Here is a 57,671-nt window from a genome sequence, read left to right on the forward strand (position 1 = left end):
CGTCGAGGATCGGCTTGCAGATGCGGATGTACTGCTGGCAGTGCGCCGTCCGGTTGGCCTTGATCTCGTCGCGGAACGAGATCGCCTCGACGAGGCAACCGCGCTCGGTGAGCCGCGTCAGCTTCTGCGCCACCGCGATGCGGCGGTACTTGAAGCGGTTGTGCTGCAGGCGGATCTTGCACGTGGAGTCGGGGACGACCCGGTTGAGCAGGTTGATCACGGGGTCGCGGCCGTTGGCCGGCGACGCCGAGATCGGCGTCGGGTAGTAGGTGGTGTTCGAGAGCTCGGAGTAGAACATCCCGTTATACGCGTACGGGGTGCGGTAGAAGGAGTTGACCGGCTCGCCCTTCTCATCCGTCCCGGTCTGGAAGCCGTAACGTCGCGCATTCGCGGCGATGTAGCGCGGGTAGTCGTACTTGTAGGTCTTCCCGATGTTGCGCTCGGCCCACATGTCCTGGAAGAACTCGCGCATCTGCAGGAAGATCTTCTTGTCGTTGTAGGTGGTCCACCCGTTGTTGAAGGTGTACTCACCGCTGGGCCCACCGAGGTTGGCCGAGCCGGACCACGTCGCACCGTAAGCAGGCTTGTTGTCCCGGTCGTAAGTCTCGCTCACCAGTAGCACCTTGGAATGCATGATGGCGCCGTTCAGCGTGGAGAGGCAGGCGAGGCTCTTGCCCTTGGCGCAGATCCTGAAGTGGCCGTGCTTGAGTGAGGTCAGGCTCTTCTGCAGCGCGCGCGACTCCTTGGACTGCGAGGCCTTGCCGTGGATCATGTAGACGTCGACGCCGGCCTTCGCGGCCTTGATGAGCTCGCGTCCGACGCGCTTGGAGTTCTCCATGCGCGAGACCGAGATGTAGATGTAGTTGTTGCTGATGTCGGCTGCTTTGCGCTTCACCCATTCGCCGTCGACTCGTTCCAGGTACGAACCGCGAATCAACCGCTCGAGGTCGTTGAGCAGTGTGTAGTCGCTGGCTTTCATGTAGCTGCCGTTGGGCCGGGAGAAGTTGGGCTCGACCTTGACCTCGTAGTCCGGGCCGTACGGCCGGCTCTGCGCGGCCGTGGTCTCGGCCGCCTGCGGGCTCACGTCGCGAGTGGTGGGTGCCGGGGTCGGGTCGGGCGTCACGTTGGTGGGCTCGGCCGCGTCCGCGGTCGGCGAGGGCGAGGGGGTCTCCACCGCGGAGGTGGGGGCTGCGCTCAAGGCACCGACCAGGACGGCCGAGCCGAGCAGGCCCACCCCCAGTCGACGCACGAGTCGGCCCGTTCGGTCGTAGCTACGCACCGCTGTGTCTCCCGAGATCGACGTGTGGGTCGCGACAGTCTAACTCAGAGTCACCCCGCGTCTGGGCAAGACGTCTTTCCAGGTCCTGCGCGCCGAGGTGCGGGCCGGTGCGGTCCGTGCCACGCTCGGCGAAGTCGGCCACCACGGTCGACGTCGAACCGAGGAGACATCATGCAGATCGGCAGCTCGCTCTTCCTGCTGGCAGCAGGCGCCATCCTGGCGTTCGCGGTCCAGGACTCCATCAACGGGGTCGACCTCACCATGGTCGGCTACATCCTCATCGCCGTCGGGGCACTGGGCCTCATCGTGTCCCTGATCCTGAGCGGCCGCAGCCGCGACCGTCGTGGGGAAGTCCCCCCGCCGCGCTGAGCCGCGCGTCGACACGCTCGACGCACCACGACACGGGCCGGGACGATCCTCGAGATCGTCCCGGCCCGTCGTCATGTCTGGACCCGGGTGGGAGCCGTCCGACTGTGCGGTCTCGCAGGTGAGATCAGTCGGACGCGAGGCGCCGGCGCGCCCGGCGGACCGTGAGCTCCGCTGACGACGTCCGGAGCTGCCCGACCTCGGTCGGCCCGAGGATCACGTGCGGTCCGTCAGGCCGAGGAGGAACTGCACCAACAGCCTCGTCGCTACGAGGACCATGCACACGATCAACGTGGCGCCGATGAGGTGGCCGTCGAACCCGCGGGTGTCGACCCCGGCGAGATGCAGGAGTCCCCAGCCGATCAGTGCCAGGACGTACAGGACCAGGGCGTAGGTCCACAGACGCGGAATCGAGATCTCCGCACGCAGGAGCGATCGCCGCACCGCGCTCTCGGCAGCTCCCGACACGCTCGAAGCGTATCGACGCCTGGACGGCGAGCGCTGCGGCGCATGCACAGGCACCATCCCCCGGGACGAGTCGCGGGGGGACAGATGGTCACGATCCGGCCTCCGTGATCTCGACGTCGACAACACCTCGGGAAGAGCCGTGTCGCTCGATGCCATGGGACGATTCGTCAGTGAGAGCCACTTTCGCGGCAGGCCTGGCGTTGGCGGTGTCCGCTGCTTCCTCCGGATGCGGGAATCTCGTCGGCTACATCCCACCGCCTGCCGGGATCACCGGGGTTCGCCTCACGGCCGACGACGAGGTCGAGATCGTCTCGTACGTCTGCGCACCGAACGTCGACACGTTGAGCGTGGTCTCCGACCGCGAAGGACTCGACGACGAGGAGGAGAACCCGGTCCAGGCTCTGTCGACCCACGACGGCCCCGTGACAGGGTTGGTGACCATCAGGCTCGGTGAGCCAGGAGGCGAGTGGGGCCCTCAGCCCGATCTCGACCTCGAGGACGGGGCCGGCTACCTCATCGATCTGTCGAGTGACGATCGGTTGACCATGTCCGTGTGGCTCACGCCGGGGTGGTCCGGGAAGCTGCGCCCGGGTGTCGTCTACGTGATGGCCGACCCGTGGCCCGACACGGCGACGCTTCGAGCGATCACGACCGACCAGCTCGAGTCGGAGGCACGCCGCGCCTGCGACGCCGAGGGTTGACGCGCCTGGGATGCGGAGGGCTGGCGGTGCCCCTCTGAAGTCCGCCGACAGGCTGCCCGCCCACGCACCGTGTGGCGCGATGGCCACACGCTCGGCGACGAGGCCGGTGGACCCGGTAGGCCAGGCCCGTCTCGGCGCCGCCTTCGAACTGATCTGGACCAGGAGCGCCGCGCGGTGCCGGCGCGTCGCCCACGCGTTCCGATTCTTCCTGGAATTCCAGTCAGATCCGAGCGCGTGGGCGGCACGACTCAGTCGAGGTAGTCGCGCAGGACCTGCGAGCGGGACGGGTGGCGCAGCTTGCTCATCGTCTTGGACTCGATCTGGCGGATGCGCTCACGCGTGACGCCGTAGACCTTGCCGATCTCGTCGAGCGTCTTCGGCTGGCCGTCGGTCAGGCCGAAGCGCATGGAGACCACGCCGGACTCGCGCTCGCTGAGAGTGTCGAGGACGGCGTGCAGCTGCTCCTGCAGGAGCGTGAACGACACGGCGTCGGCCGGGACGATGGCCTCGGAGTCCTCGATGAGGTCGCCGAACTCGCTGTCGCCGTCCTCGCCGAGGGGCGTGTGGAGGCTGATGGGCTCGCGACCGTACTTCTGGACCTCGACGACCTTCTCGGGCGTCATGTCCAGCTCGAGCGCCAGCTCCTCCGGGGTGGGCTCGCGGCCCAGGTCCTGGAGCATCTGACGCTGCACGCGAGCCAGCTTGTTGATGACCTCGACCATGTGCACCGGGATGCGGATGGTGCGGGCCTGGTCGGCCATGGCGCGCGTGATGGCCTGACGGATCCACCAGGTGGCGTAGGTCGAGAACTTGAAGCCCTTGGTGTAGTCGAACTTCTCGACCGCACGGATGAGACCGAGGTTGCCCTCCTGGATCAGGTCGAGGAAGAGCATGCCGCGGCCGGTGTAGCGCTTGGCCAGCGAGACCACGAGGCGCAGGTTGGCCTCGAGCAGGTGGTTCTTGGCCCGGCGACCGTCGACGACGATCCAGTCGAGCTCCTCACGGACCTTCTCGGAGATGCGACCGCCCTTGGCGAGCTTCTCCTCGGCGAACAGGCCGGCCTCGATGCGCTTGGCGAGCTCGACCTCCTCACCGGCGGTGAGCAGCGAGACCTTGCCGATCTGCTTGAGGTAGTCCTTGACCGGGTCGGCCGTGGCGCCGGCGACCATGACCTGCTGGACGGGCTCGTCGGACTCGTCGGCCGCCGACAGCGTGAAGCTGGACTCCTCGTCCTCCTTCAGCGTCGGGTCGTTCTTGAGATCCTTGACGAACTCCTCGTCGGGGATGTCCGGCAGGATCTTCTTGCCCTGGGCGTCGACCTTGGCGGCCTCGCCTGCGGCGGGCACCTCGAGGACCTCGGCGATGTCGACCGGCTTCTCGGCCGTCTTCTTGGCGGCGGTCTTCTTGGCCGGAGCCTTCTTGGCGGGCGCCTTCTTCGCCTGCGTGGAGGGCGCGGCCTTGCTGGCCGGGGCCTTCTTGGCGGGAGCCTTCTTCGCGGTCGAGGAGGCTGCGGGCTTCTTGGAAGTCTTCGTCACGGGCTCTTCTGATCTCGCGGGTGGGCTGGGCGGTACTGCTCGCGCCGGGTCGTGGGGCAAGACCTGCTCGGCGAGTCCACTCGCGCGGCCGAACGTGCGACACGGGGTCGCGCTCCGGGCACGGAACTCACGAACAAATCTCCTCCTCGACCGGTATGAGGGCGCAACAAAGAGGCCTGCGGTCAACCTCTGCGTGGTCCAGTCTGCCACGCACGCCCAAGCCCCCACCGACGGGGGCGCACGCCCCACGGATGCCGGCGCCCGACCCCTCCGGACTCAGTCCGTCGGCCAGCTGTGGACCGGCTCGTTCGCGTGCATGAGCTCGGCGTAGCGCCGCGTGACGGCCTGCAGCGCCTTCACCCGATCACCGCCGCGCGTGAGCTCGCGCTCGAAGCTGCCGATGAGCCAGGTCGCCCCGTTGACGCCTCGGATGCAGCGCTGCTCGATGACGTCGAGCAGGCGTCCGGCCACCGGTCCGTCGACGCCCATCTGCGCGAGCCCCTCGTGGGCCAGGGGCAGGAGGTGGCGCAGCACCAGCTCGCGCGCCGACACGGTGCCGACCGACGGCCAGTACTGGTCCGTCTCGATGCCGACCCGGGCCGCCTGGTGGAAGTTGTCCTCGGCAGCCTTGAACGACAGCTGCGACCAGACCGGGCGCTCGCTCTGGCGCATCACGTGCACCAGGCCGTAGAAGAGGGCCGCGTTCGCGAGGGTGTCGACCACGGTCGGCCCGGCCGGCAGCAGCCGGTTCTCGACCCTCAGGTGCGGACGTCCGTCGGCCACGTCGTAGATCGGCCGGTTCCAGCGGTAGACGGTGCCGTTGTGCAGTCGCAGCTCGGCGAGCGACGGCACGCGCCCCGCCTCGAGCTCCGCGAGCGGGTCCTCGTCCTCCACGATCGGCAGCAGCGCCGGGAAGAAGCGCACGTTCTCCTCGAACAGGTCGAAGACCGACGTGATCCAGCGCTCCCCGAAGAACACCCGGGGGCGGACGCCCTGGGTCTTGAGCTCCTCGCTGCGGGTGTCGGTGGCCTGCTCGAAGAGCGGGATGCGCGTCTCGTGCCACAGCTGACGGCCGAGCAGGAACGGCGAGTTGGCGCCCACCGCGACCTGGACCCCGGCAACGGCCTGGGCTGCGTTCCAGGTCGCCGCGAACTCGTCGGGCTCGACCTGCAGGTGCAGCTGGGTGCTTGTGCACGCGGCCTCGGGGATGATCGTGTCGGCCGTCGTGGCGAGCCGGTCGACACCGTCGATGACGATCTCGATGTCCTCGCCGCGCGCCGACAGGATCTGGTCCGACAACAGGTGGTAGCGCGGGTTGGGCGAGAGCGAGTCGGCGCCGAGGTGCTGCTCGCGCAGCGTGGGCAGCACGCCCACCATCAGCAGCCCCGCCCCCGCTCGCTCCGCCTTCGACTGCGCCTCGTTGAGGTCACGGCGGACCGTGTCCTCCAGCGTCCGGAAGCCCGCGCCGCTCGCCGGCTGCGGCGGGACGTTGATCTCGATGTTGAACAGCCCGAGCTCGGTCTGGAACGCCTCGTCGGCGATCGCCTCGAGCGCCTCGGCGTTCTTCATCGCGGGATCGCCCACCTCGTCGACGAGGTTGAACTCGATCTCCACACCGATCTGCGGCTCCCCCACCGAGAAGTCTCGCTCGGAGAGCATGCGCGCGAAGACGTCGAGACATCGACGGACCTTCGCCCGATAGCGGGTCCGGTCCTCGCGCGTGAAGGACCTGTCGTCGACGTCCTGCCCCATGGGGCAACCCTAGGGGTCGCGGAGGTCGCGCGCCTCACCGAACGCACGCCTCTCCAGGCGGACGTGTCCGTCCCGGTGTCGCGAGGTCGACGGTCAGGTCGCGTCGGGCCGCGGACGTGTCGTCTCGGCCAGCTCGGCCAGGGCCGCACCGCTCACCAGGTGGTGCAACCGGTCCGGGTGCAGGCCCGCGACGAGGGCGCGCTGGAGGCTCTCGGCCATGTCGAAGCAGGGGTCGGCGGCGCGCGCGTGCTCGAGGCCCATCATGGCCTGGGCGCCGTCGCCCACCAGGTAGGCGAGGTAGGCGGCCACCGTGTACGGGACCGCGGCGTACGCCGACGGCGCCTGGCGGGCGAGCTCGCGCCACGCCGGCAGGACCCGTTCCGCCTCGTCCCGGGAGTACAGCGGCCAGAGCCGGTCGCGCACCGCGTGGTGGGTGAGCCAGACGCAGGAGCGCAGGAGGGCCAGGTCGTCGGGTCGCGCACCGTCCTCGAGGAGGCCGACGACCTGGAGGACCTCGTCGATGCCGGCGTCGCCGACTTGCGCCCCGGAGCGCGTCCACGACTGCCGGACGATGTCGCGTTCCACCTCCAGCACCTGCGAGGCCAGCCAACCGCACCGCGGCCCGTCGGCGGGAAGCCACCGCCGCTCCAGCGTGGCCCGGTCCGGAAGGATCTCCTGACCCGCGACGACGGCACTGACGACACCCGGGTGGTGGTCGCTCAGCTCCAGAGGGGTCCCCTCCCTCGGATCGTCGTCGAAGGTCGTCCAGTACCGCTGCGTGTCGGTCCAGGCCGTGACGACGGGGCGAACCGTCCCGAGAGCCCGCTCGACCGCCCACGCCGCCTCGCCGGCGGCCTCGCGTCGACCCGAGACGACGAGCACGATGGCGCCCTCGGCACCGTTGTTGCGCAGGTGGCCCGCCACGAAGCGGGCCAGCTGGGGGACGTGCTCCGCGTCGTGGGGCAGGTCGACGCGCATGCGGAAGCCGAACCGCTCGCGTGGCCCGGACGTGGCGATCGCGCAGATCGACTCCTCGGGCATGAAGCCGAACACGGTCGGCAGCAGGTTGAACAGGTCGCCCACGTCGTGGGCCGTGAACACGGGTGCAGTCGTCATGTCTCCACACTCACGCTCCGTCGCGCGGCCCGACAGAGCCTGCGGCGGACCTGTGGACAGCCGCCGCCGGCGGGGCCGCGGGCTGTGGACGCGCGTGCGGTCGGCGAAGGCACGCACAATGGGCCGATGCGGTCCACGGCCTCGGTGCTCCACCTCGACCTCGACGCGTTCTTCGCCTCGGTGGAGCAGCGCGACAAGCCGTCGCTGCGCGGCAAGCCGGTCATCGTGGGCGGGATCGGGCACCGGGGCGTCGTCTCGACCGCCTCCTACGAGGCGCGCGTGCACGGCGTGCGGTCGGCGATGCGCATGGCCGAGGCCCGGTCGCGCTGTCCGCACGCAGCCTTCCTCAGCGGCCGCTTCGACGCCTACCGCGAGGCGAGCGCCCTCGTCATGGCCCGCCTGCGGCAGGAGTCGCCCCTCGTCGAGCCGCTGTCGCTCGACGAGGCCTTCGTCGACCTCGCCGCCGGGCCCGACCACGACCCCGACCCCGACGCCCTGCTCGCCCGGGTCGAGGCGCTCCGGGCCGACATCGAGGACCTCACGCACGGGCTCACCGCCTCGGTGGGCGTCGCCTCCTCGAAGCTGATGGCCAAGATCGCGAGCGAGATCCGCAAGCCCGACGGCCTCTTCGTCGTGGCGCCGGGGACCGAGCTGGAGCTGCTCGGACCCATGCAGGTCACCGCCATCCCCGGCGTCGGACCGGCCACCGCCGAGCGGCTGCGGCGCACCGGCGTCTCCACGGTCGACGAGCTCCGGTCGCGCGACGAGGACGAGCTGGTCCGTCTGCTCGGCTCGGCCTCGGGGCGCTCGCTCGCACGACTCTCGTGGGCCGACGACGACCGCCCCGTGGTGGCCGAGCGGGAGGCCAAGTCGATCAGCGTGGAGGACACCTTCCCCGACGACGTCACCGATCGCGCCCGGCTGGAACGTGTCGTCGAGACGATGGCCCGTCGCGTGGCCGACCGCCTCCGCCGCGGACACCTGTCGGGGCGCACCGTCACCCTCAAGATCCGCTACCACGACTTCGAGACCCACACCCGGTCCACGACGCTTCCCGGGCCCACCGACTCCCCCGGCCTGCTGGCCCGCAGCGCACTGGCACTGCTCGCCAGCACCGACCTCTCCGGCGGGCTGCGGCTCGTCGGCGTCGGCATCAGTGGCCTCGCCGACTGGGTGCAGGACGACCTCTTCGAGGAGGACGAGCCGATCGACCTCCCTCCCTTCGAGCAGCCCGACGCCGCCGACGTCGCGCCGCCTCCACCGGTCAGCTGGAGCCCCGGCAACGACGTCCACCACCGCACCCACGGCGACGGATGGGTCTGGGGTGGCGGGCTGGGCCGGGTCACCGTCCGGTTCGAGACCCGGCTCACCGGACCGGGGCCGGTGCACACCTTCGCGGCCGACGATCCCGACCTCTCCCCCGGGCACGAGGGGCCGACCCGCCCGCGTCGCCCCGACGAGCTCGCGGACGCGGAGGTCGCGGCGGACCTGCCCGACCACGTCTCCGTGCCTCCCGTGGAACCGGGCGATAGCGTCACCGCATGACCTCCTCGTCCCATCCCCCGGTCGCCGCGAAGCACCCGATCACCCGCAGCCACCACGGCGACTCCGTCGAGGACGACTACGAGTGGTTGCGCGACAAGGACGACCCGCGCACGATCACGCACCTCGAGGCCGAGAACGACTACGCCGAGGCTCGCACGGCCCACCTCGCCGACCTGCGCGCGCGGCTGTTCGAGGAGATCCGCACCCGCACCCTCGAGACCGACCTCTCGGTGCCCGTGCGGCACGGTCAGTGGTGGTACTACTCACGCACCTCCGAGGGCAGCCAGTACGCGATCCGCTGCCGCACCCGGGTGGAGTCCCCCGACGACTGGGACCCGCCGGTCCTGGTCCCCGGGGTCCCCGTCCCGGGCGAGGAGGTCCTGCTCGACTCCAACGTCGAGGCGGAGGGGCACGAGTTCTTCTCCCTCGGCGGGTTCTCGCTCAGCGACGACGAGAACCTCCTCGCGTGGTCGGTCGACGTGGTCGGCGACGAGCGCTACACGATCCGCGTCAAGGACCTGCGCACCGGTGAGGTCCTGCCCGACGAGATCCCCGGGACGAGCGGCGGGGTCACCTGGTCGGCCGACGGGAGCCACCTCTTCTACACGACCGTGGACGACGCGTGGCGCCCCCACCGGGTGTGGCGGCACCGGCTCGGCACCGACGCCTCAGACGTGCTCGTGCACGAGGAGACCGACGAGCGGTTCTTCACCGGCGTCGGACGCACGCAGTCCGAGCGCTACCTGGTCATCGGTGCCTCGTCGAAGATCACGAGCGAGGTGCTCGTGCTCGAGGCCGACGACCCCACGGGCGAGTTCCGCGTGGTGATCCCCCGCCGCGACGGCGTCGAGTACTCCCTCGAGCACGCGGTGCTGGGCGACCACGACGTCTTCCTCGTGCTGCACAACGACGACGCCGAGGACTTCGAGCTGGGCTCCGTGCCCGTCGACGCCCCGACGAGCCGGCCCGACGTGGTCGTCCCCCACACGCCGGGGACCCGGCTCGAGGCCGTCGACGTGTTCGCGAAGACCCTCGTGCTCTCCTACCGACGCGCCGCCATGACGCGCGTGGCGGTCGCCCCCCTCGGTGCCGACGGCGTCGGGGAGCTCACCGAGATCGACTTCGGCGAGGAGCTGTTCACCGCCGGCGTCGGCGGGAACGCCGAGTGGGACCAGCCCGTGATCCGGTTGGGCATGGGCTCGTTGGTCACCCCCAGCACGGTGCTCGACTACGTGGTCGACACCGGGGAGCTCGTGGTCCGCAAGCAGCAGACCGTCCTCGGGGGCTACGACCCGGCCGACTACGTGCAGCACCGCACCTGGGCCGTCGCCGACGACGGCACGCGCGTGCCGATCTCGCTCGTGGCCCGGGCCGACACCCCTCGCGACGGGTCGGCGCCCGCCCTCCTCTACGGCTACGGCTCGTACGAGATCAGCATGGATCCGGGGCTGTCGATCCCTCGTCTGTCGCTGCTCGACCGTGGCTTCGTCTTCGCCATCGCGCACGTGCGCGGGGGCGGCGAGCTCGGCCGCGCCTGGTACGACCAGGGCAAGCTGGTGCACAAGAAGAACACGTTCTCCGACTTCGTCGCCGCGGCGCGCCACCTCGTGTCCGAGGGGTGGACCAGCGCCGAGCGTCTCGTGGCCGAAGGAGGCAGCGCCGGTGGCCTGCTCGTCGGCGCCGCGCTCAACCTCGCACCCGACGCGTTCGGTGCGGTCGTCGCGGAGGTGCCGTTCGTCGACGCCCTCACCACCATCCTCGACCCCAGCCTGCCGCTGACCGTGATCGAGTGGGACGAGTGGGGCGATCCCCTGCACGACCCCGACGTGTACGCGTACATGAAGTCCTACTCGCCCTACGAGAACGTGCGCGCCGCCGACTATCCCCCGGTCCTCGCGGTCACGAGCCTCAACGACACCCGCGTGCTCTACGTCGAGCCGGCCAAGTGGGTGGCGCGGCTGCGCGAGCTCTCCACCGGCAGCACGCCGCCCCTGCTCAAGACCGAGATGCACGCCGGTCACGGCGGGGTGAGCGGACGCTACGCCGCGTGGCACGAGCGTGCGTGGGAGCTGGCCTGGATCATCGACGCCGTCGACGCCCCGCACGAGCCCACCGCACCCGTCGGCACCGGCACTCCACCGGCTTCCGCCGACGTCGGAGGCCACTCGTAGGGTGGCTCGCGTGCTCCGCATCGCCACCGTCAACGTCAACGGCATCCGTGCCGCTCTCCGCCGGGGCATGGGTCCCTGGCTCGACGCCGTCGAGGCCGACGTCGTCACGCTGCAGGAGGTCCGCGCGCCCGACGCCCTCGTCCACGACCTGATGGCCGACAGCGGCTTCCACGTCGTGCACGCCGAGGCTGCCGCGAAGGGCCGCGCCGGCGTGGCCGTGCTCAGCCGCACCGAGCCGAAGGCGCACCGCGTGGGGCACGGCGACCCGTCCTTCGACGACGCCGGACGCTGGATCGAGTCCGACGTGGTCCTCGACGACGGCAGCCTGCTCACCGTGGTCTCGGCCTACGTGCACTCCGGTGGCGTGGGCACCCCGAGCCAGGACGACAAGTACCGCTTCCTCGACCAGCTGCTGGTGCGCCTCGCCGAGCTGCGCGAGCACGCCGACCACGCGGTCGTGACGGGCGACTTCAACGTCGGGCACACGGAGCGGGACATCAAGAACTGGCGCGGCAACCTCAAGAAGGCCGGCTTCCTGCCCGAGGAGCGCGCCTACCTGGACCGCGTCCGTGACGACCTCGGGTGGGTCGACGTGGCGCGCGCCCACGCCGGCGACGTGGACGGCCCGTACACCTGGTGGTCGTGGCGGGGCCAGGCCTTCGACAACGACACCGGCTGGCGCATCGACTACCAGCTGGCCACGCCCGAGCTGGCCGCCACCGCGGTCGCCGCCCGGGTCGACCGGGCCCCCACCTACGCGGAGCGGTTCTCCGACCACGCGCCGCTCGTCGTCGACTACGACGTCTGAGCCGTGGCGCTGGCGCGGGTCCTCGGCCCTGTCCGGGCGACCGGCCTCGGTGCCGGCTCCATGCTGGGCGCCGGCATCTTCGTGGCCGTCGGACCCGTCGTGGGGCGCGCGGGCGACGCCGCCGTGCCGGCCGTGCTGCTCGCGGCGATGGTGGCCGGGCTCAACGCCACCGCGTCGGCCAGGTTGGCTCGGCGCATGCCCGCCGCCGGCGGCACCTACGTGTTCGCCCGTGAGTGCCTCGGCCCCACCTGGGGGCACCTGGCCGGCTGGGTCTTCGTGGTCGGCAAGACCGCCTCGTGCGCGGCCATGGCTCTGGCGGTCGGCGCGCACCTCTGGCCCGGTCACGCCACGTCGGCGGCGATCCTCGCCGTCGTGATCCTCACGCTCGTCGACCTCGCCGGCGCCCGGCGGTCCGCCGACGCGCTGACCGCCTCGGCGGCGCTGGTCGTGATCGTGGTCGGCGGCTCGGTCCTGCTGCTCCTCGAACGAGGCGCCGTCGTCGCGCCGGCCCCGCTCACCGACGGGCTCGACGTGGTCCAGGCCGCCGCCCTGCTGTTCTTCGCCTTCGCCGGCTACGCCCGGCTGGCCACCCTCGGCGAGGAGGTCCGCGACCCCGAGCGCACCATCCCGCGCGCCGTGGCGGTCTCGTTCGTCCTGGTCACGGCGCTCTACCTGCTCGTCGCCCTGGCCGTCTCGCGCACGCTGCCCGCCGACGTCGCCTCCGCGAGCGACCGTGCCCTCGCCGACGCCGTCGACACGCTCGGCCATCCTGCGCTCTCCACCGTCGTGGCCGCGACCGCCGTGGTGGCCGCGGGCGGGGCCCTGCTCTCCCTGCTGGGCGGGGTCAGTCGGACCGTGCTCGCGATGTCCCGCGACCGCCACCTACCGGCGCGTCTGGCGCGCGAGTCCTCCCGTGGCGTCCCTGCCTCGGCCCAGGTCGCGGTGAGCCTCGTCGTCGTGGCGGCGCTGCCGTTCGTCGGTGCGGTCGAGGCCGTCGCCGCCTCGAGCGGGTGCGTGCTCGTCTACTACGCGCTCACCAACGCCTCGGCCCTCACCCTGGACGGTCACGGGCTCCCGGCCGGAGCGCCCGGCCGTCGACGCCGCGCAGCCCTGCGGATGCTGGCGCGGCTCGGGGCCGCAGGGTGCCTGCTGCTGGTGCTGGCCCTGCCGCTCGCCGGGGTCCTGTGGACCCTCGCTGTGGTGCTCGTCGGCCTGCTCGCCGGACGCGTGACGCGGCGATGACCTCCCACGACCGATGAATATCAGGCCCTGATACATTTGGTTGCATGACGCAACCGGATGTCACGCGACTGGCCCAGGCCCTGCGCGAGCTGGTCTCGGTGGTCTCCCGCGAGACCGCCTCCCACCGCCTCAGCCGCACGGCCGCCGGGACGCTCTCCGCGCTCGAACGGCGCGGACCGTCCCGCATCTCGGACCTGACCCGGCTCGAGGCCGTCGGCCAGCCGGCGATGACCGGGCTCGTCCAGCGTCTCGAGGCCTCGGGCCTCGTCAGCCGCACGTCCGACCCCAGCGACCGCCGAGCGACGCTCGTGGCGGTCACCGACGCCGGGCGTGACGCCCTCGCGGAGCGCCGTCGACAGCAGGACGCGATCGTCGCCGCCCGGGTCGCCCGTCTCCCACCCGACCAGCTCGCGGCGCTCGATGCCGCCGTCGACGCGATCGTCGAGCTCACCCAGGAGGACCATGAACAGCCCCACTGACCGCACCACCGACACCAGCGGACACGACGGAGCCCGATCGAGCCTGCTCGGCCAGCCGAAGGCCGTGTACGCCGTCGCCTTCGCCTGCGTGATCTCCTTCATGGGGATCGGCCTGGTGGACCCCATCCTGCCCGCGCTCAAGGAGCAGCTCGACGCCACGGAGAGCCAGGTGACGCTCCTGTTCACCAGCTACCTCGTCGTGACCGCCGTCGCCATGCTCGTCACGAACGCCGTGTCGAGCCGCTTCGGCGCCAAGCGGACGCTCGTCGTCGGCCTGGCCATCATCGTCGTGTTCGCCGCCCTCGCGGGGTCCAGCGGCAGCATCGAGGGCATCGTCGCCTTCCGCGCCGGTTGGGGCCTGGGCAACGCGCTCTTCATCGCGACGTCGCTCGCCGCGATCGTCTCGAGTGCCCGGGGTGGGTTCGCCGGCGCGATCATCCTGTACGAGGCGGCGCTCGGTCTCGGCATCGCCGCGGGCCCCCTCGTCGGCGGGACACTCGGCAACATCAGCTGGCGCGGTCCGTTCTACGGCGTGGCCGTCCTCATGTCGATCGCCCTCGTCGCGACCGTCGTGCTCCTGCCCTCCACCCCCAGGCCCGACCACACGACGCCGCTCTCGGCCCCGCTGAGGGCGCTGCGTCACCGCGGGCTGGCCACGATGAGCGTCGCGGCCCTGCTCTACAACTGGGGCTTCTTCACGATGCTCGGGTACGCCCCCTTCCCGATGGCACTCTCGATCACCCAGCTCGGATGGGTGTTCTTCGCCTGGGGCGTGCTGGTGGCCTTCTTCTCGGTGGTCGGGGCGCCGTGGCTGCAGCGTCACCTCGGCACGTCCGTCTCGCTCTACGTGGCGTTCACGCTGTTCGCGGTCGACCTGGCCCTGATGGCGGTCGACCCCACCGACCAGAGGCTCATGGTCGGCTGCGTGGTGGCGGCGGGCATCTTCATCGGCATCAACAACACCCTGATGACGCAGGCCGTCATGACGATCTCGCCGGTCGAGCGGCCGGTGGCCTCCGCCGCCTACGGCTTCGTCCGCTTCATCGGCGGCGGTCTCGCTCCCTTCGCCGCAGGCCGACTCGTCGCGGCCACCTCGGTGCACGTGCCGTTCGCGGTGGCCGCCGTGGCCGTGCTCGCCGCGGCCCTGGTCCTCTCCACCGCGCATCGTGCCCTGCGCGACGCCGACGCCGGACTCGACGAGGACGGCCACCCGGCCGGCCACCCCGAGGAGGTCGCCGGAGAGGTCGCCGACGAGTTCGGCGGAGCGCCCGGCGCCGTGGACGATGTCCTGCGGTCCAGGTGATCCCCGGGAGGCAGGACCCAACCGCCTGCGGACATGAGGAAGGGGCGCGCACCCCCCTGGTACGCGCCCCTTCCGATCAGGGGAAGCTCCGACCTCTCAGCTGACGCGCCGCGTCAGTTGAACCGGACCTTCATGGACGTGCCCTTCTCGGACAGCACCCGCACCTTGACACCAGCAGCCGGCAGCTTGACGCCGTGCTGCGGAGCCTCCTCGTAGAAGTACTTCTTGGTGTCGTCGAACAGCGGTGCCGCCGCCTGGCCACGGATGTAGCTGGGCTTGCCGTTCGTGTGCAGGGTCATGGAGTCGGCCTTGCGCGTCGAGAACGGCGCGTCGTAGACCTGGACGCGGGCGCGCCACGGCTTGCCGGTGGACATGTCGGTGATCGGGCGCGGTCGCGCGTCGATCGGCAGGTTCCGCCCCTCACCCGGGTGGGTGATGGTGTTGTTGTCGGCCTGCGACGTGTCCCAGTACGAGATCAGCAGACCCGTCTGGTAGGCGTAGTGCTCCACCCAGTCGGGCTTCGTCGTGGCGAAGCCGAAGTTGTACGGCCCCGTCTTGAGGTACCGGTCGTACGAGACGTACGACCGGTGGCCCATGACGTAGTAGTTGTCGTACTCGTCGGTCGTGGAGGCGCCCACGATCGAGAAGCCGTCGAACGTCCAGGCCTCGCCGCCGTCCTCGGCGTCGTCGCTCAGCAGCTCGGTGCCACCGGCCGTGACCGACACGTCGTCGACGAACAGGCCGGGCAGCGCCAGGCCGCCGTCCGTCTTGTAGAACACGCGCAGCTGCACGGTCTTGCCGACGTAGGCGTCGAGCGGGACGACGAGGTCGGCCCAGCTCTCCTGCTTCCCGTCGATCCCGGGACGTCCGGAGGTGTCGTCCCCGATCGGGGCCCCACCGATGGTGCCGTCGAGGGCCGTCCAGGTGGAGCCACCGTCGGTGGAGGCCTGCACGTAGGCGTAGTCGTAGCCCTCCTCGATCTCGTAGCGCACCTTCGCCTTCAGCGCGGCACTGCTGCTGCCGGCGGGGATGGAGACCTCCGTGCTCATCGCGTTCGCCAGGTCGTCGCCGGAACCGGAGTAGAACTGCTTCGAGCCCGAGCCCGGTGCGCCGAGCTCGCGCGTGACCTCCTTCTTGGGCAGGACCACCACGGCACCCTGAGGCTTCGCCGAGTTGTACTCCTGCGGCCCGAGCTCCAGCGTGCGCTTCTCCTTGGTGGCGATCACCTCGTGGTCGAGCCAGCCGAGCTGCAGCTTCTCCCACGCACCGAGGTCACCGGCACGCTCGCCGAGGGCCTCACCCTTGGCGTTGAGCCGGGACTGAGCCATGAGCGTCCAGAACTCGTTGCTGTTGTCGCCGCCGGCCGTGCTGTAGGCGTCCGGCAGGCCCAGGTCGTGGCCGTACTCGTGGACGAAGACCGAGAGCCCGCCGTTCTCGGGCTGGACGGTGTAGTCACCGATCCAGAGGCCGGTGTCGGCGATCTGGGTTCCACCGAGCTGGTTCTGCGACGGGCCGGTGACGCCCTGGTCGGTGAGGAACGCGTACCAACGGTGCGACCAGATCGCGTCCTCGCCGTGCGTGGAGTCGCCGTCCTCCTCGCCTGCACCCGCGTGCACGATCTGGAAGTGGTCGATGTAGCCGTCGGGCTCGTTGAAGTCGCCGTCGCCGTCGAAGTCGTAGCGGTCGTAGACGTCGTACTGCGCCAGCTGCTTCTTGATCTGCGCGGCGGTCTTGCCGGCCTTCTTCTGGTCGGCGACCCACTGGGTCGTCGCGTCCTGGATCAGGTTCCACGTCGAGGCGTCGTCGCGACCGTAGCGAGCGGTGTTGTACTTCACCTTCACCCAGTCCGAGACGGTCCCGTCGACCGTGTAGCGACCCGAGGACTGCTTCTCGTAGTACGTCTTGACCGACTCGACGTTCTTCCCGGTCTTGAAGTAGAGGTCCTGGTAGTGCTTGCGGTCGTAGTCCTCCTGCCAGACCGACGAGTTGTCCTTCGTGCGGTCCGGCTCCTCGATCTGGTTGTGCAGGGGGCCGTCGAACTTCTCCGGACCAGCGGTGTCCGGGTCCGTGTCGCCGTCGGGGTAGTCGGGGTGACGCTCGTCGCCGAACTCGGCGAGGATGACGAAGACCTTGTCGGCGCGCTCCTGGGAGAGCTCGACGTACTGGTCCTTCTGCTTGCCCTTCGCCGCCTTCGCCTTGGTCCTGGCCGAGGCCTTCTTGTTCCTCATGGCGGCCGCGTCGGCCGGGCTGGCGGCCTTGCCGACCTTGACGACCGTGCTGCCGTTCTTCTCCACGGGCTCGGCGTCGCCGTTGATCACGGCCTTGACGGCCTGCTCACGCAGCTCGCGGCGCTTGTCCTCGATGGGGTTGGGCAGGTCGTGATCCTTCTGGATCCGGTCCGCTCCCCCCGTCGGTGGTGCTTGGGCCGCATTCGTCGGCGCCGCGAACGTGAGTCCGAGCGATGCCGCGAGTCCGAGGCCCAGAATGCCTGACGTGACACGCTTCACGTGGTCCCCCCTAGGACATGGTGTGGTGAGGGCAGTCGATCGACCGCCCACAGGCCCCGCCGACCGGATGGGTCGGGCGAGGCACGATGCCGACCAACCTAAGCGGTTGCTGAGAGCAACGGCAGTCTTGACTTTCGAGACGCCTAGTACTAACGAACTAGTTCTTTCGGGCCACTCCGTGAGACAGGGGCACACGCGTCCGAAGGACCTGGCAGAGTGGCGCGGGTGCGGCCGGACGCGCCGTCTCCAGGGGCATGACCGACAGGAACCTTGCATGCGCACGTTGCTCGTGGGCGGCCTCACGGCCGTCCTGCTCGCCGTCACCACCGTCGCGGCCCACGCGTACATCGGGTCACCGACTTACCAGAAGCAGGTCCTGGACCAGACCAACGTGGTGCGCGCAGCGCACGACCGACCGCCCGTCACCTTGCGGACCTGCTTGGACACCTACGCGAACTCGTGGGCGAAGTACCTCGCCACGCAAAAGAAGTCGCTTCAACACCGACCCGGCTCCCAGCTCAAGACGATCATGGAGCGCTGCGGGCTGGACGGCATCGGCGAGAACCTGGCCTTCAACCACTCGACAGGGACGCGGACCGTCGGGGCCGCGAAGGACGTGGCATGCACCGGGTCCTGCGCGAATAACTGGATGAAGTCCCCGGGCCACCGGGCCAACCAGCTCGGCGCGGGATTCCGCTACGTCGGCATCGGCGCCTATCGGGACGCCGACGACCGCTACTACGCCGTCGCGCTGTACGGCAATCCCCGCTGACCGACGCGCCGACACGGACCCTCGCCGCGCCCTGCTCCGTGACCTAGGCTGGATACGTTGTCGTTGGATCCGGCCGTGCCGGCACCTCGGGGTCCTCGTGCCCTGGGCTGCTCCCAGCGGGTGAGACGACGGACGACGCGCCCGCGACGGTCGCGGACGCACCCGAAGGAGTAGTTGAAGAATGGCAACAGGAACGGTCAAGTGGTTCAACGCCGACAAGGGCTTCGGCTTCATCGCCCCCGACGACGGCAGCGAGGACGTGTTCGCACACTTCAGCGCGATCCAGACGAGCGGCTACCGCTCGCTCAACGAGAACCAGAAGGTCGAGTTCGACGTCGAGCAGGGCCAGAAGGGTCTGCAGGCGGCCAACATCCGCCCACTGGACTGATCACGGCGCATCACGGCCCCGTCGAGCGAAGGCTCGGCGGGGCCGTGTCACGTCCGGGGCCCCTCGACGGGGGCGGTGCTCAGAGTCGGCCGGACTCGTCCCAGGCGTGGCAGGCGAAGTCCGTCGCGTCGCGGCGCACCCGCGTGCCGAGGTCGAGACGGTCGTGGGCCGTGGTGGCGCGCAGGGGTCGGCGCGGGAAGCGGGCGCGACCGGCCGCGACGTCCGTGGTCTCGTAGTCGAAGATCGTGTCGTCCATCTCATGAGGGTATCCTCATGTTTGCGCGAGCAGCACCCCTACCGAGAGGTAGTGTTCGGCGGCTCGACGACGGTCGGACGTGGACCGCGCGCGACTGACTCAGCCGTGCCGGCGGCGCAACTCGGCGAGGCGGCGCCTCATCTCACCCGCTCGCAGGTGGTCGACGTTGAGCGGCGGCTCGAGCGCGGCGACCACCCGGTGCGCGAGGGCGTGGATGCTGTCGCGCTCGGCCGTGGGCCACGTGACCACACGCAGGTGCCGACGCATCCAGTCGGTGAGGGCCGGGTCGTCGAGCGAGCTCATCGCCAGGGGCTCGCTCAGGACGATCGCCAGACCGGCGCGGAACATCGAGCTCCGCGACCGCCCCTGCAGCTGGACGTCCTGGACCAGGTGCCGCAGGCTGTGGACCGCGTCGGGCCAGCGCCCGAGCGCGCCCGCGTGTCCGACGTGCAGGACGCCGGCACCGACCGGGAGCATGAGGCTGCGGTTCAACATCCGCGCCCCGTCCGCGTCGACGTGCCAGGCGAAGAGACCCGGCACCTCCTGGATGGCGTCGAGGCGGTCGGGCGCCACGGCGCCGGCGCCGTCGCCCAGGTGCCGCACGACGACGGAGACCTCGTCGTCGTCGAGCAGTGGGTCGTCCTGGTCGGCGGGGACGGCTGCCGACACGAGCGGCACCGGCTCCGCGCGAACCGGCTCGTCCGTCGTCGAGGGGACACGCATCGCGTCGGAGCCGCCGCGTGCTCGCTGCGGCACCGGATCGGGCTGGGACGCCAGCGGCGGGCGGGGACGGTCGCGGACGGCGGTCAGGTCGTCCGAGCGCTCCGGGCCACCGACGCTGACCTCCGCGCCCGCGTCCTGCAGCACGGCCGCGAGGGGGCCGACGTAGGCGTGCGGAGCGATGACGTGCACCCGTCGTCCGTCCACCGCCCCCTCCAGCGACTCGAGGCGGACGAGCACCCACTCCGCCCACACCTGACGGAACTGCGGGCTCAGGTCCCCGAGGGCCCGTGAGTCCGGCGACACCCACTCCGCGGGGTCCAGGAGCCCGTGCTCGGCCGACAGCACGTACCACCTCGCTCCGCGAGCCTGGGCCCGCAGACGCGCGGACTGGAAGTCCTCGGAACGGAAGATCTCGCGTGACGGCGCCGGCACCAGGACTCGCTCGCCGTCGCTCGCGATCAGGAGCACGTCGGCCGACTCGGCGGTGGGGTCGGGCACCACCTGCAGCTCACCGGCCAGGCCTGAGCGCTCGATGAGGTCCTCGAAGGTCGAGCCGACGGCTCGGCCGACCGGCTCGGTGTCTCGGTCGGCCGGAGGCTCCGCGTCGGACCCGGGGCGGGGGGCGCGCACCACGGTCGCGTCGTCGAAGGCCGAGGCGACGAACCGGTCGTGCACGGGATCGTCCGTCCCGCTCGACGTGTCGTCCGACGGCCCCGGGGCCACGCCCGTCGGATCGCCGTCGGCCGGCAGGTCGGGGTCGATCTTGCGCTCACCCTCCGGTATCACCTCGTACATGCCCCGGGACACGCGGCGGAAGATCGGCGCCCGGCTCGCGAACTGCGCCTGCTTGGGCCGTCCCCCCTCGCACAGGCCGACCAGGTGCGCGCGGATCGTCGCCTGCCCGATCTCGGGGTAGGTACGAGCGAACCAGCGGTGGACGTCCTCGTAGCGGAAGGGATCGGGCATGGCGGCAGCGCACTCGTACATGAGCTGCCACACCGGCCGGTCGTACTTCACTGGTCCCCCACGGTCCTCTCTGGTCCGCCGCTGGCGGCGACAGGTGGGGAGAGCACCCTTCGGGAGGTTCATGACGCAACAGGACGAGGATCACAGGGAATGTCGTCCCGGGCACGGCTGTTGACACCGACGTACCGCACCCTTCGAGAGGATCACCATGCCGACCGTCGACCTCACCGCCAAGAGCTTCGAGGAGACCGTCACGACCGACGGCATCACCCTCGTGGACTGGTGGGCCTCCTGGTGTGGCCCGTGCCGCCAGTTCGCTCCCGTCTACGACGCCGCCAGCGACCAGCACCCGGACGTCACGTTCGGCAAGATCGACACCGAGGCCGAGCAGGAGCTCGCCGGTGCCGCCGGCATCACGTCGATCCCCACCCTCATGGCGTTCCGCGACGGCGTCCTCGTCTTCAGCCAGCCCGGTGCCCTGCCGGCGCCCGCGCTGGACCAGGTGATCCAGGCCGTGCGCGACCTCGACATGGACGACGTGCACCGTCAGGTCGCCGAGGCGCAGGCCGCGGAGCCCGAGGTCCCCGAGGAGCTGCGGGACTGAGTCCCGTCCGGCTGGTCACGCCAGAGCGGCCAGCACCCGCGACGTGAGGTCGGCTGCACCGAGGTCGTCCGGCGAGGACGGGCGGGCGCCGATGCGCACCGCGACGACGTCGCGCGAGGGCACCACGGCGAGGATCTGGTTGCCGTAGCCGATCGCCCACCGGGCATCGGCCGGCACGTCCGGCGCCAGGCGGCCCGTGGTGGGCGGCCGGTCGGCGCCGAAGCCGGCGGCCCGCTCGATCGTCTGCACCCGGCCCTCGGCGTTGATCCACCACAGGCCGCCGTACGCGGCGTTGAGGTCGCTGGAGGACGTGCCCGTCAGCCGCTGCACCAGGTCGGCCGAGACGATCCGTCCGCCGTCCCAGCGGCCGTCACGGGCCACGAGCAGGCCGATCCGCGCCAGGTCGTCGCAGGACGAGCGGATGCCGGAGTACGTGGTGGTGGCGCCCGACGGGTCGCGGTCCCACGTCGTGTCACGCAGCCCGAGCGGGTCGAGCAGTCGCTCCCGCGCGAAGCCCTCGACGTCTCCACCCGTCGCCGAGGACAGGACCGCCGCCAGCACCTGGACGGCCATGTTGTCGTACTCCCAGTGCTCACCGGGCGGGTGCTCCTGCCCCACACCGAGCGAGAACGCCGTCTTGTCGGGCTCGCGACGGATCATCCGCCCGTAGTCGACGTCGTAGCTCCACCGCCGACCCGACGTCATGGACAGCAACTGCTCGACCGTCACGTCGGCCGACGGCCCGCCCCGCCACTGCGGGACGTGCTCGGCCGTCCGGTCGTCGAGCGAGAGGAGCCCGTCGTCGACGGCGATGCCGACGAGCAGGGCCGTGACGGACTTGGTGACCGAGTAGACCGGACCAGCGGTGCGCGCCGTCGCGCCAGGCGCCGTCCACCGGTGGACGAGCGTGCCGTCCTCGACCACGGCGACACAGGTGCTGCCGGTCGATGCCGCGGCGGCGTCGAGCTCGTCCCACCGGCCGGCCTCGTCGCGGTCCCACTCCCCCGCGGGCCAGACCTCGGGAGGCGGCGCGAGGGTGGGCAGCGAGCCACCCAAGGTACCTCCGCTCGGGCGGTCGTCGTCGCCGGGCGCCGTCGTGCAGGCACCCGCGAGCGCGAGCAACGAGAGCAGGACGAGGGCAGCGCGCACCCGACCACTGTCTCACCGCACCCCGGGAGCGCGCAGGCTGCGGACCTCGCCGACGCGACCTAGGGTCGATCCGGACCCACCTCCTCCGAAAGGACCCCCATGATCCTCATCGTCGTGAAGTTCGCCGTGCGACCCGAGCACGCCGAGACGTTCCCCGAGGCGGTCGGACCGTTCACCGAGGCCACGCGCGCCGAGTCGGGGAACCTCTTCTTCGAGTGGTCCCGCAGCCTCGAGGACGAGCACACCTACGTGCTGGTCGAGGGGTTCGAGGACGACGCCGCCGAGGCGCACGTGTCGAGCGACCACTTCGCGGCCGGCCTGGAGGCCATGCGCCCCCTGCTGGTCTCGACGCCCCAGATCATCAGCCACCAGGTCCCGGTCGACGGATGGGGACCGATGGGCGAGCTGCAGATCGACTGACCCGACGGTCACCATGGACGCCCTGCACGACGCGCTGGGGCCGTGAGGGACAATGGTCGGATGCCCACGACCACCGACCTCAGGCTGCTGCTGAGGCATCCGGTCGACTTCGAGGTCGCCGAGGACCCGGCCGACTCGCGCTTCGTGTTCCGGGCTCCGGACGGCGAGCAGCGGGTCACGGCGACCGAGGCCATCGGCGCGCTCAGTCAGGGCATCCGGACCATGAACGCGGACGCCTCGGTGCGCGCCTGGGCCACGCCGGCCATCCTCGCCCTGCGTCTCATGGCCTCCGGCCGGCTGGCCGCTCCCGACTCGACCGCGGCCTCCCAGCTGCAGGACGCAGCCCGCGCGATCGGCCCCGACCCGGCCTCGGCGCAGGCCAAGGTGCGGGGCTTCCTGTCCGCCCTGGCGGTCGACGCGCCCGCCGTCGCGACCCAGCCGCAGGATCTCGGCGCCGGCACTCCCGGACGCCCCGGGAGCTCCGCCTCGGCGACCTCGCGCGACGGCGTCGCGCCTCCGCCCCTGGTGGAGCGCGCGCCCGTGCGGCCGCGCCACTTCAGCGGCCAGCTCGTCGTGACCTTCCGTGCGGCCGAGGACTCCGACAATCCCGATCGACCCGTCGCGGACGTGCGACTGCGCGTCAAGCCGCTCGACGCCGCCTGGGCCGCGGTCGACGTGGCGGAGATCTGGCGCAAGGAGGACCACCACTTCGGACCGGGGTCCCGGCCCGGCGTGCGCACCCTGATCACCACGGCGGCCGCGGCGTGGCCGGTCCTCACGCGCCTGCTCGGCCGTCTGGACACCGGCTCCGTCCCCGTGACCGCGGCCGAGATCGGCGAGCTCGGACGCACCCGTGTCTCGAGCCTGCTGCGCGCCTACCGCATGGAGGTGCTCTGGCCCGACGGCCTCGTGCGCGAGCTCGACGCCCGCCCCACCGTGCGCCGCGTCGGCGAGGCGATGCCTCACGACCGCCCGCGGGCGTTCGCCCGGGCGCAGGTCTTCCGCTTCGACTGGAACCTCGCCCTCGGGGACGAGACGCTGACCTCCGCCGAGCTCGACATGCTGGCCGAGTCCCAGCACGGGCTCGTCCAGCTCCGCGACCGCTGGGTCCTCGTCGACCCCGCCCGCACCCGGGCGATGCTCGAGCACCGCAGCCAGGAGATCACGGCACTGGAGGCGCTGCGGGCCGCGGTCACGGGCGAGGTCGAAGTCGATGACGTCCGCACCCAGGTCGACACCGAGGGCTGGCTGGACGACGTGCGTCAGCGCCTCGCGCACCAGGGGTCGCGCGACCCGGTCGAGCCGTCGCCCCGGCTCGCAGGGACCCTCCGTGAGTACCAGCGCGACGGGCTGCGGTGGATGGCCCAGCTGGTCGACCTCGGGCTCGGCGGCATCCTCGCCGACGACATGGGCCTGGGCAAGACGGTCATGCTCATCGCGCTGCACCTGCACCTGGAGGACCTCGCCCGCGAGGCCGGCGACGAGCCCGCCCCCACCCTCGTCATCTGCCCGGCGTCCGTCGTGGGCAACTGGGAGCGCGAGATCCGACGCTTCGCCCCCGGCGTCGAGGTCCGCCGGCACCACGGCGCCGGACGCAGCCTCGACGGCGTGGAGAACGGCTTCGTGGTCACCACCTACGCCACCCTGCGACGCGACGCCCGCCTGCTGGCCACGTTCGAGCGCGGCTGGGGCGTCGTGGTCGCCGACGAGGCCCAGTACGTCAAGAACCAGCGCTCGGCCGGCGCGAAGGCGCTGCGAGCGATCCCCTCACCCGTGCGCCTGGCTCTCACGGGCACCCCGGTCGAGAACGGGCTGACCGAGCTCTGGTCGATCCTCGACTGGACCACGCCCGGGCTGCTGGGCGGGCTCGAGGAGTTCCGTCGTCGCTGGTCGCGGCCCATCGAGCGAGGGCAGGACCGCGACCGCGCGGGCGAGCTGTCCAGGCTCGTGCGTCCCTTCGTGCTGCGGCGCCGCAAGAGCGATCCCGGCATCGCTCCCGAGCTCCCGCCGAAGACCGAGACGGACTACCGGGTGCACCTGACCCGCGAGCAGGTCGGGCTCTACGAGGCGATCGTCCGCGAGGCGATGGCGCAGATCGAGGCGAGCGACGGCATGCAGCGCCGCGGGCTGGTCGTGCGGCTGCTGACCCAGCTCAAGCAGGTGTGCAACCACCCGGCCCAGCTGCTGCGCGAGCCGAGGAGCACGCTCTCGGGCCGCTCCGGAAAGCTGGAGATGCTCGACGAGCTGGTCGACGAGATCATCGCCGAGGACGGCGCGGTCCTGGTGTTCACGCAGTACGCCCAGATGGGCCACCTGCTCACCCGACACCTCGCCGAACGTCGCATCGACGCCCAGTTCCTGCACGGCGGCACCCCGGTCCCGGTCCGCGAGCAGATGGTCACCCGCTTCCAGGCGGGCGAGGTGCCGGTGTTCGTGCTGTCGCTCAAGGCCGGCGGCACCGGGCTCAACCTCACGCGGGCCGACCACGTGATCCACTACGACCGCTGGTGGAACCCGGCCGTCGAGGACCAGGCCACGGACCGCGCGCACCGCATCGGTCAGACCAAGCCGGTCCAGGTGCACCGGATCATCGCCGAGGGAACCATCGAGGAGTCGGTGGCCGAGCTCATCGCCTCCAAGCGGGCCCTGGCCGACGCTGTGGTGAACGCCGGCGAGGGCGCGCTCACGGAGCTGACGGACGCCGAGCTCGGGGACCTGGTGCGCCTGCGCCGCTGAGGGCGACAGCACCTGCCTCGTCCCCGTGGACGGGCCCGCGACGGAGCGTGTCGCGGACGAGACGTTGCATTGGTACTACCATTGCGGCACACTCGGGTGACCTGGCTCACGCCGGTCGCCCCGCTCCCGACCTCGGAGACCCTCATGGATCCCATCACCCCCGTGCACAGCACCGGCGTCCTGCTGCTCATCGCGGCCGTCGCGGTCGCCGTGCTCCTCGTTCTCATCATCGTCGTGCGCCTGCACGCGTTCATCGCGCTCGTGCTCGTCAGCCTCCTGACGGCCGTGGCCGCCGGCATCCCGCTGGCCGACGTACCTCTCGCGCTCACCTCGGGCTTCGGCTCCACGCTCGCCTCGGTGGCCCTGCTGGTCGGCTTCGGCGTGATGATCGGCCGACTGCTCGAGGCGTCCGGAGGCGCCCAGGTGCTCGCGGACACGCTGGTCACCCGCTTCGGCGAGGCGCGCGCCCCGTTCGCGCTCGGCGTCGCCGCGTTCCTCTTCGGCCTGCCGATCTTCTTCGACGCCGGCCTGGTCGTGTTCCTCCCGATCATCCTGACCGTCGCGCGTCGCTTCGGTGGCTCCGTCCTGCTGTACGCCCTCCCTGCTGCAGGCGCGTTCGCCGCTACGCACGCCCTGCTGCCGCCGCACCCGGGACCCGTCGCCGCCGGCACGGTCATGGGCGGCGACCTCGGCGTCGTGCTGCTGGTGAACCTGCCGATCGCGGTCGTCGCCTGGTACGTGGGCGTCTACCTCTTCTCCCGGTACGTCGGCAAGCGCGTCCACGTCGAGGTCTCGACCATCCTCATGGGCGAGCAGAACGACGGATCCGGATCCACCGCCCCACCGCCCCCGTTCTCGCTCGTGCTGTCGATCCTGCTCGTACCGCTCGTGCTCATCGGGCTCAACACGGTGCTCACGACGCTCGTCACGAACGGCACGGTGGCCGAGGGCAACGCCTTGGTCGAGACCCTCGTGCTGCTGGGCAACACGCCCGTCGCCCTGCTCCTGACGCTGATGCTCGCGATCGCGACCATCGGCCGACGCGGTCGCACGCTGTCCGAGACCCAGGGCCTGCTGGACGCCTCGCTCGGGCCGGTCTGCTCGGTCATCCTCATCACGGGTGCGGGCGGCATGCTCGGCGGCGTGCTGCGCACGAGCGGCATCGGCGACGCGCTCACCGACTCGCTCGGCGACCTCGGCATCCCGCTCCTGCTGCAGGCGTTCCTGCTCGCGACGGCGCTGCGCGTCGCCCAGGGCTCGGCCACGGTCGCGCTGACCACGGCGTCCGGACTCATCGCCTCGCAGACCACGGACCTGTCCGACGTGCAGGTGGCGCTCCTGGTCACCGCGGTGGCAGCCGGCGCGACCGTGCTCTCGCACGTCAACGACTCGGGCTTCTGGCTGGTCAGCCGGTTCTTCGGCATGGACGAGAAGACGACGCTGCGCACGTGGACGGTGATGGAGACGACGCTGGGCGTGTCGGCCTTCGCGGTCGCCGCGGCCCTCTACCCCCTCGTCGGATGACCACGTCCGACAGCGACCTGCGGTCAGTCGTCGCGCATCTGGGCGACGACCTCGGCGCAGATCGCGTGCATGGCCGATCGGGCCGCCTCGCCGTCACGCTCGGCGACGGCACGCGCGACGGCCGCGTGCAGGCGACGCGCCTCGGGCTTGGGCTCGGACGGCATGAGATGGTGGTCGGTCCGCCCGCGGAGCACCTCCTCGACCACGCCCCCGAGGGCCTGGAACATCACGTTGCCGGACGCTTGGAGCAGCAGCCGGTGGAACGTCACGTCGAGCTCGAGGAACGACCGGAGATCGCCGCCGGCGCCGGTGCGCTCGAGGTCGTCGGCCAGGTCGAGCAGCTGCGACCGCACCTCGTCGGAGGCGTGGTGCGCGGCGAGCTCGGCGCTCGGCGGCTCCACGGCCGCGCGCAGCTGCGACAGCTGTCGCAGGAGGTGGGCACGTCCCGGTCCGGCCAGCCGCCAGCGGAGCACCGCGGGCGCGTAGTGGTCCCAGCGGTCCTCCGGGAGCACGGTCACCCCGGTCCGACGCCGGCTCTCCACCAGGCCCATCGACGCCAGCACCTGCACGACCTCGCGGGCCACGGTGCGCGAGACCGCGTAGTCGGCACTGATCGAGTCGAGGGTCAGGGACTCACCGGGCGCCAGGCGGCCGTCGACGACGCGCGGACCCAGGTCGGCCAGGACCTCGGAGTGTGCCGTCACCATGGCGCTGACTCTAGAGCGTGGGAGGGAGCTCGATGACCGGCGCACTGCAGGTGGTCGTGATGGGGGTCTCCGGCACCGGCAAGAGCGAGGTGGGCAGCCGCGTCGCTGACCGGCTCTCCATGACCTACGTCGAGGGCGACGCCCACCACCCGGCCGCCAACATCGCGAAGATGTCGGCGGGCACGCCCCTCACGGACGACGACCGGCGGCCGTGGCTCGAGGAGCTGGCGGGCATCCTCGCCGACCACGCCGCACGAGGGATCCCCACGGTGCTCGGCTGCTCGGCGCTGCGGCGGACCTACCGCGACCTGCTGCGTGGTGACCAGCCGCCCGGCTCCGTGGCGTTCCTGCACCTCGTGGCCGACGTGGACGTGCTCGACGCCCGGATGCGCCGTCGGGAGCACTTCATGCCGGCGACCCTCCTCCGCAGCCAGCTCGACACGCTCGAGCCGCTGGAGCCCGACGAGCCGGGCGTGGCCATCGACGTCGACGCCCCGCTCGACCTGGTGGTCGACCGGGGCGTCGAGGCCGTGCGAGGTCTTCGCTAGAAGAGGCCGCACGTGGACAGGAACGGCGTCCCCGCCACCCGACCCTCGAGGAAAGCGAAGGCGTTCGGGAACCCGGCGACCGCTCCCCCGACGTGCGTCGGCGTCACGAGCGTCTGGAACCGCACCTTCGCGCCCTTGGAGCACCAGGAGCGCGCCATGTCGCGGCCCTGCGCGTAGTCGACGACGTCGTCGAGGCCCGAGTGCGCGACGAGGCTCGGCACCGTGGGCCGCGCCGAGCCGAGACGTCGCTCGGCCAGGGCCGCGGCGATGTCCGGACGGCTCAGGAACGCCGAGATCGGTCGACCGTCGACCGTGAGGTCGCTCGTGCGGGTGAAGGCGAACGAGGCGACCCCGTCGATGGTGCAGCTGTCCTGCACGCGGTCGAGGAAGTCCTGGCCGCGCGCGTTGAGCAGGTCGCGGATGCCCAGCTGCGGCTCGGCGTCGTCGAGCGCCGCGACGGCGTAGCCGAGGAACGCCGCGTACGGCGAGCCGTCGAGCTTCGGAGCCACCCGGGCGAGGTCGGCGGGGACCGCCCCGGCGTAGCCGCCCTTGAGCCTCAGCTCCGGCGCGTACCCGGCCGCGAGCTCCAGCGCGCCCGCGGCCGCGTTGCCGCCCTCGGAGTAGCCGGAGACCAGCACCGGTGCGGTGGAGGTGACGATGCCGAGCCTCTGCGCGGCGCGGACCGAGTCGAGGACGTTGCGCCCCAAGGACCGCGGGTCGACGTAGGGGTGGACACCGGGCGTGCCGAGACCCTCGTAGTCGGTGACCGCGACCGTGTAGCCACGCGCGAGCAGGCCCTTGATGAAGGCACCCTCGTACTCGGTGCCGGCTGCCAGCTGCCGGGACGGCGCGCAGCGGTCGGCCATGCCCTGGGTGCCCACGGCATAGGCCACGACCGGCCGCTCGCCTCGTCCGATCCAGCGGGTGCGCGGCTGCAGGACCGTGCCGGTGACCACCGTGGGTCCGTCGGCGTTGCCGCTCACGTACATGACGCGGGTGACGTCGGCCGGGGCCTTCAGCAGCTTCAACGGGTCGAGGTAGAACTGCGACGGCTCGCTGCGCACGACCGTGCCGGGTGCGCCCGACACCGAGGCCGGCGGGGTGTAGAAGTCGGCTGCGGACGCCGGCGGCGCGGCGACCAGCCCTCCCGCGAGGGCCGCGGCGGCGGCGAGGGCCAGGCGTGTCCTGAGTCGCCGTGACCGGCGCGGACGCGGCGATCCGGTGCGGGTCTCGGGCGAGGACGTGGGCATGGACGTGGACATCGGCGACTCCCCCATCGCGCGACACCCTCGGTCGCGCAGGGTGAGCGTGACAGTGACGCGCGTCACGCGTCAAGGGTGGGTCCGCCGGGAGCGGTGGGCGTCGTACGGACGTCCACCGCTCCCCACGTCTGCGCCGACCTCAGCCGGCCGAGACGATCTCGTTCGGCACGGCGGGCAGCGTCACCGAGTCGACGACAGCACCCGACGCGACGTCGATCTCGTGCAGCGTCCTGGTGCTCGGGTCGGTCACCCAGGCGGTGTCACCGTCGACGTGCAGCGTCGGCCGGGGCTTCTGCCAGTCGAGCGGCTCGCGCCACGGCTCGAGCACGTCGATCGTGTCGAGCCTGTCACCGGACTCGGCGTCGAGCACGTGCAGCGCCCCGTCGGTCCCGAGGACGAGTGCCTCGCCCGCTGCCCCGCGCCCGAGGGACCGGAACGAGTAGCTGGTCCCGAGGTCGACGAGGCGGATCTCGTCGGACTCGGTGTCGACGAGGCTGATGCGCTCGGGGCGCTCGAGCTCGGCGTCCGCGTCGACCTTGTAGTCGCCGAGCACGACGCGCGAGCTGCTGCTGCCGGCCTGGTTGCCGATGCGGCCGTAGGCGTCCGGGCTGTCGATCTTCGTCATCTCGCCGTCGCGCACGACCACGACGCCGTCCTCGCAGCCGACAACGGCGACGCCGTCCGCTGCCGTGGCCTCGCCGTGCACGCCCGTGCAGTCGTCGGTGCGGGCCTTCTCGGTGCCGTCGGCCCCACGGAGCACCACGGTCGAGCGCTCGTCGGCCGTGCCCTCGGTGTGCAGGAGGTCGCCGTCCAGGTTCACGGCGACACCGTGGTGCGGAGACGACAGCTCCACGGTGTCCACGACGGTGGTCGGGTCGTCGGTGTCGAGCTCCTGGATGGTGCCGGCGCCGTCGCTGAAGAGCAGCGTGGTGCCGTCGTGGACCGTCACGTGACCGGGCTCGGGCGCCTCGAAGGTCTCCCCGAGGCGCGGCTTGCCGGCCACGGCGTAGTGCGAGTGGTCGCCGTGCGCCTCGACCTCGACCCCGGTGTCGAGCAGCTGGAAGCCCTCGGTGGTGGACACGAACACGTGCCGGTCGTCGCCTGCCGGGTTCACCCGCACGAAGCCCTCGGACGGGAGCGTGGCCACGGGCTCGAGTGAGTCGCGGTCCAGCACGAGCAGACCCTCGTCGGTGGTGAGGACGAGGCGCGGGCCGGAGAGCTGCTGGCCGACGTCGGAGGCGGCGGTGTCGTCGTCACCTCCCCCGCCGCCACATGCGGCGGCGCCCAGGGCGAGGGCGGACACGACGGCGGCCGCGCGCAGTCGGGATCGGTGGAACAAGTGCATGGGTACTCCCCTAGTCGAGAACGATTCCCATGAACAGTAACGGGAACGATTCTCGACACGAGCGCGGGGTCCCGCTCGCGCTCGCCCCTCACCCGTGCAGCAGCTCCACCCCGTCGCTCAGCCGGTAGGGCGAGGACTCCACGAGCGCACCGACGACACGGCGAAGGCGCGAGACCTCCGCGCGAGCGGTGACCTCGTGGCCGTCGTCGCCGAAGAGGGCGCGGCCGAGTCCCGCCGCGGTGATGCCGGCGGGACCGGCGGCCGCCACGATCCGGAGCACCTCCGCGTGCCGGGCCGAGAGCCCCACGCTCCAGGGCTCTCCCGCGTGGTCGAGCGTCAGCAGTGGACGGTCCCCGCCGACCAGCCGGGCTCGCACCACGGCGTCGTCGGGCCGGGCCCTCAGGACCCACCCGTCACCCAGCCGTTCGGGCACGCAGAGACCCAGGCCCAGCACACGCTGCGACAGGCCGGCGCACGGAGCGGCCACCCGTTCGGGGGCCCGGACACCGACGGCGCGCGCCACCCACCCGTGCTCGTCGACCAGGAGGTGGGGTCCCGCCGCGGCCGTGAGCAGCGGCTCGGTCGCCTCCCTCAGCCTGGCGAGGCTCGACTCGTGCTGACGACGCAGCTCCAGCTGGGCCAGGCGCACTGCCGTCCCGACCAGCGCGACGACCGCCGGGTGGAGGGTCATCGCCGGACCGCTCACGTCGACCACGCCGAGGAGATCTCCCGTGACCGGGTCGTGGATCGGCGAGGCGGTGCAGTACCACGGGTGCTGGTGCTGCTCGAAGTGCTCTGCCGAGAACAGCTGCACCGGCGCCTGCTCCGCCAGCGCGGTGCCGATCGCGTTGGTGCCGACCACCTCCTCCGTCCAGAGCGCTCCCTCCTCGAAGCCGAGCGCGTCGGCCTGGCGACGCACCGCAGCAGCACCGCGCCGCCACAGGATCACGCCGTCGGCGTCCGTGAGCACGAGCAGGAAGTGCGAGGCCTCCGCGACGGGCTCGACGACCGAGGCCAGCTCCTCCACGACGAGACGCAGGCGGGAGTCCCGACGTCGGCGCTCCACCTCGCCGACCTTCAGCGGGTCGCGGGCGTTGGCGACGTCGGGCCGCACGCCGGCGCTCAGGGTGCGGGCCCACGACCGTGCGACCACGGGACGCAGGGGCGACGTCGACCGCGTCCCGGAGAGGACGGCGTCGCGGACCCGGGCGAGCTCCTGCGCGTGCCGACCCAGGTCGGTCCCCGGTCCGACCGCCGCGAAGCCTGCCATGGCGCCACCTCCGACCCGAGTGTGACCCCGGCCACGTTGCAACATCGTGCAACGGTTCCCGGGACACCCGGCGGGGCGGTGTCCTGCAGGTCCACGGACACCCGAGGAGAGACCATGACCGAGCTGCTGGACCCGCCCACCGCAACCGACCCCGCCGACCCCTCGACCCGCGTCGAGTCCTGGCTGCGCGACTTCGAGGACGCCCTGACAGCACGCGACACCGAGCGGGCGGCGTCCCTCTTCGCGCCGACCAGCTTCTGGCGCGACCTCGTCTCCTTCACCTGGAACATCACCACCGTCGAGGACCCGGCGGGCGTCAAGACGCTGCTTGACGACGTGCTCGACCGCGTCGACCCGAGCGCCTTCACGCTCACCGAGCCGGCCACCGAGGCCGACGGCGTCGTGGAGGCCTGGATCGCGTTCGAGACCGGCGTCGGCCGCGGCAAGGGCCACCTGCGCCTCACCGACGAGGGGGCGTGGACGCTGCTCACGTCGCTGCGCGAGCTGAAGGGCCACGAGGAGAACCAGGGCGAGACCCGACCCCAGGGCGTCAGCCACGAGCTCTCCAAGGGCAGGCTGTCCTGGAAGGAGGAGCGGGACGCCGAGGAGGCCGACCTCGGGCACGGCACGCAGCCGTACGCGCTGGTCATCGGCGGCGGACAGGGCGGCATCGCACTCGGCGCCCGGCTCCGCCAGCTCGGTGTCCCGGCCCTCGTGGTGGACCGCCACGACCGGCCGGGCGACCAGTGGCGCTCGCGCTACAAGAGCCTCTGCCTGCACGACCCGGTCTGGTACGACCACCTGCCCTACCTGCCGTTCCCGAAGAACTGGCCGGTGTTCGCACCCAAGGACAAGGTGGGCGACTGGCTCGAGATGTACACCCGGGTCATGGAGGTGCCGTACTGGTCGCGCTCCACGGTGAGGTCGGCGACGTTCGACGAGGCCGCCGGCACCTGGAGCGTGACGGTCGAGCGGGACGGCGAGTCCATCGAGCTGCGGCCCACCCAGCTGGTGTTCGCGACCGGCATGTCGGGCAAGGCCAACGTCCCGGAGCTCCCGGGCCAGGACGTCTTCGCCGGCGAGCAGCAGCACTCCAGCCAGCACCCCGGCCCGGAGGCCTACTCAGGCAAGAAGGTCGTGGTGATCGGCTCGAACAACTCCGCCTTCGACATCTGCGGGGCGCTGTGGGAGAACGACGCGGACGTCACGATGGTGCAGCGCTCCTCCACGCACATCGTGAAGTCGGCCTCCCTCATGGACATCGGCCTGGGCGATCTCTACTCCGAGCGGGCCGTCGAGGCAGGCGTCACCACGGAGAAGGCCGACATGATCTTCGCCTCGCTGCCCTACCGGATCATGCACGAGTTCCAGATCCCGCTGTACGAGCAGATGGCCGAGCGGGACGCGGACTTCTACCAGCGGCTGGAGTCCGCGGGCTTCGACCACGACTGGGGCGACGACGGCTCCGGCCTGTTCATGAAGTACCTGCGCCGCGGGTCGGGCTACTACATCGACGTCGGCGCGGCCGAGCTCGTCGCGGACGGGCGGGTGAAGCTCGCGCACGGCCAGGTGGACCACCTGACCGAGACGTCCGTGGTCCTGGCCGACGGCACCGAGCTCGAGGCCGACCTCGTGGTCTACGCCACGGGCTACGGCTCGATGAACGGCTGGGTGGCCGACATCGTCGACCAGGACACCGCGGCCCGCGTCGGCAAGTGCTGGGGCCTCGGATCGGAGACGACCAAGGACCCCGGTCCGTGGGAGGGCGAGCAGCGCAACATGTGGAAGCCCACCCAGGTCGAGAACCTGTGGATGCACGGCGGCAACCTGCACCAGTCGCGCCACTACTCGCTGTACCTGGCGCTGCAGCTGAAGGCCCGGTACGAGGGCATCCCGACCCCCGTCCACGGGCTGCAGGAGGTCCACCACACGACCTGACGGAACGGACCGCGGGTGCCGCCGGCCGATGACGCCGCGGCGGCACCCGTGGTTTGACGTGCTCTACGTGGTCCGGTTGGGTCGAAGGACTGCCCGACCGAGGAGGAACCGAGTGACCACCCTGTTCATCGACGGCCGGTGGCGCGACGCGAGCGACGGCGAGACCCGCCAGATCCGCTGCCCCGCCGACGGCCACCACGTCACCACGGTCGCCGAGGCGACCGCCGACGACGCCCGCGACGCCGTCGCCGCTGCTCGCACCGCGTTCGACGACGGCCCCTGGCCCCGCACGCCCTCCCCCGAGCGCGCCGCGCTCCTGCACCGCCTCGCCGACCGGCTCGAGGCCGAGAAGGAGACCGTCGCGCGCCTGGAGGCCCTCGACACCGGCAAGCGCATGGTCGAGGCCCGCATCGACATGGACGACGTGATCGGCGTCTTCCGTCACTTCGCCGGGCTGGCCCAGGCCGACGCCGGCCGCGTCGTCGATGCCGGCATGCCGGCCGTGAGGAGCCGGATCGTCCACGAGCCGGTGGGCGTGTGCTCCCTCATCACGCCGTGGAACTTCCCGCTGCTGCAGACGTCGTGGAAGGTCGCCCCTGCACTGGCCGCCGGGTGCACGTTCGTGCTCAAGCCGAGCGAGCTCACCCCCTCGACCGCGATCTGGCTGGTGCGCACCTTGGCCGACCTCGGCCTGCCCGACGGTGTCGCGAACCTGGTGCTCGGCGCGGGCGACCGCGTCGGCCCGGCCCTCACCGAGCCGCGTGCGGTCGACCTCGTCTCGTTCACCGGGGGGCTGGCCACCGGCCGTCGCATCATGGCGTCCGCCGCCCCGACCGTGAAGAAGATCGCCCTCGAGCTCGGGGGCAAGAACCCCAACATCGTCTTCGCCGACGCCGACTGGGACGCGGCGATCGACAACGCCCTCACCGCGGTGTTCCTGGACTCCGGGCAGGTCTGCTCCGCCGGTACCCGGCTCGTCGTCGAGGACTCGATCCACGACGCGTTCGTCGACGAGCTCGTCGAGCGTGCGGCCCGCATCCGGCTCGGTGGGCCCGACGACGAGCAGGCCGAGACCGGTCCGCTCATCAGCGCCGCGCACCGCGAGAAGGTCGAGGCCTACGTGGCCGCCGGTATCGAGGAGGGTGCGGTGCTGCGCGTCGGCGGAGCCCGACCCGACGACGCCGCGCTCGCCGACGGCTTCTACTACCTCCCCACCATCCTCGACGAGTGCTCGGCCGACATGTCCTGCGTGCAGGACGAGAGCTTCGGGCCCGTCCTCACGGTGGAACGGTTCACCGGCGCCGACGCCGACGGCCTCGAGGAGGCCGCGGTCTCGATCGCGAACGACACGATCTACGGCCTGGCCGGGGCCGTGTGGACCCAGGACGCCGGTCGCGCCGAGCGCGTCGCCTCGCGTCTGCGGCACGGCACCATCTGGATCAACGACTACCACCCCTACGTGCCCCAGGCCGAGTGGGGCGGCTTCAAGCAGAGCGGCATCGGCCGCGAGCTGGGGCTCGCCGGGCTCGACGAGTACCGAGAGTCCAAGCACGTCTGGCACAACACCCGTCCTGCGCCGACCGGCTGGTTCGGCGCCCCGTCCGACGGGACCAGCAGCGACCAGCCCAGCACCGACCAGCCCAGCGCCGACCAGCCCAGCACCGAGGAGCACGCGTGAAGAGCTACGACTACGTCATCGTCGGCGGCGGGTCCGCGGGCTCTGCCCTGGCCAACCGGCTGAGCGCCGACCCCTCCACGAGCGTGCTGGTGCTCGAGGCCGGGCGCCCCGACACCAAGCTGGACCCGTTCATCCACATGCCTGCGGCCCTGCCGTACCCGATCGGGAACCCGCTCTACGACTGGCGCTACGAGTCCGAGCCCGAGCCCCACATGGGTGGCCGCCGCGTCTTCCACGCCCGCGGCAAGGTCCTCGGCGGCTCGTCGAGCATCAACGGCATGATCTTCCAGCGCGGCAACCCGCTCGACTACGAGCGGTGGGCCGGTGAACCAGGCCTCGAGCACTGGGACTACGCCCACTGCCTGCCGTACTTCAAGCGCATGGAGACCTGCCTGGCCGGTGCCGACGCGTGGCGCGGCGGTTCCGGTCCCCTCGTCCTGGAGCGTGGTCCCGCCACGTCCCCGCTCTTCGGGGCGTTCTTCGAGGCCGTCCAGCAGGCGGGCCACCCTCTCACCGACGACGTAAACGGCTACCGCCAGGAGGGCTTCGCCAAGTTCGACCGCAACGTGCACCGCGGACGACGACTCAGCGCCAGCCAGGCCTACCTGGCACCGGTCAAGCATCGCAAGAACCTGACCGTGCACACCCTCTCGTTCGTCACGGGCCTGAGGATGCAGGGGAACCGCGTGACGGGTGTCGACTACGTGCGCGGCGGACGGCTCGAGCGCTCGGTGCAGGCCGGCGAGGTCGTCCTGTGCGGCGGCGCCTTCAACTCCCCCCAGCTGCTGCAGCTGGCCGGCATCGGCAACGCCGAGGAGCTCCGCGCCCTGGGCATCGACCCGGTCGTCGACCTGCCCGGCGTCGGCGAGAACATGCAGGACCACCTCGAGGTCTACATCCAGCACGCCTCCAAGCAGCCCGTGTCGATCGCGCCGTGGCTCAAGCACCGCCACAAGCCGCGCATCGGCGCCGAGTGGATGTTCCTGCGCCGCGGCGTCGGCGCCTCCAACCACTTCGAGGCGGGGGGCTTCGTCCGCAGCAACGACCAGGTCGAGTACCCGAACCTGATGTTCCACTTCCTGCCCATCGCCATCCGGTACGACGGGTCCAAGCCCGCGGGCGGCGAGGAGCACGGCGGGCACGGGTACCAGGTGCACATCGGACCCATGTACTCCGACGTGCGCGGCTCGCTCAAGATCAAGAGCCGCGACCCCCGTGAGCACCCCGCCCTGCGGTTCAACTACCTGTCGACCGAGAACGACCGACGTGAGTGGATCGAGATGATCCGCGCCGCGCGCGACATCCTCGAGCAGCCCGCGTTCTCGGCCTTCAGCGCCGGCGAGATCTCCCCGGGCCCGTCCGTGGAGACCGACCAGGAGATCCTCGACTGGGTCGCCAAGGACGCCGAGACCGCCCTGCACCCCTCGTGCACGGCGAAGATGGGCACCGACGACCTCAGCGTCGTCGATCCCGCCACCATGCGGGTGCACGGCACCGAGGGGCTGCGGGTCGTCGACGCGTCGGTCTTCCCGTACGTCACGAACGGCAACATCTACGCGCCGGTGATGATGATGGCCGAGAAGGCCGCCGACCTCATCACGGGTAACACGCCCCTGGCGCCCGAGGACGTGTCGTTCTACCGCCACGGGACCGGAATGCCTCTGTGGCCCGAGGGCGACCCGCGCAACGACGCCGCCCCCGGCACGGTGCGGCGCAACGCCGGAGCGACAGCATGAGCGTCGTGGACCGCGGCACCGCGGGCTCGGACGGTGCGACAGAGGAGCCGGCCTCGCGCGTCAACCTCCCCGTGTTCCTCGGGGCCTCCGTCGTCATCGTCGGCATCACCGCATGGGCGCTAGTCTCGCCCTCGAGTGCTGACGCAAGCCTCGCAACCCTGGTCGGGTGGGCCACTGACTGGTTCGGCTGGTTCTACGTGCTGCTCGCCACCGCCATCCTCGTGTTCGTCGTCTACATCGCGACCTCGCGGTTCGGCCGCACGAAGCTGGGACCGGAGCACGCGCAGCCGGAGTTCAGCACGTTCGCCTGGGCCTCCATGCTGTTCGCGGCCGGCATCGGGACCGACCTCATGTTCTTCGCGGTGGCCGAGCCGGTCACCCAGTACCTGGCGCCGCCCTCGGGCGAGCCCGAGACCGTCGACGCCGCCCGCGAGGCCACCGTGTGGACGCTCTTCCACTACGGGATCAGCGGCTGGGGCATGTACGCCCTCATGGGCGTGGCCCTCGGGTACTTCGCGTACCGGATGAACCTGCCCCTCGCGGTTCGTTCGGCGCTGCAGCCGCTCATCGGTCGTCGCACCGAGGGCTGGATGGGGGACACGGTCGACCTCGCCGCCGTGCTCGGCACGATCTTCGGCGTCGCCACCACGCTCGGGATCGCGGTCGTGCAGCTGAACTTCGGCCTGAACATGCTCTTCGACGTGCCGATGGGTCTCACGGCGCAGATCACCTTGATCGTGGTCGGGATCTCGATGGCGACGCTGTCGGCTGTCTCGGGCGTCGACAAGGGCATCAAGTGGCTCTCGCAGGCGAACGTCCTGCTCGCCGTCGGCCTGGCCGTGTGGATCCTGGTGACCGGCCGCACGGCCTACCTCCTCAACGCACTCGTGCTGAACGTGGGCGACTTCGTGCGCCTGTTCCCCGACATGACCCTTCAGACCTTCGCGCACGAGGACACCGGGTCGTGGATGGCCGACTGGACGCTGTTCTTCTGGGCGTGGTGGATCGCGTGGGCGTCGTTCGTGGGGCTCTTCCTGGCGCGCATCTCGCGTGGGCGCACCATCCGTCAGTTCGTGCTCGGCACGCTCATCATCCCGTTCCTCTACATCCTCATGTGGATCTCGATCTTCGGGAACGCATCGATCGACCTGGTGCGGCAGGGGAACCAGACGTTCGGCGAGCTGACCATGAACACGCCGGAGCAGGGCTTCTACACGATGCTCGCCGAGTACCCCGGCTTCACGTTCCTCGCCTCGATCGCGACGTTCACCGGCCTGCTGTTCTACGTGACGTCGGCCGACTCGGGAGCACTCATCATGGCCAACCTGTCGTCGCGGATGCGCGACGTCCACGCCGACGCCGGCGCGCCGCTGCGCATCTTCTGGGCCGTGGCCACAGGAGCGCTCACCATCGCCCTGCTGGCGGTCGGCGGCATCGCCACCCTGCAGTCGGCGACGATCATCATGGGCATCCCGTTCGCGCTCGTCATGGTGGCGGTGATGGTCGGTCTGCACCGAGCACTGCAGGCCGAGGCCTGGATCGTCGACTCCCGCGACGGCGCCCTCCACGGGGTGCTCTCCGGGCGCAGCGGCAGCTCGGACCGGTCGCAGGGCGGTCACTGGAAGGCGCGCCTGCGCCGGGTGATGTCGTTCCCCAGCGCGACGAAGGCAGACGAGTTCCTCGACCGAGTCGTGGCCCCGGCGCTCGAGGAGGTCGCGAGCGAGCTCACGACGTCCGGGGCGAACGCCTCCACGCGACGCTGCGTCGACGAGGACGGCAGGCCCGGCGTCGAGCTGCTCGCGGAGGTGGCCGACGGCACGACACCGTTCTGCTACCGCGTCACCCGGCGCGACGTGCCCATCCCGGTGTACAGCTCCTCGCTCGTGCCGAAGGGCGACGACTACTACGCCCGGCTCGAGGTGCACCTGCGCCACGGCGGCCAGGGCTACGACGTCATGGGGTACACGCACGGTCAGCTGATCGACGACGTGCTCGACGCCTACGAGGGACACCTGGAGTTCCTGCGGCTCGAGGACGGCACCACGCTGTAGTCGGGAGGGGAACGACGGAGCCGGCCCAGGGGAAGTGATCCGGCCCCGTCGTCCATCCCGAGAGAAGGTCGTTCTCCCATCGCCCGGGCGGTGAGGTGCCCGAGCGTCCCTCCATCAGAACCGAAGGTCAACGACAGGTCAAGGGTTGACGGGCGTCGATGCCTCGTCGGCGGGCCAGCGGTTTTCTCCCAGCAGCGCGACGAGGGGCCGCGGCGACGTCCAGTGCTCCTGCTCGAGCATCGGACGCTCGTAGAAGGCCTGGACCGGGCCCAGGCAGAGGATCGCGATGGGCTCCGCACCGACGGGCATCCCGATCTCGGCGGCAACGACCTCCGGGTCGAACAGCGAGACCCAGCCCATGCCGTAGCCCTCGGCCCGCGCGGCCAGCCAGAGGTTCTGGATCGCGCAGGAGGCGGAGGCGAGGTCCATGTGCGGCATCGTGCGTCGACCGAACACGTGTCGGTCACGGTCGTCGGTCAGGGCCACCACCAGCAGCTCCGCGCAGTCGAGCACGCCCTCGACCTTGAGCCGCATGAACTCCTCGGAGCGCTCCCCCATCGCCTCGGCGGTGAGGCGTCGCTCGGTCTCGACGTGGGCGTGCAGCCGCAGCCTCAACGAGCGGTCCGTGACCCGGACGAACCGCCACGGCTGCATCAGGCCGACGCTGGGAGCGCGGTGCGCGGCCTCGAGCAGCCGGGCCAGCACGTCCGAAGGAACCTCACCTCCGGCGAAGTGGCGCATGTCGCGACGTTCGGCGATCACCCGGTGCACGGTCGCCCGCTCGTGGTCCGGATAGGCGTGCTCGGTCACGGCCGCGACGCTAGCAAGCCCCTGGCACGATGAACCCATGGGGCGAGAGCGGGTGCTGGCCGACGCGGAGCGCCGTGGGCTGGAGGTCGAGCTCGTCGAGCGCCCTGCGGCCGGGAGCCTCGAGGAGGCCGCCGCCCAGCTCGGCGTGCCGCCCGCCGACATCGTCAAGACGCTCGTGGTGCAGCACGGCGACGCGTTCGTTCTCGTCCTCGTGCCCGGCGACCGACAGATCTCCTGGCCGCTCCTGCGCACCGCCCTCGGTGTGAACCGGGCACGGATGCCCGACGCCGACGCCGCGTTCGCCGCCACCGGGTACGAACGCGGGACCATCACGCCGCTCGGCACCACCTCCGCTCTGCCGGTCGTGGCCGACGCCTCGGTGCTCGGACGGCGCATCGCCCTCGGCGCCGGTGAGCACGGGTGGAGCGTCTGGGTCGACGCCGAAGCCCTCGTGACCGCCCTCGACGCCCAGGTCGCCGACGTCACGACGACCTGACCGGCGCGGGTGCCTTCGCCCAGCGAGCCTTCCACGGCGGATCGTGCACGAAAGCGACCACGCCGACCGTCACCCGCCCGTAGGATCTCGCCCGTGGAGGGAGCCACGCGACGTCTCAGGCTGCCCGCGACCGCCCGGTCCGGGCTGCTCGCGGTGCTGCTGTGCGCCGTCCTGGCCGCGCTCGTCGCCGGGACTCCGGCGTCCGCGACCAAGGCCGACCCACGCCTCACCCGCCCGGTCTACGTGGACCCGACGGGCGCGGCCGCGAAGGCGGCGGCGAAGGACCGGCGCTTCGCGAAGATCGGCTCACGGGCCCAGGCGTTCTGGATCACCGACAGGTACTCCGCGTCGACCGTGCGGTCGAAGGTCGAGGCCTACGCGAAGCGCGCGGTCAAGGCCCGCCGCACCCCGCTCGTGGCCGTCTACGCGATCCCCGGCCGCGACTGCGGCCAGCACTCGGCAGGTGGCCTGAGCCCCGCGCGCTACAAGACCTGGGTCACGCAGGTGGCGGCGGGCCTGAAGGGCCGCCAGGCCATGGTCGTGCTCGAGCCCGACGCCGTCGCGCTCATGGGCGCGTGCGGTGGTCAGGGCGACCGAGCCGCGCTCCTGCGCCACGCCGTCTCGAGACTGACGTCGGCCGGCGCGTGGGTGTACCTCGACGCGGGGCACAGCAGCTGGCAGTCCCCCGACGTGATGGCCGACCGCCTCGTCTCCTCCGGTGTCCGGACCGCGCGCGGGCTCGCCGTCAACGTGTCGAACTTCCGACCGACGAAGGACGAGACCGCGTACGCCTCCCAGGTGCTGACCGCGCTGCGCAAGCGCGGCGTGACCGGGAAGCGCTACGTCCTCGACACGTCCCGCAACGGTGCCACGACGCCTCCTGACGCATGGGACTTCTGCAATCCCCGGGCCGCTCGGATCGGGCGGGCACCGGCCGTCGTCAACCGGTCCGGACTCGACGCGTACCTGTGGGTGAAGCGGCCGGGCGAGTCCGACGGCACGTGCCAGGGTGGCCCGACCGCGGGCCGGTGGTGGGCCACCGGCGCGCTGCGGCTGCTCGCACGCTGAGGTCCGAGCCCTCAGACCACGAGGGTGGCGGCGAGCACGAAGTAGACCGCCGCGCCGGCCGCGATCATCAGGCACAGGAACGACACCGTGATGGCACCCAGGCGCATCCGCATGCCCGTGATGCTGCGCACGCCGAGCACGAGGACGACGAGTGGCGCGAGCACCCACAGCGTCGTCCAGACGTCCGCGTAGGGGTCGTCGGGCGCACCGAAGCCGCTCGCGGTCAGCAGGGCGAGCAGCCCGAGGACGTACCAGGGAAGCAGCAGCGGGAGGCTGCCCTTCACCGCCGCGCCGAACGCCATCGCGATGCCACCTCGGGCGCTCGGCGCGAGTGGACCGTCGGGCAGCGGCGCTCCGACCTGAGGGCCCGCGAGCCGGGGGAAGAACCGCTTGCGCCTCAGGACCAGGAGCACGAGGGCGATGCCGACCGAGATCATCCACCACGCGTCGGCCGAGAGGTCGTCCATCGCGCGGGGCCGGGTGGACGACGGTGCGAGGTCGAGGCTCGCCCACGCGACCATCGGCACCACGGCCAGCACCGCGGCACTGGCGCCGAGACCGAGCAGCAGCGAGACGAGACGGGTCCAGCGGGTGACCGACGGTCCGGCGTGCCCGAGCGCCTCCGGCGCGGCGTCCTGCTCCGGAGGACGCCGCCGGTCCCCCAGCTCACCCGGACGCGACAACGGTCGGATCATCGGCTCGGCCACAGGGTCCGCGGCGGGTCGCGGTGCCGGGCCGGTGGGCAGCACCGCGGCGGGCTGGGCTGTGGGTTGGGCGACGGAGCGGGCCGCTGCGTGGGTGTCGACGTCCGCGGCCGCGGCCGACAACGCGGCCGCCATGGAGCCGACCCCGTCGTACCGGTCGGCCGGGTCGATCGCCATGGCCTTCTGGACGACCGCCGCCAGCGAGGCACCGACCCAGGGAGCACTCGCGCGCGGATCGGGCCGGGCCTGCGTGCGATGCGCCATCAGCTGGGTCGCCATCGTGCCTTCGAAAGGCGCCCGGCCCGTGAGGCACTCGAACAGCAGGCAGCCGACGGAGTAGACGTCGCTGCGCTCGTCCGCACGGCCGTCGTACTGCTCCGGCGCCATGTAGTGCGGCGTGCCGGCGACGGTGGCCGTCGCGTCGGAGGCCGCGCGGGCGATGCCGAAGTCGACGATCTTGATGCCGCCGGCGGGGGTGACCAGCACGTTGGCCGGCTTGATGTCGAGGTGCAGGGTGCCGGCTCGGTGGCAGGCCGCGAGCCCGTCGAGCACGCCCAGGACCACGACCACGGACCTCGGGCTCGGCCCGCGCTGGGCCAGGAGGTCGCGCAGCGAGGTGCCCTCGACGAGCTCCATCACCAGGTGCGGGACCACCTCGCCGTCGCCGTCGGGCATGCGCACCAGGTCGTGCACGGTGACCACGTTCGGGTGCGACACCCGCGCCAGCGTCTCGACCTCGCGGGTGATGCGACGCATGGCGCGGGGGTCGTCGGCGAGGAAGTGCGAGAACCGCTTGATCGCGACCTGGCGGCCGAGGTGGCGGTCGACGGCGCGGAAGACGACCCCGTGGTTCCCCGCCCCGATGCGTCCCTGGAGCGTGAAGCGGCCGGCGTCCACCTGGGGCTCCACCGTGTCGCGGCCGTCCGTGCCCGGCGACGGCGACGACGACACGTGAGCCTCCGGCGCCGGCACCACCGGCGCCACGACGGGGACCTCGGCGGTGACGGCGTCGTCCCGCGGGACCGTGCGGCCGTGGCTGGACCCGTGCGGGCGAGCGTGCCCCGGGACGTGCCCGTGCGCGTGCCCCTCGGCGGACGGCACGAACCAGCTCGTCCACCGTCGGCGACGGCTCCGCTGATCAGCCATGGGCACCATTGTCACGTGGCCCGCGAAACGCCACCGAGCGCCACGGTCCCGTGCGAGTCCGAGCCGACCGTGACGCGCACGCCTGCCAGGGCCAGGACCACGCCGTCCCGCAGCGGCGACCAGGTGTCACCGATGCGTTCGCCGTCGACCGTGGTGCCGTTCGTGCTGCCCACGTCCATCACCTGCCAGGTGGCGCCGTCGAGCCGGATGGCGGCGTGACGGTAGGAGATCTCGGGCTCGTCGAGGCGCAGCGGTGAGTCGGGGAGGCGTCCGAGCGTCGTCACGCCGTCACGGGGCACCCGCACCGTCTCGCCACCGCGGTGCAGGAACAGGTCGCCGGCCACGTTGACCGTGGGCATGGGGTCGTGCGGCACGAGGACCGGGAAGGCCATGGTCTCCTGGCTCGCGACGGCGGGGTGGGAGGGCCGCGACCCCGAGCCCCCGGCGCGGCCGTCGGACGCCGTACGGGCCGGGTCGACCAGCACGTCCCAGTCGAGTCCGGTGTCGGGCTCCTCGCGGTCGGAGCCGCCGGCGCTCGGCGCCTGCTCGAGCGGTCGGCGCAGGGAGGACCCAGAGCGGCTGCCGCGGGCCGGCGGGACCCAGCCGGACCGCAGACCGGGGTCGACCTCGACCTCGACGTCGACCTGGTCGGGAACGGCCCATCCCTCGCGCTCGGCGTGCGTGCGGTAGAGCTTGGCAGCGTCGTCACCCAGCCGATCGGTGTCGCCGTCGGGATCGAGGCGCTCGAGGTCCTCGGGCGCGATCCGCACGACCAGCTCGCTGAAGGCCACGCGGTCACCGCTCGGCATGACCACGTGCTGGCTGGTGAGGGCCTTCACGAAGCGACGGCGCAGCACCGCGGCCGAACCGGTCGGGTAGGCGACCAGACGGGCGGCCGCCTCGGTGGCGGCGGCCTTCTTCGAGCCGGTGCCGAAGATGCTCTGCGCGACCCGCAGGGCGACCACGACGACGCCGACGAAGGCGGCGAGGATCAACAGGTTGGTGGTGAGCGAGCCGAGGGTGGTCATGCTCGCCATCGTCGTCGCGGAGGCACGAAAGAGTCGAGCCGCGGTGGAACATGTTCCACCGCGGCTCCTCCCAAGGCAGGACGCACCAGCGACAGCGCGGCCTGCGGGCTCTCAGTCGTCGGTGACGACGATCGTGACCTCGATGTTGCCGCGCGTCGCGTTGGAGTACGGGCACACCTGGTGGGCCTTGTCGGCGAGGGCCTGGGCCTCGTCGTGCGGCAGGGTCGGGACGGTGACCTCGAGGGTCACGGCGAGGTCGAAGCCGCCCTGGCCGTTCGACCCGATGTCGACCTTCGCGCCGACGGTGGAGTCGCTGACGTCGGCCTTGGCCTGGCGGGCGACCAGCTGGAAGGCGCCGTGGAAGCAGGCCGCGTAGCCGGAGGCGAACAGCTGCTCGGGGTTGGTGCCCTCGCCGTTGCCGCCCATGGTCTTCGGCAGTGCCGTGCGCACGTCGAGCTGGCCGTCCGAGGTGACGACGTGACCGCCGTCGCGCCCTCCGCCGGTGGCGAGTGCCTCTGCCGTGTAGATCGCGTCCATGCGTCCTCCTGAAGTCGTGGGTACGGCGCTGTCTCACGCCTCGTTGATCATTGCACACGATTACATCGTGCACAATGCTTTGGTCGTGTCGGGTCCTCCTCCGGGTTTGGCATGATCGTCCTCGACCGACCTCCTCGGCCGCTCCCCTCACCCACTCAGACCCATCGACCCAGCGAAGGACGTCCCGTGCTGCGCATCGCCTGGTCCGTCGGCCCCGACGTCGGCGGCAGCACGGTCGTGGAGCCAGGCGGCAAGCTGGTCCTCGCCCGGCGCATGACGCTGCCGGAGCAGCGGCCGGTGGCCGTCGAGGAGATCGGGGGGTCGGCGTACGTGCTCGTCCGGCTCCCCTACCTGAGCGACCCCGCCGTGGTGGTGCAGTCCGGGCCCGGCCATCCGGTGCTCCACCGCGGCCAGCGCGCGAACGGCGTGGTCATGGAGGTGGTCACCCCCGACGGCGACGCGTCGACGCCGGTGCCCGGCCAGCGGATGTCACTCACCGCCCCCGGCACGCGCATCTCGCTGCGCTTCCCCGACCAGACCCTGGAGCTGGTGGTCGACTTCGATCCCCCGACGCTCCGTCCGTCGGGCACCGGCACGGTGCAGCTCGACGTCGATGCCCTGCAGCACGACGACGCCTGGCTCGTGGCGGCGATCGCCGTGGCGATCTCGCCCGACAACGGGGTCGTGGCACACGCCCAGCTGAAGGAAGCGTTCGCGCGATGGCGCGACGAGCCCGAGCGCAGCGACGGAGCCTTCGACCGCAACGTGCTCCGTCCGGCCCTGGAGGCCCGCGGCGTGGAGCTGCCCGGCCCCCGGCTCAACAAGATCCTCTACCTGGTGGAGCGCTGCCGACGAACCCACGAGTTCCCCCCGCGCGTGCTCGAGCAGGTCCGCTCCCGCCTCGGCGCCTGACCGCCGCTCTCCCCCACATCGGTGGATCCTCGACATCAGCGGTCGAACAACCCCCTCATCGATGGATCCTCAACCGCAGCAGACGCGCTGCGGTTGAGGATCCACCGATGGAGGCTCGGGCTCGGGGGCCGGACCGGGTCCGTGTGACCCGGGCCGACGCCGGCCGTCAGCTCTTGTCGTCCGGTCCCGTGGTGAAGACGACCTCGTCCTCGGGCTCGGCGATGTGCTCGTCGGGGTGCGGGGGCCAGGTCTCGCCGTCGGCGTCCGCGCCGCCGGACTCGCCGCGCGCCTCGTCGGCCGCCGCCTTGATCTTCCGCGTCGCCTCCGAGGCCGACTCCCCGGCGACCTTCTTCGCGCCACCGGCTGCGTCCTCGGCCGAGCCGACCGCGTCCTCGATCGGACCGTCGTCGGCTGCGTCCTTGACGCTCTCGCCGACGTCCTTCGCCGCGTGCTTGGCCGTGTCGACGACGTCCTTCACTCCGCCGCCGTCGGCCGCGTCCTTCGCGCTGTCGGCGACGTCCTTCGCGGCACCCTTGGCGGTGTCGACGACGTCACCCACGACGTCGTCGTCCTCCACGCTCTGGCGCACCGACGAGACGACGCCGACGGCCTGCTCGCGCACCTTCTGCGCCGAGTCCTTCACGCTGTGCGCGAGGTCGGCGAGGCGCTCGTCGTCCTGGGCCAGCGTCACCGCGTCCTGCGCCATGCCCTCGGCCTTGCGGACCGCGTCCTGCACGCGCGGGTCGGTCTGGACCTTCTCGGCGGCCTGGCGGATCTGCTCGTACCGCTCACGGCCGGCCCGGGTGCCGAGCACGTAGCCGATGCCGAAGGCCGTCGCGTAGATGAGCTTCTTCATGGGGGTGTCCTCCCGGGTCGTTGATCGGTCCCGGCCAGCCTGTCAGGGACACCCTCACCCTGCATCTTCGAGGACGGTCTAGGTACGCGCCGGCGCGACGCTCTGACGCTCGCGCTCCCGCTCGCGGACCACCGCGCGTCGGTTCTCGTCGAACCCCTCGATGCGTGCCACGAGCTCCGTGGCGGTCTTCTGCGAGATGGTCTCGGCCTCGAGGCGGGCGAGCCAGGTGCGGAAGCCCGATCCGCGGACGATGGCCACGCCGTCGACGACCTCGTCGTCGCGCACCGACGACTGCGCGGCACCCCACACGACCACGACCGGCGTCACCGTCAGGGCCTTGCGCGGGGCGCTGTGCCGACCGTGGCTGCGCTGGGTGACGGTGTTGACGAGACCCCTGCCTGCGTTCGCGGCTCGGGTCGCACTCGCGGCGAAGGCCAGCCGCACGTCGGCGTCGAGGGCGCTGCACCACTTGGAGTCGACCACGACGACGCCCCCGCGACGGGTGACGACGAGGTGGTCGATGTCGCCCCGCTCCAGCTCCAGCGCGTCGACGCGCCCCCAGACCAGGCCTTGACGCTGGGCCGCCTTCAGCTCGGTGGCGGTGTTGTCCTCGCCCCACGCGCCGCGAAGCTGGTGGATGGCGTGACCTTCGTGCGCCAGGAAGAGCGTGTGGATTCCCCAGCACATGCCCACGGCAGAAGCGGCCAGTGCGGCCACGATGACGTCGCGCATCACCGAGGTCGGCGGCATCGAGCGGAGCAGGACGATCTCGAACGCCGTCACCACGGCGAAGATCGCCACGAGCCCGGCCACGATCGCCTTGTGCCGCAGGAGCCAGCCGCGCAAGAGCTGGCGGTACTGCTTCCTTGGGTACGACGTCTTCTTCCCCATCGAACGCTCCCTCGTCCTCGTGCTCCCAGCACGAGGGTGCCCGAACGTCGGCGCGGACGGGTGGAAACGGACGAACTACCCAGAATTCCTGAGCGCAGCCAGCCGGCGGGCGACGCCGCTGGCGCGTGCGGTGCGGCGCTCGACGGCCGCGCGCACGACCTCGGGCGTGGCCACGACCGTGAGGCTGGTGCGGGCACGGGTGACCGCGGTGTAGAGCAGCTCGCGGGTGAGCACGAGGGAGTCCTCGTCGGGGAGCACGAGGGTGACGTGCTCGAACTCGCTGCCCTGGCTGCGGTGCACGGTGCTCGCGTAGGCGCTCTGCACCGACGACAGCCGCGACGACGACACCTCGACCTGCGTGTCGAGGTGGACGACGAGCCGGTGTCCATCGTCGACGACCACCCCGACGTCGCCGTTGTTGACCCGCAGCGAGGGGTCGTTGCGCGTGACGAGAACGGGACGGCCGCCGAACCACGGTCGCGACGGGTCGGGGAAGGTGCGGACCTCGCGCTCGAGTCGTTCGTTCCAGTGACTCACCCCGAATGGGCCGTCGCGGTGGGCGCACAGCAGCCGGTGCTCGGCCAGGGCCGCGAGGGCACCGTCGACGTCGCCCTCGAGCGCGGCCCGGGCGACGACGCGGGCCTGGTCGGCCGGTCGTTCAGTCGTCACGGCGTCGATCTCCTCGGGAGCGCGCAGGGTCAGCCCCTCGACTCCCCCGGTGAGCACGTGGAGGGCGGCGTCGGCGTCGCCCTCGACCACGGCCGCAGCCAGGTCGCCGATGCCCCCGTCGAAGCGGTGCCCCTGCGTCAGGTGGGTGACGGCCGAGTGGCCAGGACCCCCCAGTCCGTCGACGACGTCGCGCAGCACCGCGCCGGCCTCGACGGAGGCGAGCTGCTCGGAGTCGCCGACGAGCACCAGGCGGCAGGTGGGGGGCACGGCCTGGACCAGCCGCTCCATCATGAGCAACGAGACCATGGAGGTCTCGTCGACGACGACCACGTCGTAGGGCAGCTTCTGGCCCGCGTGGTGCCGGAAGGCGGTGCGGTGGTCGGGTCGGGCGCCGAGGAGCCGGTGCAGCGTGACGGCGCGCAACGACTCCAGCCAGGTGCGTTCGTCGGCCGTGAACACGGTGCCGGAGGCGGCGCCGACGATGGCCTCGCGCATGCGGGCCGCCGCCTTGCCGGTGGGCGCGGCGAGGCCGACGTTCAACGGTCGGGCGTGACCGGCCGACGCGTGCTGGGCCGCGAGCGCGGCCAGCAGGCGGGCGATCGTGGTGGTCTTGCCGGTGCCCGGCCCACCGGTGAGGATGCTCGTCCAGGAGCGCGCGGCACGCTCGGCCGCCGCGCGCTGCTCGTCGAAACCGGGCTCACCGAACAACCGGTCGAGGTCGCTGCCGAGCGCCTCGTCGTCCGTCGCGGGAGCCGGCAGGGCCAGGCGGGTGGCGAGCCGGTCGCAGAGGGAGACCTCGAGGGCGTGGTAGCGGGCGAGGTGCAGCAGCGGCTCCTCCGCGACGAGCACCCGGTCGCGGCCGGTCGCCAGCGGACTGGCCACGATGCGCGCCCACCAGGCGGGGACGTCGTCGGCGAAGGACGGCCATGGCATGTCAGGCGCCTCGACCCGCAGGTCGGCCACCACCGGCGCGAGCTCGATGCACGACGACCCCAGCCGCACGCCGCGCACGGCCAGGGCGACGGCCAGCAGCACCGCCTCGTCGTCCTCGCTGCCGAGACGACCGACGGTGCGGGCCACGTGCACGTCGGCCGCCGCGAGCAGCCCGGCGTGGTTGAGCACCGCCAGGACGCCGTCGTCGGACGTCTGGACGACTTGGCGGTCGAACGGGTCGAGCGTGTCGTCGCCCACGACGATCGGCTGTTCGCTCATCGTGCGAGCCTCCCGTCGAGCAGGTCGCTGAGCCCGAGCACGAGCGACGTGGGCGGGCGCCACGCGAACACGCCGTAGGGCGCCCCGTCGGTGCCACGCGGGACGTCGGGACCGGTCATGCCGCGCACGAAGAGGTACAGGACGCCCGCCAGGTGCTCGTCGGGGTCGTACCCGCGCAGCCGCCAGCGCAGGAACCGGTGCTGCGCGACGGCGTAGAGCAGGGCCTGCAGCGGGTAGGTGGTGTGCAGCATCGCGCCGGCGAGACGGTCGGGGGCGTAGGCCTCGAGTCCTCCCCCGGCCTCGGTGAGGTCGGGGCCCTCGAGCCGGTTGGTCTTGTGGTCGACCACGAGCGAGCGGTCGCCGTCGAGTCGCAGCAGCAGGTCGATGGACCCGTTGAGGTAGCCGCGCAGGGTGCGGCCGCGCAGGGACGCGTCGCGCAGCTCGGCCGCGAAGGGCCGCAGCGGGTCGGCCGGCGCGAGATGCTGCTCCATCAGGTCGGCGACGTCGGCGAGGGTGCCGGGGCGATCCACCCGAGCGCGACGGTCACCGCCGGCGAGCGGCAGCTCGAAGTCCATCTCGCGGAACGGGCGTCGGGCGAGCGCCTCGGCGAGGGTCAGGTCGTCCGCGAGCGCGCCGAGCGGGGTGCGCAGCGCGCCGACGAGGGCGGGCACGAGCGCCTCGACGTCGACCGCGATCGGTCGGCGGGCCAGCTGCTCCTCGACTCGGAGCCTCACCTCGCGCTCCATGGCATCGGTGCTGGTGGCCATGACGTCGGCGTCGACGTCCTCGAGCACCCCGTGCACGAGGGTGCCGAGCGCAGCGCCTCCCACGAGGTCGGCCCAGGGCGACGGGCCGAGCGTGGGCGCGACCCCGACGTCGGCGACCACGTCGACCTCGTCGTCGGGGCCGACGGTCTCGGGCTCGCTGGCCACCGACCGTCCGTCGTCGCGGCGCACGAGCGACGTGTAGGAGGTGCGCGTCCAGGTGGTGTCGACCTCGCGCCCGAGCCGGCGGAGCACGAGCTCGGTGCCGTCGGCGGGTGCGGGGTCGAGCGGCAGCGTCTGGGTGACCATCTGCTCCACGACCGGACCTCCGCGGTCCTGCCAGGCGCGCAGCCGCGCGACGGCGTCGTGGTCGGACGGGACCGGTTGCGTGTCGGGCACGACCGGGTCGTCGGGGTCGGGACGGAACAGGGCCCGGTGCAGGGCGGCGTGCTTGCCGTTGAACGTGGGCGCCCAGTGCATGACCAGACGGGACTGCGCGCGGGTCATGGCGACGTAGAGCAGGCGGAGGGCCTCGCCGGCCCGCTCGGCGTCGGAGCGGGCGGCATGGGTGCGCCACGAGGGTCCGTCACCGCCGACGTCGAGGCAGCGGCGGCCGTCGGCGTCGTGCAGGCGCACCATCGTGGGCGTGGGGACGTAGCGGTCGAACAGGAACGGCACGTAGACGACGGGGTACTGCAGCCCCTTGCTCACGAAGGTGGTGACGATCTGCACGGCGTCGGCGTCGGTGTCGAGCCGACGGGTGCGGTCGGCTGACGGAGCGCTCTCGGACCGTCGGTCGAGCAGCCAGCGCAGCAGGCCCGAGAGGCCGAGCCCGTGCTCGCGAGACGCGCCGGCGAGCACGTGGCCCACGTGCTCGAGGTCGGTGAGCTGACGTCGGCCGCCCTCGTGGCGCAGCAGCCGCTCCACGACCGCCGGGTCGCCGGTGAGCGCCTCGACCATGCCGGCGGTGCCGCGCTCGCGCTGCAGGTCGGCGAGGTCGCGCAGCTGGGCGGAGACCCGGTCGGTGAGGCCGTCGCCGTCGGGGTCCGCTCCCCCGGTGGCGAGGTCGGCGGCCGTGAGGCCGAGGAACGGTCCGAGGGCCGCAGCCCGCACGTAGCCGCTGCGGTGCGGGGACTCCAGCGCCGTGAGCAGCGTGACCCACTGCAGCCCGGCGTCGCTCTGCAGCACGTCGGGGCCGCCGCTGCGCACGGCGGGCACACCCAGTCGGGCGAGGGCCTCGTGCAGCAGGTCGGCCTCGAGGTGACGCTCGACGAGGATCGCGACGTCGCCGGCGGTGAGGGGGACGGGTCCCGCACCGTGGTCGTAGGTGGCGCCGCTGCGCAGGAGGGCGGCGATGTCGCCGGCCACGTCGGCGGCGACCCGCGGGCGGACGTCGCCGATCTTGAGGGGCGCGTCGGACTCGTGCTGGGCGTCGCTGCGCAGCAGGGCACGGAGCCGGAACGGCGCCTCGTGCTCGGGGTCGTGCAGGCGTGAGTCGGTGAGCGCCGCGCGGGCGGGGCGCACGAGGATCTCGGGGTCGCCCAGTGCCGCTCCGCGCAGCACGGTGTCGACGGCGGCCACGAGCGGTGCGTCGCTGCGGTGGTTCTCGACGAGGGTGCGGCGGGTGTCGGCCTGGGCGGCGGCGCGCAGGTAGGTGTCGACGTCGCCGCCGCGGAACCCGTAGATGGCCTGCTTGGGGTCGCCGACGAGCACCATCGTGGCGTGGCCGAGGAAGGCCCGCTCCAGGATCTGCCACTGCACCGGATCGGTGTCCTGGAACTCGTCGACGAGCACGAACCGCCAGCGGTCGCGCATGACGGTGCGGGCGGGTGACGCCTCGGGCTCCAGGGCCTCGGCGAGTCGCTGCAGCAGGTCGTCGTAGGACAGGGTGCGGGCGGCGAGCCGACGTCGGGCCGACTCGTCGCGGACGGCACCGGCGAACCTCCGACGCAGGTCGGGCGGCGAGCCCTGCGGGGCGTCGGTGGGCAGCAGGTGGGCGGACGGGTCCTCCACGGCGCGACGACCGAGCTGCCCGGCCTCGGCGTGGTCGAACGGCGGCGTGGCGCCCATGCCGACGGCGCGCAGGTAGAGGTCGGCGACGACCTGGTCGACGATCTCGGTGTCGTCCTCGATGAGCGCCGACCCGGGCTCGACGTCGCCGGTGGTGCCGAGGCTGCGCAGCACGGCGTGGCAGAAGCCGTGGGTGGTGGTGATGGTGGCCTCGTCGAAGCGTGCGACGGCGCGCCGGAGCCGACGTCGGCGCTGGGCACGCTCGGCCTCGGGTGCGTCGAGCAGGAGGGTCAGGAGCGCGTCGGACTCAGGTGCGCTCCCCGTGGTGAGGGTGGTGTCGGCCTCCACGAGGCGCTCGCGCACGCGGTCCTTCAGCTCGGCACTCGCGGCTCGGCCGAAGGTGACGACCAGGAGGTCGTCGAGCTCGGCGTGACCTTCGGCGACCAGTCGGGTGACGAGCGCGGCGATGGCCCAGGTCTTGCCGGTGCCGGCGCTGGCCTCGAGCAGCGTGGTGCCGGTGGGCAGCGGGTCGGTGATGTCGAACTCGGCGACGTCGACGACGGCAGGGCGGCGCTCGCTCATCAGGCACCGTCCAGCCGGTCGAGCAGCGGCGTCCAGAGGGTGACGGCGTGCTGATCGAGCCCGCGCGTGACGAGCGCGGAGAACGGAAGTGAGGGCCCGTAGACCAGCCGGTGGTAGGCGTCGGCGTCCTCACCGGGGATGTCGCGGCTGCCGACCCACTCGCGCTCGGCGAAGACCTCGGCGATCTGCGGCTTCCCACGACGGATGCCTGAGGCGTAGGCCTGCGACGTCTTGACCGGGAGGGGCAGCGGGCGCTTCGTCCCGAGCGTGTGGAGGTCAAGGACCTCGGCAAGGATCGCGCGTGCCTCGTCGCCGGTGGGCGGCGCGATGGTGGCGACGCCCGGTGCCTTGCCGCGCCCGGCCGGCACCCGACCGACGAGGTGCATCGGCAGCCCCTGGCCGGCGGCGGCGAGCGCGAGCACGTCGACCCAGGCCTCCACCAGCTGGCGTCCCTGCACGGTCGAGGGCGTGACCCTCAGCGCGTGCGCGGGGTGCACGTCGGCGACGGTGCCGACCACGCGACGCCCGTCGGCCAGCTCGACGTCGACGTCGACGCTGTGGGCGGCCTCGGTGCGAAGCGGCGCGGCGAAGGCGAAGAGGTCGCCCACGAGCCTGCGGCTCTTCTGCAGGGTGGCGGCGGCGAGCGGTCCGGGAGGCAGGAGACCGCGACGCAGCTCGTCGGCCTCGGCCTCCTCGCCCGGGGCGCCGGCCAGCACGGCCTCGAGCACCCGTCGGCTGACGCCCCACTGCTCGAGGTGGCCGACGTCGAGCGGGATCGCGTCGTCCACCGGGTCGTCCTCGTAGGGCAGGCGGACGTCGAGCCGCCCGGTGACGAAGGCCTTGACGGGGTGTCGCACGAGCTCGCGCAGCTGGTCGAGGGTGACCACGTCGGCGCGCTGCTCGGGCAGGCTCTCGGGCAGGAAGAGCGCTGCCGGCTCGGGCTCGCGGGTGGTGGCGCGGGCACCGGCGTAGGCGGCGGCGTCGAAGCTGAACGCCGTGCCGGACAGCAGGGCGCCGGGCGTGAAGGACCGCACGTCAAACGACTGCAGGGGGTGGTGGACGGTCACGTGGTCGCGGACGTCGGCGCCCGGGACTGTCCGGTCGAGCTGGTCGAGCAGCTCGCCGACGGGCGTGGCGGGCGGGAGCGGGCGGCCGGTGTGCTCGCTGGCGCCGGTGTAGGTGATGACCAGGTGCTCGGTGGCCGAGAGCACGGCGTCAAGGAAGAGCTGGCGGTCCTCACCCGCGGCGTCGCGCTCGCCGACGAGCGGGGTGCGGGCGAGCACGTCATCGCCGAGCGGCGTGGGGGTGCGCGGGAAGGCGTCGGCGTCGACGCCCAGCAGGCAGACGACCCGGTGCGGCACCGAGCGCATCGGCACCATCGTGCAGACGGTCAGCGACCCGGTGCGGAAGCTCGTGCGGGTGGGGCGGGGCGCGAACGCGTCGGCCAGGAAGGCCCCGACCTCGACGACGGTGAGCGTGCCGCCTGTTCCGTCCTCGCCTCCCACCTCGGCGGCACCGACGGCCGGCGCGGCGAGCTCGGCGAGGATGCGCAGCACCTGCTCCTTCTGCCAGGCGTCGCGCGGGGGCACGTCGGTGAGCATGTGCACGGCGCGGGCCAGCAGATCGGACCAGTCGGCGATGGGCTTCGGCTCGGCGTCGGCGAGGACGGAGCCGAGCCGGGCGACGGCCTCGTCAAGGCGTCCGACGAGGTCGACGGCGGTGCTGCCGAGGTCGTCGAGCGGAAGCACGCCGCCGAGCCGGTTTCCGGGCTGCCCGTCGTGCCGCTGACCGTCGGTGGCCACGCCGAGGGCGAGTCGGTCGAGCCCGGAACGCCAGGTGTTCTGGGCGAGGCCGGCGAGGTTCCAGGCGCCGCGGGCGTCGGCGTCGACGCCCCAGCGGATGGCGGTCTGGGCTGTCCAGGTGTCGACCTGCTCGAGGTCGTCGTCGCTGAGGCCGAAGCGCCGGCGCACGGGAGCGAGGCCGAGCAGGTCGCGCACCTCGGTGGCGGTGGTGCGGCGGGCGGCGGCGATGTCGACGACGCGCTGGAGCACCTCGGCCACGGGGTTCACGGCACCAGTGGCGCGGTCGGCGAGCCGCACCCGCAGGCGGTGGCCCGGGTGGTCGACGCCGGCCACGTCGTCGAGCCCGAAGGCGGCCTCGACGAGCGGGGCGAAGGTCTCGACGTCGGGGCACATGACGAGCACGTCGCGCGGCTCGAGGGTGGGGTCGTCGGCGAGCAGGCCGACGACCACCTCGCGCAGCACGTCGACCTGGCGAGCCGGTCCGTGGCAGGCGTGCACCTGGACGGAGCGGTCGAGCGGGTCGAGGGTGCGCACTCCCCCGTCGGTGGGCTCGTCGGTGGGTCCGTCGTGGTCGGCGGCGAGGTCACGCTGGAGTGCACCGAGCAGGGTGGTGGGGCGGTCGGGCTCGGGCAGGTGCTCGACGTCCGCGTCGCCAGGCAGGGCGAGCAGGGCGTGCTGCAGCTCGCTCACGTCGCGTGCGCAGGCGGTGAGGAAGGTGCTGCCGGTCTCGAGCGTCTCGACCTCGTCGCGCCGGGGCGCGTGACCGTCGTGGGTACGGCCGGCGGTGGCGGCGACGGCGTCCCAGCGGGCGCGCGAGGGGTGCGGGAGCCAGAGGTGCACGTCGCGCACCTGGGCGAGCGCGTCGACGACGTCGAGCTCGGCGTGCGGCATGCGAGTGTGGCCGAAGAACGAGAGCCGCTGCGGCAGGTCGGGGTCGAGGTCGCCGCTGCGCAGGCGGGCTGCGGTGTGGGCCAGGCGTCGGTCGGGCGAGGGATGGCCGTCGAGCCTGGCGGCGACGCGCCGCCACACCTCCGCCTGCCAGCGGCTCTCGGGGCGCAACGGTGCACCGAGCCCGTCGACATCGTCGCCCGCGCCCCACGCCTGCACCATCCACGGACGCTGGACCGCGTAGCCGTGCAGGAACGACGCGACCCGCCGTGCGGTCGGGTAGCGCCGGCTGCGGCGCAGGGCCTCGTCGGCGGGCGCCATGCCCCGCCCCACGTGCCGGGCGACGATCTCGAGCCACGGCTCGTCGAGGTGCGCATCGAGGACGTCGAGCACGGTCCACGCGAGCCGGCCGCTGGCCCACGGGTCGTCGCGGTCCTTCTCGGTGAGCTCGGACAGCAGATGGACGGGACGGACGAACTCCACGCCGGCGCAGATCCCGTCGTCGCGCCCGTCACTGGCCCCGAGCGAGTGGCTGATGGTCTGCGCGAGCCACCGCTCCACCCCGTTGGCGGCGACCACGACGACGTCGCGCTCGAACGGGTCCGCGGGCGGCTCCGCGAGCAGCCGCGCCAGCCCGCCCGCGAGCACGTCGGCTCGCTCCGCGCGATGGATCGTCAAGGCCACGCCCCGAACCTAGCCGCCCACCCGGACACCCCGCTCCCACCCGTCCCCCAAGAGGTAGGTGGCCCGCGGAATAGGCCGTCGCGGTAGGAAGCCCGCAGAACCCGAGCCCCAGAGGTAGGTGAGCCGCGCTTTACGGCCTCGTATCCGCGGCAGACCTACCGCTCATCAAGGAATTGCGCGCGTCACCTACCTCAGATGTCCCACCGGAGCTGGGGACAACGGTCTTCACGTCCCCGTGCGATTTCGCTAGGTTCGGACCGTCAGATCGGGGGATCCACGTTGTCAGTCATCACCAGAACCGCCGCCATCGCGGCCCTTCTCCTCGCCTCCGCCTGCTCAGGCCAGCCCGAGGTCCTCGAGCCTGACCCAAGGGCGACTGCCGCGCCCTCGTCCTCCTCTAGCCCTCCTCCGATATCTGGGCAAGCATCCGAGGCCACACCCGAGGGCGCAGTGGCCTTCGCAAACAGTTGGGTCGCCTCTCTGAATTACGCAATGGAAACCGGCGACACCACGCAGCTGAGTGACATGTCATCCGATGGGTGCGGCGGCTGCGACTCCTACATCGGGAAGGTCGACGGGATATACGGAGCAGGGGGTCGTCTGACTGGGGGTGGCTGGAGCGCCTCGGATTTCGAAGTCGAGGTCAAGCAGTCGCGTGCGATTGTCTACTTCAAAGCATCTTGGGACGAAGGGAAGTTCACAGAGGAGCGCGGAGCGGCGGAGCGAGTAAGTCCGTCCGGCAGTGACCAACTGTTCCTGGAGCTTGGCTTCGCTGACACCAAGTGGGAAGCGCTGGCCCTTGAGCGGACGGCAGACTGATGCATGCCGTCGCACTACTCGCAGCGTTCCTACTGCCAGCCGCCTTCCCCGGTGACACTACTGTGAGGCCGGGGGGCCCGCTTGACCCAAAGGTCGTCATCGAGCAGAGCGATCGTTCCCGTCCCTCGACGCGGCCAGGCAGCGATGTCAAGAAGGCCAGCTCGCAAGACGGTCCCGACCGGACTGGATGGGTGGTGCTCAACTGTGTGATCACCCAAGACGAAGTGGATTGTCCCGACGCCCAACCTGCCACCGCCCCTCAAGTCACCGAGGGCGACATCCGCCGCGCCGTCAGCGAGATCCCGATGCCGTCACTGCAGATCCAGGTGCAGCCGGGCGAGCGGACCCTCGTGAACGTCCCGACGATCTTCCACACCGACCCGCGGACGCTACGCGAGAGCGTGACGCTCCTGGGCTTCGACATCGACGTCGAAGCCACTCCCACCCG

46 protein-coding genes (2 of these 46 cut by a window edge) are annotated in these 57,671 nt (G+C 71.9%); 24 read left to right on the forward strand and 22 right to left on the reverse strand.

Annotated elements, in window-relative coordinates:
* Positions 1-1,249, reverse strand: the 5' portion of a protein-coding gene (locus ASF37_RS01385) for a phospholipase D-like domain-containing protein (RefSeq protein ID WP_156368095.1). The gene continues 317 nt to the left of window position 1, outside the view; only the first 1,249 of its 1,566 coding nucleotides appear in the window; it begins with the start codon at positions 1,247-1,249; the stop codon falls past the left edge of the window.
* 201 nt (positions 1,250-1,450) lie between these two features.
* Here ASF37_RS01385 and ASF37_RS01390 point away from each other — a divergent pair, with 201 nt between their 5' ends.
* Complete coding sequence (locus ASF37_RS01390; RefSeq protein ID WP_056578641.1) at positions 1,451-1,648, forward strand: DUF6458 family protein; 198 nt, start codon at positions 1,451-1,453, stop codon at positions 1,646-1,648.
* 213 nt (positions 1,649-1,861) lie between these two features.
* Here ASF37_RS01390 and ASF37_RS01395 read toward each other — a convergent pair whose 3' ends face one another.
* Entirely contained in the window at positions 1,862-2,113 is a 252-nt protein-coding gene (locus ASF37_RS01395) for a hypothetical protein (RefSeq protein ID WP_056578644.1), read from the reverse strand.
* Between the two features lie 104 nt (positions 2,114-2,217).
* Between ASF37_RS01395 and ASF37_RS01400 the strand changes: the two genes are divergently transcribed.
* On the forward strand, positions 2,218-2,814 hold the full coding sequence (locus ASF37_RS01400; protein WP_156368096.1) for a hypothetical protein: 597 nt from the start codon (positions 2,218-2,220) through the stop codon (positions 2,812-2,814).
* A gap of 248 nt (positions 2,815-3,062) precedes the next feature.
* Here ASF37_RS01400 and ASF37_RS01405 read toward each other — a convergent pair whose 3' ends face one another.
* The 3 genes from ASF37_RS01405 to ASF37_RS01415 all read right to left on the reverse strand — a co-directional run bounded on the left by ASF37_RS01405 (position 3,063) and on the right by ASF37_RS01415 (position 7,217).
* Entirely contained in the window at positions 3,063-4,409 is a 1,347-nt protein-coding gene (locus ASF37_RS01405) for an RNA polymerase sigma factor (RefSeq protein ID WP_082480795.1), read from the reverse strand.
* Between the two features lie 216 nt (positions 4,410-4,625).
* Entirely contained in the window at positions 4,626-6,101 is a 1,476-nt protein-coding gene (locus ASF37_RS01410; protein ID WP_056578649.1) for a hypothetical protein, read from the reverse strand.
* Between the two features lie 93 nt (positions 6,102-6,194).
* A complete protein-coding gene (locus ASF37_RS01415; protein ID WP_082481909.1) occupies positions 6,195-7,217 on the reverse strand; it encodes a DUF4192 domain-containing protein in 1,023 nt (340 codons plus the stop codon).
* Between the two features lie 126 nt (positions 7,218-7,343).
* On the opposite strand from ASF37_RS01415, the gene ASF37_RS01420 reads away from it, so the two are divergent.
* Genes ASF37_RS01420 through ASF37_RS01445 form a run of 6 tightly spaced genes read left to right on the forward strand, consistent with a single transcriptional unit; the run spans position 7,344 to position 14,765 of the window.
* Positions 7,344-8,762 (forward strand): DNA polymerase IV, encoded by a 1,419-nt coding sequence (locus ASF37_RS01420; protein ID WP_082506371.1) that lies wholly within the window; start codon positions 7,344-7,346, stop codon positions 8,760-8,762.
* Positions 8,759-10,933, forward strand: coding sequence for a S9 family peptidase (locus ASF37_RS01425; protein WP_082506330.1), 2,175 nt, complete (start codon positions 8,759-8,761; stop codon positions 10,931-10,933). Before ASF37_RS01420 ends, ASF37_RS01425 begins: the two co-directional genes overlap by 4 nt.
* A gap of 10 nt (positions 10,934-10,943) precedes the next feature.
* Positions 10,944-11,741 (forward strand): exodeoxyribonuclease III, encoded by a 798-nt coding sequence (locus tag ASF37_RS01430; protein WP_200914541.1) that lies wholly within the window; start codon positions 10,944-10,946, stop codon positions 11,739-11,741.
* A 3-nt stretch (positions 11,742-11,744) separates the two neighbouring features.
* Positions 11,745-12,983 (forward strand): APC family permease, encoded by a 1,239-nt coding sequence (locus ASF37_RS01435; protein ID WP_235499932.1) that lies wholly within the window; start codon positions 11,745-11,747, stop codon positions 12,981-12,983.
* A gap of 44 nt (positions 12,984-13,027) precedes the next feature.
* Positions 13,028-13,462 carry a MarR family winged helix-turn-helix transcriptional regulator gene (locus ASF37_RS01440; protein WP_056554434.1) on the forward strand — a complete coding sequence of 145 codons (435 nt, stop codon included), beginning with the start codon at positions 13,028-13,030 and terminating at the stop codon, positions 13,460-13,462.
* Positions 13,446-14,765: an MFS transporter gene (locus tag ASF37_RS01445; RefSeq protein WP_056578652.1), complete on the forward strand. Its 1,320-nt coding sequence runs from the start codon at positions 13,446-13,448 to the stop codon at positions 14,763-14,765. Before ASF37_RS01440 ends, ASF37_RS01445 begins: the two co-directional genes overlap by 17 nt.
* Positions 14,766-14,878: 113 nt before the next feature.
* On the opposite strand, the gene ASF37_RS01450 is transcribed toward ASF37_RS01445, so the two are convergent.
* Positions 14,879-17,272, reverse strand: coding sequence for an immune inhibitor A domain-containing protein (locus tag ASF37_RS01450; protein WP_056578655.1), 2,394 nt, complete (start codon positions 17,270-17,272; stop codon positions 14,879-14,881).
* Positions 17,273-17,546: 274 nt separating this feature from the next.
* Here ASF37_RS01450 and ASF37_RS17315 point away from each other — a divergent pair, with 274 nt between their 5' ends.
* Both ASF37_RS17315 and ASF37_RS01460 read left to right on the forward strand, forming a co-directional pair.
* Positions 17,547-18,044, forward strand: a complete 498-nt coding sequence (locus ASF37_RS17315; protein WP_056578658.1) for a CAP domain-containing protein — start codon at positions 17,547-17,549, stop codon at positions 18,042-18,044.
* 181 nt (positions 18,045-18,225) lie between these two features.
* A complete protein-coding gene (locus tag ASF37_RS01460; protein ID WP_055967782.1) occupies positions 18,226-18,432 on the forward strand; it encodes a cold-shock protein in 207 nt (68 codons plus the stop codon).
* Positions 18,433-18,511: 79 nt separating this feature from the next.
* Here ASF37_RS01460 and ASF37_RS17020 read toward each other — a convergent pair whose 3' ends face one another.
* Both ASF37_RS17020 and ASF37_RS01465 read right to left on the reverse strand, forming a co-directional pair.
* A complete protein-coding gene (locus tag ASF37_RS17020; protein ID WP_156364778.1) occupies positions 18,512-18,688 on the reverse strand; it encodes a hypothetical protein in 177 nt (58 codons plus the stop codon).
* Positions 18,689-18,787: 99 nt separating this feature from the next.
* Positions 18,788-20,377, reverse strand: coding sequence for a DUF6884 domain-containing protein (locus tag ASF37_RS01465; protein ID WP_156364777.1), 1,590 nt, complete (start codon positions 20,375-20,377; stop codon positions 18,788-18,790).
* Positions 20,378-20,585: 208 nt separating this feature from the next.
* Between ASF37_RS01465 and ASF37_RS01470 the strand changes: the two genes are divergently transcribed.
* Positions 20,586-20,981, forward strand: coding sequence for a co-chaperone YbbN (locus tag ASF37_RS01470; protein ID WP_055967775.1), 396 nt, complete (start codon positions 20,586-20,588; stop codon positions 20,979-20,981).
* A 15-nt stretch (positions 20,982-20,996) separates the two neighbouring features.
* Here ASF37_RS01470 and ASF37_RS01475 read toward each other — a convergent pair whose 3' ends face one another.
* Entirely contained in the window at positions 20,997-22,130 is a 1,134-nt protein-coding gene (locus tag ASF37_RS01475) for a serine hydrolase (protein ID WP_056578661.1), read from the reverse strand.
* 99 nt (positions 22,131-22,229) lie between these two features.
* On the opposite strand from ASF37_RS01475, the gene ASF37_RS01480 reads away from it, so the two are divergent.
* The 3 genes from ASF37_RS01480 (at position 22,230) to ASF37_RS01490 (ending at position 26,810) form a co-directional block, all read left to right on the forward strand.
* On the forward strand, positions 22,230-22,550 hold the full coding sequence (locus ASF37_RS01480; RefSeq protein ID WP_055967767.1) for a putative quinol monooxygenase: 321 nt from the start codon (positions 22,230-22,232) through the stop codon (positions 22,548-22,550).
* 60 nt (positions 22,551-22,610) lie between these two features.
* A complete protein-coding gene (locus tag ASF37_RS01485; protein WP_082495494.1) occupies positions 22,611-25,286 on the forward strand; it encodes a DEAD/DEAH box helicase in 2,676 nt (891 codons plus the stop codon).
* A 144-nt stretch (positions 25,287-25,430) separates the two neighbouring features.
* Positions 25,431-26,810, forward strand: a complete 1,380-nt coding sequence (locus ASF37_RS01490; protein ID WP_056579149.1) for a GntP family permease — start codon at positions 25,431-25,433, stop codon at positions 26,808-26,810.
* A 23-nt stretch (positions 26,811-26,833) separates the two neighbouring features.
* Here ASF37_RS01490 and ASF37_RS01495 read toward each other — a convergent pair whose 3' ends face one another.
* Complete coding sequence (locus ASF37_RS01495; protein ID WP_055967765.1) at positions 26,834-27,517, reverse strand: FadR/GntR family transcriptional regulator; 684 nt, start codon at positions 27,515-27,517, stop codon at positions 26,834-26,836.
* Between the two features lie 32 nt (positions 27,518-27,549).
* On the opposite strand from ASF37_RS01495, the gene ASF37_RS01500 reads away from it, so the two are divergent.
* On the forward strand, positions 27,550-28,065 hold the full coding sequence (locus tag ASF37_RS01500) for a gluconokinase (RefSeq protein WP_055967763.1): 516 nt from the start codon (positions 27,550-27,552) through the stop codon (positions 28,063-28,065).
* Here ASF37_RS01500 and ASF37_RS01505 read toward each other — a convergent pair.
* The 3 genes from ASF37_RS01505 to ASF37_RS01515 form a co-directional block, all read right to left on the reverse strand.
* Positions 28,062-29,393 carry a lipase family protein gene (locus ASF37_RS01505; protein WP_200914540.1) on the reverse strand — a complete coding sequence of 444 codons (1,332 nt, stop codon included), beginning with the start codon at positions 29,391-29,393 and terminating at the stop codon, positions 28,062-28,064. The two genes, ASF37_RS01500 and ASF37_RS01505, sit on opposite strands and share 4 nt — an antisense overlap.
* A 73-nt stretch (positions 29,394-29,466) precedes the next feature.
* Positions 29,467-30,672: a hypothetical protein gene (locus ASF37_RS01510; RefSeq protein ID WP_056578663.1), complete on the reverse strand. Its 1,206-nt coding sequence runs from the start codon at positions 30,670-30,672 to the stop codon at positions 29,467-29,469.
* Positions 30,673-30,760: 88 nt separating this feature from the next.
* Positions 30,761-31,942, reverse strand: a complete 1,182-nt coding sequence (locus tag ASF37_RS01515; protein WP_056578666.1) for a GAF domain-containing protein — start codon at positions 31,940-31,942, stop codon at positions 30,761-30,763.
* A gap of 114 nt (positions 31,943-32,056) precedes the next feature.
* Here ASF37_RS01515 and ASF37_RS01520 point away from each other — a divergent pair, with 114 nt between their 5' ends.
* From ASF37_RS01520 to betT, 4 genes are all read left to right on the forward strand, one after another.
* Entirely contained in the window at positions 32,057-33,880 is a 1,824-nt protein-coding gene (locus ASF37_RS01520; protein ID WP_056578669.1) for an NAD(P)/FAD-dependent oxidoreductase, read from the forward strand.
* Between the two features lie 112 nt (positions 33,881-33,992).
* Positions 33,993-35,558 carry an aldehyde dehydrogenase family protein gene (locus tag ASF37_RS01525; RefSeq protein ID WP_055967751.1) on the forward strand — a complete coding sequence of 522 codons (1,566 nt, stop codon included), beginning with the start codon at positions 33,993-33,995 and terminating at the stop codon, positions 35,556-35,558.
* Positions 35,555-37,294, forward strand: a complete 1,740-nt coding sequence (betA, locus tag ASF37_RS01530; protein WP_056578672.1) for a choline dehydrogenase — start codon at positions 35,555-35,557, stop codon at positions 37,292-37,294. Before ASF37_RS01525 ends, betA begins: the two co-directional genes overlap by 4 nt.
* Positions 37,291-39,345, forward strand: coding sequence for a choline BCCT transporter BetT (betT, locus tag ASF37_RS01535; protein WP_056577075.1), 2,055 nt, complete (start codon positions 37,291-37,293; stop codon positions 39,343-39,345). The genes betA and betT overlap by 4 nt, the downstream gene beginning before the upstream one ends.
* A gap of 138 nt (positions 39,346-39,483) precedes the next feature.
* On the opposite strand, the gene bluB is transcribed toward betT, so the two are convergent.
* Complete coding sequence (bluB, locus tag ASF37_RS01540) at positions 39,484-40,155, reverse strand: 5,6-dimethylbenzimidazole synthase (RefSeq protein ID WP_056578676.1); 672 nt, start codon at positions 40,153-40,155, stop codon at positions 39,484-39,486.
* Between the two features lie 37 nt (positions 40,156-40,192).
* Here bluB and ASF37_RS01545 point away from each other — a divergent pair, with 37 nt between their 5' ends.
* Both ASF37_RS01545 and ASF37_RS01550 read left to right on the forward strand, forming a co-directional pair.
* Positions 40,193-40,651: an aminoacyl-tRNA deacylase gene (locus tag ASF37_RS01545; RefSeq protein WP_056578679.1), complete on the forward strand. Its 459-nt coding sequence runs from the start codon at positions 40,193-40,195 to the stop codon at positions 40,649-40,651.
* A 93-nt stretch (positions 40,652-40,744) separates the two neighbouring features.
* Positions 40,745-41,719, forward strand: coding sequence for a glycoside hydrolase family 6 protein (locus ASF37_RS01550; RefSeq protein ID WP_056578682.1), 975 nt, complete (start codon positions 40,745-40,747; stop codon positions 41,717-41,719).
* An 11-nt stretch (positions 41,720-41,730) separates the two neighbouring features.
* Here ASF37_RS01550 and ASF37_RS01555 read toward each other — a convergent pair whose 3' ends face one another.
* The 3 genes from ASF37_RS01555 to ASF37_RS01565 all read right to left on the reverse strand — a co-directional run bounded on the left by ASF37_RS01555 (position 41,731) and on the right by ASF37_RS01565 (position 45,134).
* On the reverse strand, positions 41,731-43,569 hold the full coding sequence (locus ASF37_RS01555; protein ID WP_162239929.1) for a serine/threonine-protein kinase: 1,839 nt from the start codon (positions 43,567-43,569) through the stop codon (positions 41,731-41,733).
* An 11-nt stretch (positions 43,570-43,580) separates the two neighbouring features.
* Entirely contained in the window at positions 43,581-44,597 is a 1,017-nt protein-coding gene (locus tag ASF37_RS01560; protein ID WP_162239214.1) for an FhaA domain-containing protein, read from the reverse strand.
* Positions 44,598-44,708: 111 nt separating this feature from the next.
* Positions 44,709-45,134, reverse strand: coding sequence for an organic hydroperoxide resistance protein (locus ASF37_RS01565; protein ID WP_055967727.1), 426 nt, complete (start codon positions 45,132-45,134; stop codon positions 44,709-44,711).
* Positions 45,135-45,320: 186 nt separating this feature from the next.
* Between ASF37_RS01565 and ASF37_RS01570 the strand changes: the two genes are divergently transcribed.
* Positions 45,321-46,046 carry a hypothetical protein gene (locus tag ASF37_RS01570; RefSeq protein ID WP_055967725.1) on the forward strand — a complete coding sequence of 242 codons (726 nt, stop codon included), beginning with the start codon at positions 45,321-45,323 and terminating at the stop codon, positions 46,044-46,046.
* A gap of 166 nt (positions 46,047-46,212) precedes the next feature.
* Here ASF37_RS01570 and ASF37_RS17405 read toward each other — a convergent pair whose 3' ends face one another.
* From ASF37_RS17405 to recC, 5 genes are all read right to left on the reverse strand, one after another.
* Positions 46,213-46,902 (reverse strand): hypothetical protein, encoded by a 690-nt coding sequence (locus tag ASF37_RS17405; RefSeq protein WP_056578687.1) that lies wholly within the window; start codon positions 46,900-46,902, stop codon positions 46,213-46,215.
* Positions 46,903-46,980: 78 nt separating this feature from the next.
* Positions 46,981-47,793 carry an NERD domain-containing protein gene (locus ASF37_RS01580; RefSeq protein WP_056578690.1) on the reverse strand — a complete coding sequence of 271 codons (813 nt, stop codon included), beginning with the start codon at positions 47,791-47,793 and terminating at the stop codon, positions 46,981-46,983.
* Between the two features lie 75 nt (positions 47,794-47,868).
* Positions 47,869-49,674 (reverse strand): exodeoxyribonuclease V subunit alpha, encoded by a 1,806-nt coding sequence (recD, locus tag ASF37_RS01585; protein WP_200931156.1) that lies wholly within the window; start codon positions 49,672-49,674, stop codon positions 47,869-47,871.
* The gene (locus ASF37_RS01590; protein ID WP_056578693.1) at positions 49,671-53,030 is read right to left on the reverse strand and encodes a UvrD-helicase domain-containing protein; all 3,360 of its coding nucleotides are present in this window, start codon (positions 53,028-53,030) and stop codon (positions 49,671-49,673) included. Before ASF37_RS01590 ends, recD begins: the two co-directional genes overlap by 4 nt.
* Positions 53,030-56,404, reverse strand: a complete 3,375-nt coding sequence (recC, locus tag ASF37_RS01595) for an exodeoxyribonuclease V subunit gamma (RefSeq protein WP_082506333.1) — start codon at positions 56,402-56,404, stop codon at positions 53,030-53,032. Before recC ends, ASF37_RS01590 begins: the two co-directional genes overlap by 1 nt.
* 195 nt (positions 56,405-56,599) lie before the next feature.
* Here recC and ASF37_RS17535 point away from each other — a divergent pair, with 195 nt between their 5' ends.
* Positions 56,600-57,223 carry a DUF6318 family protein gene (locus tag ASF37_RS17535; RefSeq protein ID WP_235499933.1) on the forward strand — a complete coding sequence of 208 codons (624 nt, stop codon included), beginning with the start codon at positions 56,600-56,602 and terminating at the stop codon, positions 57,221-57,223.
* Positions 57,224-57,528: 305 nt separating this feature from the next.
* Positions 57,529-57,671: the 5' end (the start) of a hypothetical protein gene (locus ASF37_RS01605; RefSeq protein ID WP_056578702.1), read on the forward strand. It continues 253 nt past the right edge of the window; only the first 143 of its 396 coding nucleotides appear in the window; it begins with the start codon at positions 57,529-57,531; the stop codon falls past the right edge of the window.

Origin of the sequence: Aeromicrobium sp. Leaf289, assembly GCF_001423335.1 — a bacterium.
Taxonomy (GTDB): domain Bacteria; phylum Actinomycetota; class Actinomycetes; order Propionibacteriales; family Nocardioidaceae; genus Aeromicrobium.

What these genes read in the sequence shown, in the direction of transcription:
- ASF37_RS17315 (WP_056578658.1), top strand. Translation starts at nt 17,547, where the DNA reads ATGCGCACGTTGCTCGTGGGCGGCCTCACGGCCGTCCTGCTCGCCGTC.
- ASF37_RS01490 (WP_056579149.1), top strand. Translation starts at nt 25,431, where the DNA reads ATGGATCCCATCACCCCCGTGCACAGCACCGGCGTCCTGCTGCTCATC.
- ASF37_RS01460 (WP_055967782.1), top strand. Translation starts at nt 18,226, where the DNA reads ATGGCAACAGGAACGGTCAAGTGGTTCAACGCCGACAAGGGCTTCGGC.
- ASF37_RS01440 (WP_056554434.1), top strand. Translation starts at nt 13,028, where the DNA reads ATGACGCAACCGGATGTCACGCGACTGGCCCAGGCCCTGCGCGAGCTG.
- ASF37_RS01445 (WP_056578652.1), top strand. Translation starts at nt 13,446, where the DNA reads ATGAACAGCCCCACTGACCGCACCACCGACACCAGCGGACACGACGGA.
- ASF37_RS01555 (WP_162239929.1), bottom strand. Translation starts at nt 43,569, where the DNA reads ATGGCTGATCAGCGGAGCCGTCGCCGACGGTGGACGAGCTGGTTCGTG.
- ASF37_RS01500 (WP_055967763.1), top strand. Translation starts at nt 27,550, where the DNA reads ATGACCGGCGCACTGCAGGTGGTCGTGATGGGGGTCTCCGGCACCGGC.
- ASF37_RS17405 (WP_056578687.1), bottom strand. Translation starts at nt 46,902, where the DNA reads ATGAAGAAGCTCATCTACGCGACGGCCTTCGGCATCGGCTACGTGCTC.
- ASF37_RS01565 (WP_055967727.1), bottom strand. Translation starts at nt 45,134, where the DNA reads ATGGACGCGATCTACACGGCAGAGGCACTCGCCACCGGCGGAGGGCGC.
- ASF37_RS01545 (WP_056578679.1), top strand. Translation starts at nt 40,193, where the DNA reads ATGGGGCGAGAGCGGGTGCTGGCCGACGCGGAGCGCCGTGGGCTGGAG.
- ASF37_RS01560 (WP_162239214.1), bottom strand. Translation starts at nt 44,597, where the DNA reads ATGACCACCCTCGGCTCGCTCACCACCAACCTGTTGATCCTCGCCGCC.
- ASF37_RS01590 (WP_056578693.1), bottom strand. Translation starts at nt 53,030, where the DNA reads ATGAGCGAGCGCCGCCCTGCCGTCGTCGACGTCGCCGAGTTCGACATC.
- ASF37_RS17020 (WP_156364778.1), bottom strand. Translation starts at nt 18,688, where the DNA reads ATGGACGACACGATCTTCGACTACGAGACCACGGACGTCGCGGCCGGT.
- ASF37_RS01390 (WP_056578641.1), top strand. Translation starts at nt 1,451, where the DNA reads ATGCAGATCGGCAGCTCGCTCTTCCTGCTGGCAGCAGGCGCCATCCTG.
- ASF37_RS01465 (WP_156364777.1), bottom strand. Translation starts at nt 20,377, where the DNA reads ATGCCCGATCCCTTCCGCTACGAGGACGTCCACCGCTGGTTCGCTCGT.
- ASF37_RS01510 (WP_056578663.1), bottom strand. Translation starts at nt 30,672, where the DNA reads ATGCACTTGTTCCACCGATCCCGACTGCGCGCGGCCGCCGTCGTGTCC.
- ASF37_RS01580 (WP_056578690.1), bottom strand. Translation starts at nt 47,793, where the DNA reads ATGGGGAAGAAGACGTCGTACCCAAGGAAGCAGTACCGCCAGCTCTTG.
- ASF37_RS17535 (WP_235499933.1), top strand. Translation starts at nt 56,600, where the DNA reads ATGTCCCACCGGAGCTGGGGACAACGGTCTTCACGTCCCCGTGCGATT.
- ASF37_RS01415 (WP_082481909.1), bottom strand. Translation starts at nt 7,217, where the DNA reads ATGACGACTGCACCCGTGTTCACGGCCCACGACGTGGGCGACCTGTTC.
- ASF37_RS01515 (WP_056578666.1), bottom strand. Translation starts at nt 31,942, where the DNA reads ATGGCAGGCTTCGCGGCGGTCGGACCGGGGACCGACCTGGGTCGGCAC.
- ASF37_RS01470 (WP_055967775.1), top strand. Translation starts at nt 20,586, where the DNA reads ATGCCGACCGTCGACCTCACCGCCAAGAGCTTCGAGGAGACCGTCACG.
- ASF37_RS01425 (WP_082506330.1), top strand. Translation starts at nt 8,759, where the DNA reads ATGACCTCCTCGTCCCATCCCCCGGTCGCCGCGAAGCACCCGATCACC.
- betT (WP_056577075.1), top strand. Translation starts at nt 37,291, where the DNA reads ATGAGCGTCGTGGACCGCGGCACCGCGGGCTCGGACGGTGCGACAGAG.
- ASF37_RS01520 (WP_056578669.1), top strand. Translation starts at nt 32,057, where the DNA reads ATGACCGAGCTGCTGGACCCGCCCACCGCAACCGACCCCGCCGACCCC.
- ASF37_RS01480 (WP_055967767.1), top strand. Translation starts at nt 22,230, where the DNA reads ATGATCCTCATCGTCGTGAAGTTCGCCGTGCGACCCGAGCACGCCGAG.
- ASF37_RS01485 (WP_082495494.1), top strand. Translation starts at nt 22,611, where the DNA reads ATGCCCACGACCACCGACCTCAGGCTGCTGCTGAGGCATCCGGTCGAC.
- recD (WP_200931156.1), bottom strand. Translation starts at nt 49,674, where the DNA reads ATGAGCGAACAGCCGATCGTCGTGGGCGACGACACGCTCGACCCGTTC.
- ASF37_RS01410 (WP_056578649.1), bottom strand. Translation starts at nt 6,101, where the DNA reads ATGGGGCAGGACGTCGACGACAGGTCCTTCACGCGCGAGGACCGGACC.
- ASF37_RS01420 (WP_082506371.1), top strand. Translation starts at nt 7,344, where the DNA reads ATGCGGTCCACGGCCTCGGTGCTCCACCTCGACCTCGACGCGTTCTTC.
- ASF37_RS01495 (WP_055967765.1), bottom strand. Translation starts at nt 27,517, where the DNA reads ATGGTGACGGCACACTCCGAGGTCCTGGCCGACCTGGGTCCGCGCGTC.